The 45,188-nt window shown below is 36.5% G+C and carries 36 protein-coding genes, 7 tRNA genes, 2 rRNA genes and 1 pseudogene (2 of these 46 cut by a window edge); 6 read left to right on the plus strand and 40 right to left on the minus strand.

Annotated features, from left to right (window positions below; genetic code table 11):
- From MHB75_RS11820 to MHB75_RS11845, 6 genes are all read right to left on the minus strand, one after another.
- A protein-coding gene (locus MHB75_RS11820; protein WP_340996986.1) for an RNA-guided endonuclease InsQ/TnpB family protein crosses the window boundary here: on the minus strand, nt 1-134 show its beginning. The gene continues 988 nt to the left of window position 1, outside the view; the window shows 134 of its 1,122 coding nt (coding positions 1-134); its start codon is at nt 132-134; its stop codon lies beyond the left edge, outside the window.
- Nucleotides 106-738, minus strand: a complete 633-nt coding sequence (locus tag MHB75_RS11825; protein ID WP_340995165.1) for an IS607 family transposase — start codon at nt 736-738, stop codon at nt 106-108. Before MHB75_RS11825 ends, MHB75_RS11820 begins: the two co-directional genes overlap by 29 nt.
- Before the next feature lie 89 nt (nt 739-827).
- Nucleotides 828-1,304 carry a molybdenum cofactor biosynthesis protein MoaE gene (locus MHB75_RS11830; protein WP_340997908.1) on the minus strand — a complete coding sequence of 159 codons (477 nt, stop codon included), beginning with the start codon at nt 1,302-1,304 and terminating at the stop codon, nt 828-830.
- Nucleotides 1,291-1,818, minus strand: coding sequence for a molybdopterin-guanine dinucleotide biosynthesis protein B (mobB, locus tag MHB75_RS11835; RefSeq protein ID WP_340997909.1), 528 nt, complete (start codon nt 1,816-1,818; stop codon nt 1,291-1,293). The genes MHB75_RS11830 and mobB overlap by 14 nt, the downstream gene beginning before the upstream one ends.
- The gene (locus tag MHB75_RS11840) at nt 1,785-3,077 is read right to left on the minus strand and encodes a molybdopterin molybdotransferase MoeA (protein ID WP_340997910.1); all 1,293 of its coding nucleotides are present in this window, start codon (nt 3,075-3,077) and stop codon (nt 1,785-1,787) included. Before MHB75_RS11840 ends, mobB begins: the two co-directional genes overlap by 34 nt.
- Before the next feature lie 12 nt (nt 3,078-3,089).
- Entirely contained in the window at nt 3,090-4,106 is a 1,017-nt protein-coding gene (locus MHB75_RS11845) for a MoeB/ThiF family adenylyltransferase (protein WP_340997912.1), read from the minus strand.
- 95 nt (nt 4,107-4,201) lie between these two features.
- On the opposite strand from MHB75_RS11845, the gene MHB75_RS11850 reads away from it, so the two are divergent.
- From MHB75_RS11850 to moaC, 3 genes are read left to right on the plus strand one after another with little or no spacing between them, the layout of a single operon-like run.
- Nucleotides 4,202-4,696, plus strand: a complete 495-nt coding sequence (locus MHB75_RS11850) for a MogA/MoaB family molybdenum cofactor biosynthesis protein (RefSeq protein WP_141274257.1) — start codon at nt 4,202-4,204, stop codon at nt 4,694-4,696.
- A complete protein-coding gene (gene mobA, locus MHB75_RS11855; protein ID WP_340997914.1) occupies nt 4,693-5,265 on the plus strand; it encodes a molybdenum cofactor guanylyltransferase in 573 nt (190 codons plus the stop codon). Before MHB75_RS11850 ends, mobA begins: the two co-directional genes overlap by 4 nt.
- Before the next feature lie 3 nt (nt 5,266-5,268).
- On the plus strand, nt 5,269-5,751 hold the full coding sequence (gene moaC, locus MHB75_RS11860) for a cyclic pyranopterin monophosphate synthase MoaC (protein WP_121177706.1): 483 nt from the start codon (nt 5,269-5,271) through the stop codon (nt 5,749-5,751).
- Nucleotides 5,752-5,792: 41 nt separating this feature from the next.
- On the opposite strand, the gene MHB75_RS11865 is transcribed toward moaC, so the two are convergent.
- Genes MHB75_RS11865 through MHB75_RS11880 form a run of 4 tightly spaced genes read right to left on the minus strand, consistent with a single transcriptional unit; the run spans nt 5,793 to nt 8,813 of the window.
- A complete protein-coding gene (locus tag MHB75_RS11865) occupies nt 5,793-6,575 on the minus strand; it encodes a formate/nitrite transporter family protein (RefSeq protein WP_340997916.1) in 783 nt (260 codons plus the stop codon).
- Nucleotides 6,576-6,604: 29 nt separating this feature from the next.
- Complete coding sequence (gene moaA, locus MHB75_RS11870) at nt 6,605-7,621, minus strand: GTP 3',8-cyclase MoaA (protein WP_340997918.1); 1,017 nt, start codon at nt 7,619-7,621, stop codon at nt 6,605-6,607.
- Nucleotides 7,622-7,651: 30 nt separating this feature from the next.
- A complete protein-coding gene (gene fdhD / locus MHB75_RS11875; protein WP_340997921.1) occupies nt 7,652-8,452 on the minus strand; it encodes a formate dehydrogenase accessory sulfurtransferase FdhD in 801 nt (266 codons plus the stop codon).
- Between the two features lie 13 nt (nt 8,453-8,465).
- Nucleotides 8,466-8,813, minus strand: a complete 348-nt coding sequence (locus MHB75_RS11880; protein ID WP_068450260.1) for a DUF2294 domain-containing protein — start codon at nt 8,811-8,813, stop codon at nt 8,466-8,468.
- 570 nt (nt 8,814-9,383) lie between these two features.
- Between MHB75_RS11880 and fdhF the strand changes: the two genes are divergently transcribed.
- Genes fdhF through MHB75_RS11895 form a run of 3 tightly spaced genes read left to right on the plus strand, consistent with a single transcriptional unit; the run spans nt 9,384 to nt 13,864 of the window.
- A complete protein-coding gene (gene fdhF, locus MHB75_RS11885) occupies nt 9,384-12,320 on the plus strand; it encodes a formate dehydrogenase subunit alpha (protein ID WP_340997922.1) in 2,937 nt (978 codons plus the stop codon).
- A gap of 2 nt (nt 12,321-12,322) precedes the next feature.
- Nucleotides 12,323-12,799 carry a DUF1641 domain-containing protein gene (locus MHB75_RS11890; protein ID WP_141274263.1) on the plus strand — a complete coding sequence of 159 codons (477 nt, stop codon included), beginning with the start codon at nt 12,323-12,325 and terminating at the stop codon, nt 12,797-12,799.
- Between the two features lie 18 nt (nt 12,800-12,817).
- Complete coding sequence (locus MHB75_RS11895) at nt 12,818-13,864, plus strand: Mrp/NBP35 family ATP-binding protein (protein ID WP_325943637.1); 1,047 nt, start codon at nt 12,818-12,820, stop codon at nt 13,862-13,864.
- A gap of 50 nt (nt 13,865-13,914) precedes the next feature.
- Here the strand turns inward: MHB75_RS11895 and MHB75_RS11900 are convergent, their stop codons facing one another.
- The 30 genes and pseudogenes from MHB75_RS11900 to MHB75_RS12050 all read right to left on the minus strand — a co-directional run.
- On the minus strand, nt 13,915-14,208 hold the full coding sequence (locus tag MHB75_RS11900) for a hypothetical protein (protein ID WP_340997927.1): 294 nt from the start codon (nt 14,206-14,208) through the stop codon (nt 13,915-13,917).
- Between the two features lie 177 nt (nt 14,209-14,385).
- A pseudogene (locus tag MHB75_RS11905) lies at nt 14,386-14,655 on the minus strand (VOC family protein); the annotation flags it as partial.
- 62 nt (nt 14,656-14,717) lie between these two features.
- Entirely contained in the window at nt 14,718-15,881 is a 1,164-nt protein-coding gene (locus tag MHB75_RS11910) for an iron-containing alcohol dehydrogenase (protein WP_340997929.1), read from the minus strand.
- Nucleotides 15,882-16,238: 357 nt separating this feature from the next.
- On the minus strand, nt 16,239-16,745 hold the full coding sequence (locus tag MHB75_RS11915; protein ID WP_340997931.1) for a VanZ family protein: 507 nt from the start codon (nt 16,743-16,745) through the stop codon (nt 16,239-16,241).
- Between the two features lie 353 nt (nt 16,746-17,098).
- Nucleotides 17,099-17,425, minus strand: a complete 327-nt coding sequence (locus MHB75_RS11925) for a hypothetical protein (RefSeq protein ID WP_340997934.1) — start codon at nt 17,423-17,425, stop codon at nt 17,099-17,101.
- Nucleotides 17,426-17,794: 369 nt separating this feature from the next.
- Nucleotides 17,795-19,150: a transposase gene (locus tag MHB75_RS11930; protein WP_109350943.1), complete on the minus strand. Its 1,356-nt coding sequence runs from the start codon at nt 19,148-19,150 to the stop codon at nt 17,795-17,797.
- Between the two features lie 419 nt (nt 19,151-19,569).
- Nucleotides 19,570-23,988 (minus strand): Eco57I restriction-modification methylase domain-containing protein, encoded by a 4,419-nt coding sequence (locus MHB75_RS11935; protein ID WP_340997937.1) that lies wholly within the window; start codon nt 23,986-23,988, stop codon nt 19,570-19,572.
- A gap of 2 nt (nt 23,989-23,990) precedes the next feature.
- On the minus strand, nt 23,991-24,989 hold the full coding sequence (locus MHB75_RS11940; RefSeq protein ID WP_340997938.1) for a restriction endonuclease: 999 nt from the start codon (nt 24,987-24,989) through the stop codon (nt 23,991-23,993).
- A gap of 294 nt (nt 24,990-25,283) precedes the next feature.
- Complete coding sequence (locus tag MHB75_RS11945; RefSeq protein ID WP_340997940.1) at nt 25,284-26,810, minus strand: Tn7-like element transposition protein TnsE; 1,527 nt, start codon at nt 26,808-26,810, stop codon at nt 25,284-25,286.
- The gene (locus tag MHB75_RS11950; RefSeq protein ID WP_340997942.1) at nt 26,791-28,629 is read right to left on the minus strand and encodes a TnsD family transposase; all 1,839 of its coding nucleotides are present in this window, start codon (nt 28,627-28,629) and stop codon (nt 26,791-26,793) included. Before MHB75_RS11950 ends, MHB75_RS11945 begins: the two co-directional genes overlap by 20 nt.
- Nucleotides 28,630-28,650: 21 nt before the next feature.
- A complete protein-coding gene (locus tag MHB75_RS11955) occupies nt 28,651-30,330 on the minus strand; it encodes an ATP-binding protein (RefSeq protein ID WP_445667007.1) in 1,680 nt (559 codons plus the stop codon).
- Nucleotides 30,314-32,452, minus strand: a complete 2,139-nt coding sequence (locus MHB75_RS11960; protein ID WP_340997945.1) for a Mu transposase C-terminal domain-containing protein — start codon at nt 32,450-32,452, stop codon at nt 30,314-30,316. Before MHB75_RS11960 ends, MHB75_RS11955 begins: the two co-directional genes overlap by 17 nt.
- Nucleotides 32,449-33,288: a TnsA endonuclease N-terminal domain-containing protein gene (locus tag MHB75_RS11965; RefSeq protein WP_340997947.1), complete on the minus strand. Its 840-nt coding sequence runs from the start codon at nt 33,286-33,288 to the stop codon at nt 32,449-32,451. Before MHB75_RS11965 ends, MHB75_RS11960 begins: the two co-directional genes overlap by 4 nt.
- A 189-nt stretch (nt 33,289-33,477) precedes the next feature.
- Nucleotides 33,478-35,268 (minus strand): glutamine--fructose-6-phosphate transaminase (isomerizing), encoded by a 1,791-nt coding sequence (gene glmS, locus MHB75_RS11970; RefSeq protein WP_340997949.1) that lies wholly within the window; start codon nt 35,266-35,268, stop codon nt 33,478-33,480.
- Nucleotides 35,269-35,731: 463 nt separating this feature from the next.
- Nucleotides 35,732-37,084 carry a phosphoglucosamine mutase gene (gene glmM / locus MHB75_RS11975; RefSeq protein WP_068450202.1) on the minus strand — a complete coding sequence of 451 codons (1,353 nt, stop codon included), beginning with the start codon at nt 37,082-37,084 and terminating at the stop codon, nt 35,732-35,734.
- Between the two features lie 39 nt (nt 37,085-37,123).
- Nucleotides 37,124-38,422, minus strand: a complete 1,299-nt coding sequence (locus MHB75_RS11980; protein ID WP_340997951.1) for a CdaR family protein — start codon at nt 38,420-38,422, stop codon at nt 37,124-37,126.
- Nucleotides 38,422-39,261, minus strand: a complete 840-nt coding sequence (gene cdaA, locus MHB75_RS11985) for a diadenylate cyclase CdaA (RefSeq protein ID WP_141274279.1) — start codon at nt 39,259-39,261, stop codon at nt 38,422-38,424. The genes MHB75_RS11980 and cdaA overlap by 1 nt, the downstream gene beginning before the upstream one ends.
- Before the next feature lie 165 nt (nt 39,262-39,426).
- Complete coding sequence (locus MHB75_RS11990; RefSeq protein WP_340998624.1) at nt 39,427-40,035, minus strand: zf-HC2 domain-containing protein; 609 nt, start codon at nt 40,033-40,035, stop codon at nt 39,427-39,429.
- An 11-nt stretch (nt 40,036-40,046) separates the two neighbouring features.
- Nucleotides 40,047-40,610 carry an RNA polymerase sigma factor SigW gene (gene sigW / locus MHB75_RS11995; RefSeq protein ID WP_068450194.1) on the minus strand — a complete coding sequence of 188 codons (564 nt, stop codon included), beginning with the start codon at nt 40,608-40,610 and terminating at the stop codon, nt 40,047-40,049.
- A 116-nt stretch (nt 40,611-40,726) separates the two neighbouring features.
- Complete coding sequence (gene rocF, locus MHB75_RS12000; RefSeq protein ID WP_068450192.1) at nt 40,727-41,629, minus strand: arginase; 903 nt, start codon at nt 41,627-41,629, stop codon at nt 40,727-40,729.
- A gap of 199 nt (nt 41,630-41,828) precedes the next feature.
- Nucleotides 41,829-41,901: transfer RNA gene (locus MHB75_RS12005), tRNA-Lys, on the minus strand.
- A 16-nt stretch (nt 41,902-41,917) separates the two neighbouring features.
- A tRNA-Gln gene (locus tag MHB75_RS12010) sits at nt 41,918-41,992 on the minus strand.
- A gap of 26 nt (nt 41,993-42,018) precedes the next feature.
- Nucleotides 42,019-42,102 (minus strand) — tRNA-Tyr (locus MHB75_RS12015).
- A 12-nt stretch (nt 42,103-42,114) separates the two neighbouring features.
- Nucleotides 42,115-42,190: transfer RNA gene (locus MHB75_RS12020), tRNA-Val, on the minus strand.
- Nucleotides 42,191-42,200: 10 nt separating this feature from the next.
- Nucleotides 42,201-42,275, minus strand: a tRNA-Glu gene (locus MHB75_RS12025).
- Between the two features lie 96 nt (nt 42,276-42,371).
- Nucleotides 42,372-42,444 (minus strand) — tRNA-Thr (locus MHB75_RS12030).
- 21 nt (nt 42,445-42,465) lie between these two features.
- Nucleotides 42,466-42,542 (minus strand) — tRNA-Asn (locus MHB75_RS12035).
- A 736-nt stretch (nt 42,543-43,278) separates the two neighbouring features.
- Entirely contained in the window at nt 43,279-44,403 is a 1,125-nt protein-coding gene (locus tag MHB75_RS12040; RefSeq protein ID WP_340997954.1) for an IS4 family transposase, read from the minus strand.
- 364 nt (nt 44,404-44,767) lie between these two features.
- Nucleotides 44,768-44,883, minus strand: a 5S ribosomal RNA gene (gene rrf, locus MHB75_RS12045).
- A 57-nt stretch (nt 44,884-44,940) separates the two neighbouring features.
- A 23S ribosomal RNA gene (locus tag MHB75_RS12050) occupies nt 44,941-45,188 on the minus strand (it continues 2,682 nt past the right edge of the window).

Below are 45,188 nucleotides of genomic sequence, written 5' to 3' on the forward strand. Positions count from 1 at the left end.
AACCCTCGTTGATAATTTTCTTGTTGTCTAGCTAATGTCCAATTGTATACCCATCTTGCCACACCAGTAGATTTCCATAGTTGAATTTCTTGTTCTTTAGTTGGTTTAATTCGTATCTTCTTTGCTAGTATCATTCTCTTTCAACTCCTTAATTAATTTCTTAACCTTATTCGCCCGTCTCCCTTGTAATTTGCAACTAAATACAGTAACAATTTGAATTAAATCTTCGACCAACTCTTGATTATCTGTCATTGGAGTATTGTCGATAACCTCAATCTTTGTTCCGTATTTAGCAAATAAATTTTCCAAGAGTTCAAATCCGAATCGTAATAACCTATCTTTGTATAAAACTACAACCCTATCTACTTTGTAATTTAGGACTAAATCAATAACATCATTTAACCCTTTTTTGTTGTAGTTTATACCACTACCTATATCTTTCACAATCTTAAATGGATTACCTTGAGACAGTAAGTATGATTCCATGTTTTCCACTTGTCTCTGTAAATCATCCTTTTGCTTATGAGAAGATACTCGACAGTAGCCGATAGTTATTCTCGATTCTGATTCAGGAGAATGTAAACCAAGAAAATATTCAAGTTGTTGTTGAGAGTAATAACGGTGTCCAGAAGGTGCAGTATATTGAGGATTTAATTTATTTGTCTTATCCCAATTTCTTAAAGTCTGAACTGTTACTCCGATTTCTTTTGCGAATTGACCAATACTGTATTTTTTCATACATTTCATTCTCCTTTGAATTAGTGGATAATTCTATTACACCATGAAATGTATGAAAAATAAATAGTTTTTTATAGATATTTATAGATTTATTCTAACTGTTTAATTACCTCCTCTGGTCGTCCGTTTGGATACGGTACATTTTCTAGTTGGTCGCCAATCCAAGCAGTCCCGTCTTCCCAATGTTCTTTTTTCCAAATCGGAACAATTTGTTTAATACGCTCAATTGCAAATTCATTCGCTTCATAGGCAACTTTACGATGAGGCGAAGATACTGCAATCACTACTGCAATATCTGAAATTGCTAATAACCCGACACGGTGTGTAATCGCTAATCGTACATCCGGCCACTGCTCTAAAATTTCACGTTCGATTTGTTCAAACATTTTAATCGCCATTGGTGCATAGGCTTCGTATTGCAGTGACAATGTTTTTTTCCCTTTTGTCATCTCTCGAACCGTACCGATAAATAATGTAACTGCTCCTGCGTTACGATCCATCACCTTCGCACGCATCGCTTCTACATCGATTGGTTGGTCTACAATCTCAAACTTATTCTCCTGCATGTTCAAACCTCATTTCCTTACATAAAAATGCTAGATAATCCTCTTTTGCGTCAATTGAAAAAGTAGGATAGTTCGTTGGTAATTTACCTGTATAAGTCGGCCAATACAGCACACACATAATCTCATGTAACTCTGTCAATAACTCATAATCTTCTTCCATTTGTAAGATGACGATTTTTGGGTAGGAAGCATGTTTATACCCTTCAATTAAAATCAAATCAATCGGAAAATGCTGATATAAAGCAAGAATCTCCTCTAAATTCCAGTGGTCTCTTTTGGCACTTAACCGCAGAACTCCACCACCTTCTACTGCTGCCACTGCTGCACCTGCTCGTTCATGACGTGTGCTATCTTTTGAACTTTCTACATCAGGAATACCGCCATGCCCATGATGTTTGATTGTCGCTACACGTAATTCAGTCGCAGTGGCTTCTCGAATGAGTTGTTCCATCAATGTCGTCTTACCGCTATTTTGATACCCTACGACTTGGAGTATTTTTTGATATTGTCCCATGGCCACTCACTTCCCTGTAAATCTTCTAACAGTAAAACATCTACTGGCATATCTTTTTCATAACCTCTCGAACCACCCGGTAATACGATGAACGCATTCGCAGTTGCTAAAGAAGATACCGCACTTGATTTATTAAAGCCAGATGGTGTCGCTACCAATTGACCATTATTATAATGAAGCGTCGCTCGAATAAAACGCGTGAATGGATTAGCTTTCGTAAAATCTTCACCCAATATCGCTTTTTCTCTGCGTAAATGTGGTGTTGGACTGCCAAAGCTTTTTCGAATAATCGGACGGGTGAATAATTCAAATCCAACATAACAAGCCGATGGATTACCTGATAAACCATAGAGTAGCTGACCATCTAAAGCTGCAACAGTTGTTACACTCCCTGGTCGCATCGCTACTTTATTGAATAGAACAGTTGCACCAATCGCTTCATAAATCGCTGGTAAATAATCGTAATCCCCAACCGATACGCCACCTGTTGTAATTAAGATATCCACTTGTGTTAAAGCTTTTTTCACTTCTTCAATGCATACATCTAAATCATCACTAAACTGCCCGAAGTATTTCGCAGTTGCACCTGCTCGCTCAATTTGCGCCATAATCATGTACGCATTACTATTACGAATTTTACCTGCTTGAAGCGGTTCATTCGGTTCAAGTAATTCGCTACCTGTTGCAATTACACCAACAACGGGCTTTTTAAAAACAGGTACTTCCGCATAACCAAATGTCGCGAGTAATGCGATTACACCTGGATTAATAAACTGTCCTTTTTGAATTAATACTTCGCCTTTTCGAACATCTTCACCTTGATATGAAATATTCGTGCCTGCTTCATACGAACGGTTAATCGACATATACGTTTGTCCATCTCGTACTTCATCTTTTGTTAGTTCCAACATCACAACAGCATCGCAGCCTTTTGGAATCGGTGCGCCGGTCATAATACGCACTGCTTCGAATGCTTGTACTTCCTGTTCATACACAAAGCCCGCACCAATCTCACCAACTACTTTGAATGATACTGGTGTCTCTTTTGTCGCTTTTTGACTATCTACTGCTCGAATCGCAAAACCATCATAAGGAGAACGATCAAAAGAAGGGACATCTTGGTCTGCAGCAAGATTTTCTGCCAAGAAGCGTTCATTCGCCTCTATAAGTGGAACCCATTCTACTTTTTCTGTATAAGCATAGTCCATCACACGTTTAACTGCTTCTGAAACAGCAATCGGATTTCTTTTCTCTACCATATTGAACACTCCTCATCCTAGTAATTGATAATAGATTTTTTTCGCTTGTTGCGGGTCTTGTACACCATGAATGACGACGCGACCATCTTGGAATAAGACAAAGCGATATGTATCCGTTTGATACGATAATAAATACGGATTACACTGCACATTCCCTTGTTTTTCAAGTTTAGACTGTAGTGCTTGAAAATCATATTGAATCGCTTTTGGCGGACGAATTTGAACTGCATCGCGCCCACATAAAACATCTAATTTCGTTTGATTTTCGTACGCTAAATAAGGATGTGTCGCTTGTTCGCCACAGCATGGACACGCAGTATTTTGCATCTTCTCCACATTAATTTCAAAATGTTGATTTTGCCAAACATCGAATGTTTTATATTTGCGGTTCACTGCTTCTATATTCCCCGTCAATATTTTCAGTGTTTCAGCTACTTGGTATGCTGCTACAATTTGTACTGCTGGACTAATAATTCCTGCTGTATCACAAGTCATCGTTGTTTTAGGAATGACGTCAACTAAACAGTAAAAACAAGGCGTTTCGTCTGGAATAACCGTATAAGTTGCACCATAACTACTCACACATGAACCATACACCCAAGGAATTTTATATTTAGCACTAATATCATTTAAAATAAAACGAATATCAAAATTATCTGTTGCATCAATTAAGACATCTACTGTTTCAACTAAGGTTGGCAGTAATTCGCTCGTTGCATCCGCAATATGCGCTTCGATTTCTACATCCGAATTAATCGCTTGTAAACGTGATTTAGCTGCAATCACTTTCGGAAGTTTTTCAGCTGCATCTGCTTCTGTATAAAGTTGCTGTCTTTGTAAATTACTCCACTCGACATAGTCGCGGTCAATTAACGTTAATTTCCCTACACCGGCACGCGTTAATGCCTCTGCACTCGCACTTCCTAATGCGCCCACACCTACAATTAACACATGTTTTTCACTTAATAATTGTTGTCCTTTTTCACCAATTGGGCGAAATAATTCTTGTCTTGAGTAACGGTCATTCATGACGACTCGCCACCTTTCTCTTACAATTTTTGTTTGACGTTTTTATTTATAGCTTTATAATAAGATTCAAAATACGCACAAGGAGGTCGCTGTCTTTGCACCCTACACATCAAGAAGTAGCGATTCACGCAGCCATCTTAACGGTTAGTGATACGCGAACGAAGGATACCGATACCGGCGGACAATTAATTCATACACTGTTACAAGATGCAAAATTTGAAGTTGCCGACTATGTAATCGAACGCGACGAACCCATTCAAATACTCGAACATGTTCGCCAATGGTCTGCTCAAGAACACATCAATACCATTATTATTACAGGTGGCACTGGATTCTCACAACGCGACCAAACATATGATGCGGTTACACCTCTTTTTGAAAAAGAGATGATTGGCTTTGGGGAGTTATTCCGTTCATTAAGCTATGACGAAATTGGTCCAAAAGCGATGTTCAGCCGAGCTACTGCTGGTTGCTTTAAACAGACAGCCATCTATGTCATACCTGGTTCAAAAAATGCAGTCAATCTAGCCATGCAAAAACTGATTTTGCCTACTGTACAACACTTCGTAGGGGAGTTGCACCGGATATGAATATTGCAGGTGTCGTATTAGCTGGCGGACAGTCCTCTCGCTTTGGTCGTCCTAAAATGTTTGAACCCTTACATGATGTACCACTTTATCAATATAGTCTTCAATCCTTGAAAGAAAATCAATTGTCACGTTATATCATCGCAACAAATGATGATCTACTCCCCTTCTTTCAACCAGACGAACAATTGACATTTCTCATTGAAAAAACAAAACATCAAGGACCTCTTTTCGTACTACATGAACTGCTTCAAACATTCAAAGAAGTCGATTGGTTCTTTTTAATCGCGGCAGATATGCCTTATATGACAGCTGATTTTGTTCAAAAAATGTTGCATGAGATAGACGAATCATACGATGCCATCATTCCAAAACAACATGAACGCATCCAACCACTCGCTGGTTTATACCATCGAAAGATTTTAGAAAAAACCACGAAACTCATCGCACAAGAGCGACGAAGTATGAAGGCTTTGCTCGACCTCATCCACGTCCATTACATTCCATTCTCGGATAATGAGCGTGTATTTACAAACATTAACTACGAACAAGATTTACCAAAAGGAGATTAACTTATGACAAACTTTACACATTGGAACGACGAAGGTAGACCGAAAATGGTCGATATTTCAGATAAAGATATTTCAAAACGCACAGCGATTGCACGCAGTACGATTACACTATCAGACGAAGTGTACGAAGCCATTCAAAATGGCGGTATTAAAAAAGGTGATCCAACACAAGTGGCACAAATCGCTGGAATTATGGGTGCAAAGAAAACGTCCGATATAATCCCGATGTGTCACCCTATTATGTTACAAGGTACAGATTTTACATTCGATTATCAAAAAGCGGAACAAGGCTATGAACTGCATATCGAAGTAGCAGTCAAATGTAGCGGTAAAACAGGTGTTGAGATGGAAGCACTGACAGCTGTTTCGATTGCGGCACTAACATTCTACGATATGTGTAAAGCAGTTGATAAATCGATGGTGATTAAAGAAACCTATTTAGTTCAAAAAACGGGTGGTAAAAGCGGCGTTTATAATCATCAATAAAAAGAGAGAGGCAAAGGTGAAATACCTTGCCCCTTTTTTATTTATTTTGCTACTGCTTTTTTCTTGTTGTACGCTACAAAGTAGATTGCACCAACAAAGATTGCGCCACCCACTGCATTACCTAAGAATGCTGGTACAACATTTGAAACTAAGTCTGCCCATGTTGCATGTCCTGCGAAAATAGCTGCTGGAATAACGAACATATTAGCAACAACGTGTTGGAAACCAAGTGTAACGAATGCCATGATTGGGAACCAAATACCAACAATTTTCCCGATGAAGTCTTGTGCACCGAATGATAGCCATACAGCTAAACATACTAACCAGTTACAACCGATTCCTGATACGAATGTATGTAGGAATGAATCCCCAATTTTAGCGTCTGCGACAGCAATTGTCTTATCTAAAAATGGACCTGTCTCTGTTAATCCTAAAAAATGACCGAAAGCAAATGCCACAAATAAAGCACCTAATAAGTTGGCTAGTGTTACCCAGAACCAGTTAATACATAATTGCGTGAATGTGATTTTTCTTGCGTATAATGCTAAAGGTACGGTCATCATATTACCAGTGATTAAATCAGCCCCTGCTAATAAGACAAGAATCAAACCAAGTGGGAAGACAGAAGCTCCAATTAATGTGATGAAGCTTCCCCACTCTGCTGGCATAGCTGCCATAACACGAATATCTAATAAAAATCCTAATGCGATAAATGCGCCGCCTAAAAAACCAAGAACGAGCATTTTTTTGATTGGTGATGCGACTTTCTCGACACCAACATTTACAGCAATTTCTGCGATTTCTGCAGGTTTATTAAAACTCATAACTTCTTACATCTCCTCAAATTTGTACATTATCCACCGATATGAGACATCTCGATTTTATGTTTCTTTCTCTCTTTCATCGTCTGCTCATTTCGTTCATCTGAATAACGATCGTTTCTGTTTTCCCAAACATGTGAAATCTGTTTTAATACGATTTCATCATCTTCTTCATTGCGAATTAAGTCTCGTAAATCCGTTCCTTTTGTCGCAAATAAACATGTGTATAACTTCCCTTCAGCCGAAATACGCGCACGTGAACATGTAGAGCAAAATGAGTCGGTAACAGATGATATGACACCAACCTCTGTCTTTTGATCTGCGTATTCAAAGCGGGATGCGACCTCCCCTGTATAGTTCGGGTCAATCGGTTGAATGGGCGAAAAAGCATTTACTTTTTCAACAATCTCTTTTTTCGAAACAACATCATCTAAACGCCAGCCATTTGAATTTCCAACATCCATATATTCAATATAGCGAAGAATATGTTGTCTCTCCTTGAAGAAAGCAGCCATCTGTTCAATATCTTGATCATTGACTCCCTTCTTCACAACCATATTAATCTTCACTTGAAGTCCTACTTCAGCGGCTTTTTCAATACCTTCTAAAACAGTTTTCACTCGACCACGTCGACCATTCATCTCAAAGAATCGATCCTCATCTAATGAATCCAAGCTAATCGACACTCTTTGTAAACCTGCATCTTTTAAAGGTTGGGCGAATTTTTTTAATAGTGTCCCGTTCGTCGTCATCGCAATATCTTTCACACCTTCTACAGCGTCAATCATGTGAATAAGTGTAGGTAAGTCTTTTCGTAATAAAGGTTCTCCACCTGTAATCCGAATTTTTTCAACTCCGAGCGATACAAATACTCTTACCAGTCTTTGAATTTCTTCAAAACTGAGGATTTTATCGTGTGGTAAAAAGGCATAATCAGGTCCAAATACTTCTGCTGGCATACAGTAGCTACAACGAAAATTACAACGATCTGTTACGGATATTCGTAAATCCCTAAGCGGTCTTTGAAGTTGGTCTTTAACATGATTCATATGAAATTCCTCCTTCTTTTTTCATCCAAATTAACATTCGTCTTGTAATTGAATGCGTTCTTGATGTGTATATACATTCATTCCCTCTTTTCGAATGAAGCCTACTGTTGTAATACCTAAATGGTCTGCTAATTCTAAAGCCAAAGCTGTTGGTGCAGATTTTGATAAGACGATTTCACAGCCAATTTTAGATACTTTCAGTAAAATTTCTGAAGAGATGCGTCCACTGAATACAATGATTTTATCTTGCATCGAGATTTGATTACGTAGGCAATAACCGTAAATTTTATCGAGTGCATTATGACGACCGATATCCATACGACTTAACACGATACCTGAAGCATCACAGAGTGCAGCATTATGCACGCCGCCTGTTTCCTGAAAAATTGTCGCATCATTTTGCATGTTGTGCATAAGACGATGACATTCTTCTGGTGTAACGCGCACATGTACTTCTTCCATCTTCTTTGCCACTAAAGCATCATTCGCAAAGACAAAACCTTGACGACTTGCACCACAACACGATGTAATGTAACGCTTATTTTGCATCTGTTGGAAATATGGATTGACGCGTTTTGTTTTCACATGAACGAACCCATCTTTCTCTTGATGCCAAATTTGTTCAATATCATCAAAATCTCGAATGACACGTTCAGAAGCTAGGTAGCCAATAACCATATCTTCTACATATTCAGGTGTACAAACCATCGTGACAAATTCTTCTTGGTTTACTTTTACAGTAACCGCGTATTCTGTCACAATCGTATCTTCCATTTCTTCCGCATTATTTCTCACAATACGAAGAACATTTCTTTTTACTGTGTTTTCCATCTGGCATCTCCCTCTACTCCGTAATATTGTCCTCAAAGACAAAAACAGAAATGGCAATATCCTCTTCAATTTTAATATCAGAGAAAAGGTGAACAAGCTTAGAACCAACTAACTCTTCCATGCCATCAGGTGTTTTTTCAGCATATAAATCTTGAATCATCGAAGTTCTCGCAGCGTGAACCATTTTAAGTCCTTCTGGCGAATTTGCGATGAATTTTTCCGTTGGTGTGATATTTCCCACCAATGTCGATACTGCCATATTCTCCACAAAAACAGTATGAATTCGTTCTGGACCTTTACCGAATAAATCCTTTCGTAGCTTACGAATAATATCATTAAACGCATGAATTTTTTGAGACATATTAACCATTCTCCTCACATGTTTTTACTTGATTTTACCATTTCAACGACGAGCCCACCCTTACAATTGGTTAATGATAAAGCAACTCCTCAAAAATTTAAAGAGCTTTTTTTATTGATAATGATTCTCAATAAAGAATATTTCTCGGATGATATTGTGTAATCGGATGAATAGGTCTATAATTGTGTCAGTTATATGGATTTTTCTTTTCGTTATGATTTTTGGGATTTTCTTATTCCATTCGAATGGGTAAATGCTATTTTTCTTAACGATGAGTTAAATCTAACAATTTAAAAAGTAGATTGGATTTTTAGCAAGAGATGCTAAGAATTTTATCCACCATGTCTAATCAACATACAAACATTTTGTGTGTTGATTCATGGTGGATTTTTTTTACAAAGTTTCGATACACAGATCATCACTTGTTTATTTATTTTGTGGAATTTAGGGAATAGAAATACATAACAAGATAAATTTTTTAAAAAAGCTCATTTTTTCTATTCTCTCATTTTTTTCAAAATGAACGCGCTGATGATAACGTATCAAAATACAAAACGGAGGAACTAGCCCATGACACAAATCAAAATTAACGGTTTGCCTTATGACGTTGAACCAGATGCAACGATTCTTGAGACAATCAATAAATACAACATCGAACATCCACAAGTATGTTATGTACCTTCAGTTGATCCCATTAAGACATGTGATACTTGTATCGTCGAAGTAGACGGTCAACTTGTACGCTCATGTTCAACAAAAGCGGTCGACGGTATGAACATTCAACTCGACTCCCCTAATGCTAAAGGTGCACAAACAGAAGCGATGGATCGTTTACTCGAAAACCATATGTTATATTGCACAGTTTGCGATAACAACAATGGCAACTGTACATTGCACAACACAACTGAAATGATGGGTATTGAACATCAAAAATATCCATTCTCTCCAAAAGAAGAACCAGAGAATGCAGTAGATAGCTCTCACCCATTCTACCGTTACGATGCCAACCAATGTATCGCTTGCGGTCAATGTGTTGAAGTATGTCAAAACCTACAAGTTAACGAAACATTATCACTGGATTGGGAAGCTGAACGTCCTCGTGTTATTTGGGATGAAGGCGTCGACATTAACGATTCTTCATGTGTAAGTTGTGGTCAATGTGTAACAGTATGTCCATGTAACGCACTAATGGAAAAATCAATGCTTGGTGAAGCTGGCTTCATGACAAGTATTAAACAAGATACATTAGAACCAATGATTGATTTAATCAAAGAAGTAGAACCAGGTTATAGCGGTATTTTTGCAATTTCTGAAATTGAAGCAGCGATGCGTAGTAAACGTACAAAGAAAACAAAAACAGTTTGTACATTCTGTGGTGTTGGTTGTTCATTCGAAGTTTGGACAAAAGGTCGTAAAATCTTAAAAGTTCAACCTTCTGAAGGACCTGTTAATGCCATCTCAACTTGTGTGAAAGGTAAATTCGGTTGGGACTTCGTCAACTCAGAAGAACGTATTACAAAACCATTAATCCGTAAAAACGATGAATTCGTTGAATCATCTTGGGATGAAGCACTTGATTTAATCGCTACAAAATTGGGCGGTATTCAAAAAGAACATGGTCCTGGCTCTGTTGGATTCATTTCTTCTTCAAAAATTACAAACGAAGAAAACTACTTAATTCAAAAAATGGCGCGCCAATTATTCGAAACGAATGATGTCGATAACTGTTCACGCTATTGTCAATCACCTGCTTCAGACGGTTTACAACGTACAGTTGGTATCGGTGGTGACGCAGGTACGATTAAAGACATTGCAAAAGCAGGCTTAGTTATTATCATTGGTGCAAACCCAGCAGAAGGACACCCTGTTTTAGCAACACGCGTAAAACGTGCACATAAATTACACGGTCAAAAATTAATCGTTTCGGACGTTCGTAAAAACGAAATGGCAGAGCGCTCAGACATTTACATGCATCCAAACCAAGGTACAGACCAAGTATGGTTAATGGCTGTTACAAAATACATCATCGACCAAGGTTGGCATGATGAAGCGTTCATCCAAAACAACGTGAATTTCTATGAAGAATTCAAACAAGTTCTTGATAAATACACACTTGAATACGCTGAAAAAGAAACAGGTATTTCAAAAGAGACATTAATCGAAGTAGCGAAGATGATTAAAGAAGCAGACGGTACATGTGTACTGTGGGGTATGGGTGTTACACAAAATAACGGTGGTTCTTATACTTCAGCAGCTATCTCAAACTTACTACTTGCGACAGGTAACTACCGTCGTCCAGGTGCAGGTGCTTATCCATTACGTGGTCACAATAACGTACAAGGTGCTTGTGATATGGGTACATTACCAAACGTATTACCGGGTTACCAAAAAGTAACAGACGATGCAGCGCGTCAAAAATTCGAAGAAGCATATGGCTCAAAAATCCCAGCTGAACCAGGTCGTACAAACATGGCAATGCTTGATGCGATTACAGATGGCGACATGAAGGCGATGTATTTAGTTGGGGAAGATATGGCATTAGTGGACTGTGATTCAAACCACGTCGATTATGTATTATCACAACTTGAATTCTTCGTTGTACAAGATTGCTTCCTATCACGTACAGCTCAATATGCAGATGTCATCTTACCAGCATCTCCATCACTTGAAAAAGAAGGTACATTCACAAATACAGAACGTCGTGTTCAACGTCTATATCAAGTACTTCCATCTCTTGGCGAATCAAAACCAGACTGGGTTATTCTACAAGATGTAGCACGTCGTTTAGGTGCTGATTGGAACTACAACCATCCAAGTGAAATCTTCGCTGAAATGGCAAGCTTAACACCATTCTTTGCACAAGCAAACTATGATGTTCTTGAAAACTGGGGTAGCTTCTGTTGGGGTAGCCTAGATGGTAAAGATACACCACTTCTTTACGAAGATGGCTTCAACTTCCCAGACAAAAAAGCACGCTTCGCATTAAATGACTGGATTCCACCAGTAGAATATGAAGCACAATATGATTGCTTAATTAATAACGGACGTATTTTAGAACACTTCCACGAAGGAAATATGACGAATAAATCACAAGGTATTCAATCAAAAGTACCTGAAATTTATGTCGAAGTATCACCTGAACTTGCAAAAGAACGTGGTATTGAAGAAGGTGCATTACTTCGATTAGTATCACCAAATGGCGCACTAAAATTACCAGCGTTAATTACAGACCGTGTACAAGGTAACGAACTATTCTTACCGATGAACTCGACAAGTAAAGATTCAGCAATCAACTTCTTAACAGGTCAAACATTAGATGTGAATACATCTACACCTGCTTATAAACAAACAAAAGTACGTGTGGAAGTTTTAAAATCAAAAGGTAAATCACCGCTTCCAAGAACAAATCCACGTTCTAAAAAACGTCATCCGCAAAACGGTGTTGAAGTACAACGTAAATGGGATCGCCCAGGTTATGTACACTTAACAACGAACGGGGGAGAATAATTATGGCTGCACCAATTAATACGATTAAAAAACAAGTTCTAACAGAAGAACAAGTAACAGAACAAAAGCTAGAAAACTTAAAGCAATTAGTGAGCGAAAACGACAGTGCCATTCAACAAATCATGCAATTGATTGGTGAACTTGATTCAATCGGCGCTTTAGAGGCAGCAAACAAAATGCTTGAAGCAAAAGAAGACGTAGCAAATATCGCATTAGGTCAATTAACAAGTAAACCTGTAACGAACATCATCAATAACATGATGGGCGCTGCAGGGGCACTTGCCTCTTTAGATCCTGCTGTTACAACAAAATTAGTAGCAGGTTTGATGAGTGGCGTGGACGAAGCGAACAAAGCAATCGCTGAACAAGATAAAATCAGCAAACTAAAACTCATCAAAATGATGAACGATCCAGATGTCAATCGCGCGATGAATTTCGGTATCCATTTCCTTAAAGGGCTTGGCAGTAATTTAAAATAGTAAGGTGGTATACCCCGTATGTTAACAAAAGAAAATGTGGTGAATGCATTAAAAGACGTGCAAGATCCTGAACTTCATAAAAGCGTTGTCGAACTAAATATGGTACGCAATGTTCAAATTGATGGTACGCATGTTTCGTTAGAAGTAGTGCTAACAATTAAAGGTTGTCCGCTAAAAGCTAAAATCCAACAAGACGTGGAAGATGCATTAAAAGCAATCGGCGCAACAGAAGTAGCATTACAATTCGGTACAATGACCGATGAAGAACGCATGGCTTTAACTGCTTCGTTAAAAACACAAAACGTCAACAAGCAAGGTATGCCGAAAATGTTAGAACCCGATTCAGGTGTACAATTTATCGCCATCACAAGTGGTAAAGGCGGTGTAGGTAAATCAACCGTAACGATTAACCTAGCTACTGCACTTGCGAGACTTGGCAAACGTGTTGGGATTGTGGACGCTGATATTTATGGCTTTAGTATTCCAGCTATGATGCGTACACAGCAAAAACCAACAATGATTGACCAAACAGCGATTCCTGTAGAAGTAGCAGGTGTTAAAATTATGTCGATGGGCTTCTATACAAAAGACAATCAACCTGTGATGTGGCGTGGACCAATGCTAAATAAATGGATTCGTAACTTCCTTGTAAACACACATTGGGGCGAACTCGATTATTTACTAATTGACCTACCACCAGGAACAGGAGATGTCGCAATCGATGTCGCGGCGATGATTCCACAAGCAAAAGAAATCATCGTCACAACACCACATAACACCGCATCATACGTTGCATCTCGTGCAGGTATGATGGCCATTCATACAAAACATGAAGTATTAGGTGTCGTTGAAAACATGGCATACTTTGAAACACCAGATGGTCAAAAGAACTATATTCTAGGTCAAGGTGGCGGCGATAATCTTGCACGCTCACTAAAGTGTGACGTCATCGCACGCGTACCATTCGCAAAACCAGAAGAAAATCTTGGCTCATCGATTTACGATGAAGACTCTGTCGTAGGTGAAGTATTCACAAACCTTGCAGAAGACATCATTTATAGCTAATTTAAAAACAGGTTGGAACATATACACTATGCTTCCAACCTGTTTTTTTATTATTGAATGTACCCTGCTTTTCGCAACACTTCCATGAAGTAAAAGCGATATGTGTTTTGAACAAAACTCTCAAGTGATAATCCTACATTCAATTGATATTTTGAAAAGATAAAGAAAAAACGCTTATCCCATTTCGAACGTAGTAATACGCCCGCTTCTTCCCCATACTTTTCTGTAAATTCTACAATTAAAGGTTCAATCATATGTGCACAATGCTCTTTTAAATTACCTAATGCATCCGCATCTTTATCTTGTTGGAACTGTTTAATCCATAGTTTTAACTGCTCATCCATACTAAAAAACATCCTTTTCTATCGAGTTTCTTCCTATTTAATATTATACTATTTTTCGATTGAGAAATCTGCTCTCACTGCTGTTTAAGTGTATGCCCATTAACAAACCCCAGTTAAGTCTCACAAGTTTCTGTATAAATCTGAAAACACGGCTACTTTTCCGTACAGTTGTGTCTATGGCTCTCTTACAAACTCAATCCCCTTTTCTCGCATATCACGTACATCACGCTCAAAATCATCCGTTTGTAAAAATAAAAAGACGCGTCCACCCGACTGTCATCCGATAAAAGCTTGCTGTTTTTCATTCGAATTAGGTGATGATACAACCGACCAGCGCTTATTCTGCTCTGGTTGTTCTATATCTTCTACCAATGTAAAATGCAGTTTTTTTGTATAAAATGCAATCGCCTCATCATAATCTTTTACGACAAGTACGACATGTACAATCGATTATTTCATCTCGATTTTCCTATTAAAAAAGACTAAGGATTCCTCCTTAGCCTTCTCTCTTATAATGAACGCTTTAAAATTTCTTTTACGTCTTCTTTTGATAGTGGTACATAGCTACCGATTTTTTCAGCAACCATTGAACGCTCTGCCATTAAATCAAGCTGTGCATCATCAATATCAAAATCAGCTAATTTTGTTGGCGCACCAATTGAAGTCCAGAATTCTTGTAAAGCCGCAATCGTTTCTTTCGCAAGCTCCGCATCTGTCTTCCCTGTCGCATCTAAATCAAAGACATTCTTACCTAGTTGCGCTACTTTTTCAGGTTTTTGTTCGCTAACGAATGACATCCAAGAAGGGAATAGAATCGCTAAACCACCACCATGTGGAATATCATACACAGCAGAAACTGCATGTTCAATCATATGTGTCGCCCAGTCTGTTTTCACACCCATTGATAAGACACCATTCAATGCGAATGTACTGTTTAACATCATTACTTCACGATATTCGTATGAATGTAAATCCTTCACAAGTTTTGGACCTACTTCAAGTACTGTACGTAAAATCGACTCGCCAAAACGGTCTTGTAGCGGTGTGTTCGTTGACGCATTAAAATATTGCTCAAATACATGTGACATTGTATCGACAATACCATAAATTGTTTGATTCAATGGTACAGAATACGTCAATTCAGGATCTAAAATACTGAATTTCGGATACGTATAAATCGAACCGAATGAACGCTTATCATTCTCTTCCCAGTTCGTAATTACGCCGCTACCATTCATTTCAGAACCTGTTGCTGCGATTGTTAACACTGTTCCAAAAGGTACTGCCGATGTTGGCACTGCTTTTTTAAGAATAATATCCCATACATCCCCATCGTAACGTGAACCAATAGCAATCGCCTTGGCACAGTCAATAACACTACCGCCACCAACAGCTAAAATAAAATCAAGTTCATGCTCTTTTACAAGATCAATCCCCTTTTGAACGGTTGTCAGACGTGGGTTCGGCTCTACACCTGCAAGCTCAACTACCTCTTTCCCCGCAGCTGTTAACTGTGCCATCACTTGATCATAAACACCATTCTTCTTAATACTACCGCCACCATATAGTAGAAGAACGCGCTTTGCATCCGTTGGTATTTCTTGATCTAATGATTGAATTTGCCCCTTACCGAAAATGAGCTTCGTTGGGTTTTGATACTTAAAATTTTCCATGCATGTTCCTCCTTGGATTCAGCTATCACTTTGAATGTACTTAGCTTACATTTTTTAACGCATGGATACAATTAATTAGCTCATTTTTTGAAAACGAGTGGTAATACATTCAGTACAATCATACACACCGTAAAAATCCAACACACTATATGCATAGTCGGAACCACATCTGCTAAGGCGCTCATATCATTGTGACTGATCCAATCTACAATCATCGTTATAAACGAACACAGAGTCAACGCAGTTGCTGAAAGCGCAACCCACATCGCTATATAACCTCTCTTAAACTGTAAAAGTCTGATTACTGTTGCAACAAGCGCTATACTTAAAAAAATCATCCACATGAACAATCACTCCTTAACGTAACGAATGTTGCGTTGTTACACGATTTCTTTTCAATCTCCCTAAATATCGCTTCATAATCCAGTAGCACCCATAGCCGATTGCTCCACCAAGCGTATTTAATAGTAAATCGTCCACATCAAATAATCCGAGCGTGAAAATATATTGGACTGTTTCATAGAATAAACTACACAAAAAAGTCGCCCCAATCACCTTTAGCCATGTTGGACGCTTAAAAATGAGTAGTGCCGCAAAGAAGCCAAATGGTACAAAACCAATAACATTCCCAATAAGATTACGCATCGCACTCAAAAACGTTGTCCCCTCTATTTGTACATACGATTGAATCGTATGGAAAGGCACAAGATTCACTTCTTTCAAAAAGAATAGCCCCTCCTCTTGAAACAACAATAAGCGCCCAATCTGACTGATACTATAATATTTCATCAGTAATTGATATGTTAACAATAGTAAATAGAACAGAAAAATCCCCCATAAAATCCCCTTCATTGATTTTTGCATCTTACACCCCTTTATCTTTTGTCTATACAATAGAACGCTTTATAAATGACAAAGTTACCATAAAAGGGATTATATACAAAAAATAATAGGATATAAGTGGAAAAACACTATCTCATATGAGCATTAAAAAACTGGAATTGCGCTGTTGCGCAGTTCCAGTTTTAATTACGAACTCTAGAAAATGAAATGTCTTATCTAGATTAGGCTGAAAGAATTTTCATAAGACGAGCTTCTATTTTTTCAGGTGTCATTACACCACCGCCAAGCTCAAATAATTGTTCACCCTTCTTCAAAAGAAGTGTAGGATAACTTTGAATACCTAACTGTTGTACTTGTATAAACTTTTCATGTGCTTAGGGGATATAAATATAGTTTTTTTCAACTAATGGGATATTTAGTTTTTCACAAGTATCAACAATTTTAGGATTTAATTTTTTATTTTCTTCAAAATCTTCTACAAAATCAGCAAAACTGCAAGTTAATTGCTCTTCGTTCCAATGTAAATGGATATATTTGGCTAACTCATCTTTCGTAACTTCCATATGCACTTTAATTAAATTACGAACTTTATTCATAAATTTTTCATCGTGTAATGGAACCAGAATACGTTCATTATTTCTAAATACACAAAACGCATTCACCTGACTATCAATTTCTTCTTCACTATACATATTGTACATATTAAACCTCCTATTTTTCTTTTTATAAAATACGGCCGTATCTATGTTACTCATCGATGTTGTTTATATCATAGATGAAATTAAATAGAAAATCAAAGGTGAATATTTTCCGTATTCTTCTGCAGTTCGGAGTAACATATACGTTAATTTTACTATCCATTAGACGCTATTCTTTTGGTTTGGACAATTATTTTAGGTTATATATTTTTTTATTTTGTTCTTTATTTAACTCATCTCAAGAGAAAAAATATGTTTACCTTTATGAAAATTTTTTTGTCTATTTATTTATTTTATAAATGAATCAATTTCATAATTCGATTTTTTCAAGAGCTTAGATTGCTCCGATGTAAAAACTATCGTTTTTAAAATTTATGCAGGTACTTTTGCATGACTTAATTGCGAATTGATGCGGTCAACTGCTAACTTACAGGCATTATAAATAAACGTCACTAGATTGAAATGCAATTTTGCTTTGCGACCTGTTCTGTGACGGATGTTATTTAACTGGAAATATTGCTTTAAATAAGCATTTACACGTTCTACTGCCGTACGTTCTTTATAGAGTTTCTTCCATAAATCTGAGCCACGTGCTGGAGACGTATACTTACGAATATCTGTTTCGCATTTTATTTTGAAAACCTTTTGACATAGGGAATCATCGCGTAATGGACAAGTTTCACATTCCTTTGGTCTTGTGAATTTGAGTGTCTGATATTTTTCATCAAAGCTGTCATAACGATAACTATGTTCGCGCACACAGGTTGGGCGGAAATGTTGGTCAAATCCAATTACTTCGCTCTCTCGTCGGACATTATACGGAATAACAGCACGCATTGTTTGATTTAATATTTGACGGTAAATTGGCTCGTAATCATATCCTGCATCAAAAATTGCGGTAGCGAAATGATTTGGCAAGAAGTCTGCGATTTTTTTCAACAAGGGTATAGCTGCTTTACTATCGCTTAAATTCCCTGAGGACATGATGCGAGCGACAATGTATTGACTTTTAGTTGAAACAGCTAAATGTCCCTTAAAGCCATACCAGAACGTATTTTTGCCATTACTATTTTTCTTAATTCCCCACTTCGGTTCAATGGGGATATCTTGCCAAAGTGTGTTCGTCGGAATCGTCAACTGAGCTTCTAGCTTCTTTTCATAGGTTGTTTGATTGACCTCAATCTCAGATTGTTCAGCTAACCAAATCGCTTGTTCTTCAGACGTTTTTCGACCACGTTTTTTTGGTGGAGCTGCTTCTTTTTTCTCTGAAGGCTTTGAGGCATCACGTGATTCGAAGTGTGTTGCATCAAAACCGAGACACTCGTCTTCGAGAAATCCTTCCGTCAAAGCGGCTAGGATAAGTTGATCCTGCATGAAATCTAGTACATCAGATTGACTAATGACATCAATCATACGAGAATATGACGCTTCTGACGGAACTGAATCCGAAACAAGAAATCCGCAATCCAAACGGAATAAAGGGTCGTTGACTAAACGTTTGACTAAGTCCTTTATTGTTGGAATACGTTCGACGATACGTACTATTAATGATTGAATCATGGCCCCGTAATTACATTCGCGTGGAGCACCACGCATTGTCTTTTTAGAAAAGAGATGAAAGATAGGTTGTACATCGAAAGTGGAGAAAATGGCATCAAATCGGTGCGAACTTTCCATTTCGAATAATTCTTGGATGTCAAACAGGCTAATTTGTTTTACAATAGTCATGAGGCATCATTCCTTTCGGGTGGGTTGTTTAGTCGCTACCATTATACCGAATTTGGGGAGGTGCCTCATTTTTATTTAATTTTACCCCTTGATAACAAAGGGATTGGAATTATGAAATTAACTCAAATATATGACAAAACCCCTATGAATGAAGTGAGCTTACTTCATTCTGTTGGTTTGGAATAAAGTTTGATTAAAAGTATGCTACAAACGTTGATTTTATAATAGAAGAAACCCAACATATTTTGAATAAAGTTTGATCAAAATACGTGGGTTTGGTTTTGAGCTGTATTTAATTTTTATAAAAAAGTTTGATTAAAACTAAATGGCTATTTCAACCTCTTCGGAAATCAAGCGTTGTACAATGCTGTTATAAATAATTTCTACAAATAGTTTTATAAACGATTCCTGAATTTAGATTAATTCATAGATTTTGATTTATTTTCTATAAAAGAAATTTCATTTTGAGTTAACTTATACTTCTGATATAGTTGCTTATCGATATTAGAAATGGATTGACTCCAATCAATATCTGATTTAGAAGTGAAATCTTGAATAGGTATATACGCCCATTTTTCTCCGGTGTTATCTTGAGTAATTTTTAAAATCCCTAACAGTATTCTTGTGAATTTTGTTTTAATATATTTTAATAGTGCTTCTGCTTCTTTTTCCGTATCAAAACTTCCTATGCTAATAAAAGAACGTGTATAACCAATAAGAGGTGCAGCAACTATTGGTGTACTTAATGCTTCACCTAATATACCACCTCCATTTGACACTGGAAGAATAACTTTCCATTTTTGTAGATTTTCGTGATCTTCAACATACTTTTGAGGAATGTATCTCCACGTACGTTCATTATTAAATCTCCCTAAAATTTTGTAGGAATAATTATCATTTTCTTCCTCTGTAAAAATATCTAATCTAGAAAATATAGGTTTATCAAAACGTTTATCTTTACCGTTATTACCTAGAATTTTTCTGTAGTTTGGATAATCATTATAAAGATTTTCTAAATTAAATTTTGTTTGAGTATAAATAATAGAAGGTAGTTTTTCAGCATGTGTTGACATGACTTTTAACATTATTGATTCTAATTCTGGATAAGGAATAAAAGTACCTATCTCCCCAAAACTTTCATTTTTATTATGATAAAGTATGACTAATCCACCTTTTATATCTGTATTTGGAAAAATATTAGCGGATTTTTGTTCATAATAAACAACTTTATTATGATTATCAGCCAGCATTTTTTCATTCCAAACTTTAGGTGTTTTACCAGCTTTAAATAAGAAACGACCTGGTGAAATTAAACAATATTTATCACTTAAGCTTTCAGCTAAATCATAAAAATGGTGATATATTGGATCGTCACTTGTACTAGTTCCTCCAGCTTCTATTTGATATGGAGGATTTCCTACAACTACATCAAATTTCATTTTAAAACCTCCAAAATTCTTGTTTATTTCATATACAGTATCTTCTAAATTATTCTTTATTTTTCGTGGTAAATCTTCAACATATACTAAATTTCTCATAAATTTTTCATTTACTTCATAACCATTTAAAGTCCTATAAGTGATAGTTCTTGCCATAGGGGTTTTATTTAGTGCGAAAATATTATTTTCCAATACTTCTTGCCATAACGCTTTATCTTTTTGGATATAATCGGCTTTATTCCAATTTTCATTCTCTTGCAAATAGCGACGTTGATAAATATTAAATGCCATATACAATGGATAAAGGCCTGTTTTACTATTGATTTCTAAAATTTTTGCATCTTTAGAAAATATTTCATTAGTGATTTCTCCATTATCTATATACCTGAATGAAGCATCTTTAAGTTCTTCTCTATATTCTTCGTCGTAGAAATTGTATCCACCTATCGTTTTACCTAATTGAAGATTAACTACTCTCCACGGTGTTAAAACGGTCTCCTTATCAGGGTTTTTAAATCCTGAAAAAATAGAAGTTATTTTTTCAATTCGATCTTGATAACTTAAGTTATTAGCAGATACTGCGGCTTGACGAATACGATGTCCAGCTTCGATAAAAATTTCAGGATCATAGAATTTTTTGAATTTCATAAAATCAAACTTACTAATACCTTTAGGCATAAATTCTTCCCATGAAACATCATCAACTTGCTTTACAAAATCATCTAGCGTAATATCCCTATCTAAATCTAAATTCATTCCATAAATCATTAATGGGATTCTAATCGATATACCTCGTAAAATAGTTATCATATTATTACGTTCTTTACGCAGTTTTTGTTCTGCATCTATTGCAGCTTGTTCTTCTGGAGTGCGTTCTTTCTTAGGCTTTTTCTTTCCTCTTTTTACTTTTTCTCGTTCTTGCTCATTTAAACCTGTTGTATTTACATTAATTTTTTTTATAGTTTTGGTTTGTTGTGTTTTTCCTAATTTGCCACTCAAGTCGTTGAACAAATTTATATCTTCTTGAGTAACTTCCCATAGTTCATCATTATAAATAGAGGCATCATCAAAACCTGATAAAACTGCTCTTTCAGCATACGCTTTCTTCAATTGACGCATCATCTTATCTACTGAGAAAGTTTTCATTTCATTACCTGACTGTTCAAGCACAGGTAAGAAATTTAAAAGTGTCCCTAATTTATCTCTTTGATCATTCGTATTTAAAACTCCTGCTTTAGGTGACATTGATACAGATTTCGCTAAAATATTTAATGCTCTATCTGGAGCAAAATCAAAAATATAGGCTTTTTTCTTCATACCTAGAATTTCATCGGAAAATGGTGTTTGTGCACGAAAAGCTGCTTGAAGATAATTTTGCGCACTCGTAGTATTGTTTAAAAATACTACGCCATTTAAAGCAGGAATATTTACACCTGTTGTTAATTTTCTAACTGTTAGAATGATTGTTTTTGTTGCTGATGGTCTGTCTGTAATCACTTTACGAACACGTACCAAATCTTTATCATTTTCACCAGCAATTTCATTATCATTGTCATTTACAATATTCACTACAGAATATTCACTAAAAACAGCGTGATGGTCTAGCAATTCTTTCAATGCTCTAGCTGATGCTCTACTTGGAAGCAACCAAAGTGTATGTCGAATACTTTCTCTAAATTCTTCAGTCGAAAAAGGATAATTGGTCTTTCCGTCTGTTGAAATTTGATCAAGCCATTTAATAATCGACGATTCATGTACAAATTTCCCACTATTATCTTCTACTTTAAAAAACTCCGCGAAATCAAAATATTTATCGCTACTTTCATATTGTTTATCTACTGCCATTTGGAATGTGTACATTTCTACTTCAGGTAATGCTTCATATGGATTAACCTTTTCTGGGTTCTCTAGTGAAAAGCGAATTTTAGCTTGTTGCTCCATAATATAATCCCAAGTGAATACTTGTTCTTCACTAAATTCATCAAGGATATTAAAAGGTGTACCTGATAATTCCAACATTTTAGTTTCTGTTTTCATAAGACTTTCATAAAGTCTATCACCACGATCTGTTTGTGTACCTTCATGTGCTTCATCAACGACAATTAAATCCCAATTTATTTCAAAAAACTCACTATTTTTTTCGTGTTTGCCTCCTACTTCAATTGCACCACGTAAATCTTGTATAGACACAAAATAAATAAAAGGTGTTTTACCATTAGCCAATTTTCTTAAGTCTTTTTCACCTTTTATTTTCGAAGCATATTCATATCCTTCTTTAGCCATTTCTATTTTCTTAAAATCCTCAAACCAGGAATCTGAAACAACTGGTCGATGGGTCATTACTAAAACTTTTTCATACTTGTTCCTTTTAATTAACTCATAAGTAGAAAGTGTTTTACCAAAACGCATTTTAGCATTCCAAAGTACCTTGTTATGTTTTTTGAATGCTTTAGTTGCTTGATTTACAGCTGCTGTTTGTTCAGAACGCAAATTAATTTTAGGTAAATCGATATCATTTTTACTATCAATAGAACTTCTACCTTCTTTTACAGCTTTTATAGCAGCTTTTGCAGTTTCTAAATCTACTTCAAACCACTCTGTACCATCTAACTTTTCAGATCGTTTATAACCAGAACGCAACAATACCTCATGAACATCTTTGTCGCTAAACCAACGTTTAGATTCCTTAATCCAAGCTAGCTCTGCCCAACTAATTTTTGCGGGAACCCCGGATGTTTTCATATAACTATTAATTCTTTTTTTCGTTATTGACTGTAAAAAATCACTATTAGGTGACCAGTTTTCTTCTTGATCTTCTTCAGGAGCTGTTGTTTCACCTATTTTTTCATTACCTTCATACACTGACCAATTTCCACTATTATTGTCAGCTGTTTGTACATAAACTATTTTACGTTCCCTGTTATTTTTGAACCTTGATACTACAGTCGGTTCAACAAATTCACTTCTAATAATTTTAATATCATTCTGTGTAGTAATATACCACTGCAAAATTATTCTTAATTGATTTAAAGCTCTATAAGCTAATTCTTCATCGTCCACTACACTATGAGCGCCCATGTTCCCACTACTTTTTATGTCATAAAAAAGGTTAATAATTGCTGATGGAATATCATATTTTTTAGATTTAATGATCGATAATTTATCATTAAATGTTGCTCTATTCGGTACAAAATCATAATTCAAATCAATTATTAAGCTTGTCAATGAGTCTACTATTTTTCTAACATTCACTAATGTATTATCAAAAGCTTTTAAAGCAAAATCTAATTCTGCTTGTGTAGCTATTTTATAGAATTCTGTTAAATCACTATCTAATTTCATGAATTCAAAGTTAGATTTCTTCAATTGAATATCAAATCTTTCAAGTGTTTCACTCACAGTCAATTGGCCCCTTTATCAAAATACTCCATTTTATTTGTTTCCCAATTCATTATTTTTACTCTTTTACCTGGAATAATTTTAAAATCTTCCACTTCTTCATTAACTTCTTCAAATATAAAATCAAAGCTCATTTGAACTTCTTTTGTTTTTTTTATTTTTTCTGACAATGGTGAAATATAATACAATCCAGAATTTTTCATTGGAATACCCTGTTTTTTCGCTATTCCATCCATTTGAAAAACATTGTAACTTATAATCACAGCAATTTTCTTAAATTCCTCATATAATGGTTCTTGTTGCCACTTATCAACATAATAATCTCGATATGTGTATAAAAGATTTTCTCGAGCCAACAATAACGAATCACCATTCCACTCAAAACCGTAACTTGCTTGGTACGCTAATTCAACTAAACGTTGCCATTCAGCTTTATCAGTAATCTTAGTATTAATTCTTGTTAATTTTCGATCTACAAAGCCCACCCGTTTATTTATAGATATTGATTCACCTGTAACAGTATCATAACGTGTTGCCATATATGGGCCTTCTCCACATGTTATTTCAAGCCAGGTACGTCTTGCATATGTTTCTAAATCGTCTTCTAAATATTCTTTATCTACTAGATCATTTTGTTTTTTTACAATCCAAATAGGTGTGAATACTTCCGCACTCGATTTTGTTCTCTCTTTTTGAAGTTTTTGAGTTTTTAAAACACGGGGCATGATTAATTGACCATTTCTCCCAGTCACTAATTCAGGTTTTATTTGTGCAGTTGGTCCATAGATTTCACGTCCCCTATTCACATAATTTTCGTTAGCCCAAATAATATTTTTTATAGTTTTTTCCGTCGTTAAAGTTCGATCGATTAATAATATATCTAAAATCTCTGGCATTTTTTCACGTATACTATTTTCAGATATATCTGCAGATTTTAAATTTCTATTTATTTCATTTCCAAATAATGATAGTCGATTTTCGTTTGACCTATTATCTTGCACAGCTACCTTCCTTCCGAAGCTCTTTTAATAAAGCACGTATTAATTCTCAAAGTGAAGTTTTAATTAAATTTATTGTATCATAATAGATTTTAAATTAATTTATCAAAATCTCCTCTCTGAACCTCTACATTTGACTCTTTTGCTCCAACATTTCCAAAAATGACTCAATCACCTAGCACCGATAGAATATCGCCACCAGATGGCTACTTAGTCTTTTTATAGCTGTCTACTTGACAGGGGGAAGTCCAACATTTAATAATAAAAGTTAGTTATTTCAAATAACAGGATTGCATGTTACATCATTTTATTAAACAACAACTTCGCTCTATGTTTATATCCCTTCTTACTATGCTTTGCTTTTCGTACGACTACATTTCTTTGTCCCAGACTTTCAAGTACATCTCTTTCCCACGTTCCACTACTATTCACTAGGTTTAATAACAAACCATCAATCAATTGATTCCAATTAACCGATACTGTAGCAGATAGGAGCAACATAGATAGTGCACGATTTTCTCGTTCTACTTCTAAAATTTTAAACTCGTTGCCGTTAAACAAACTAACTGTCGCTAGTGCATACTGACGAGGGGCTATACCATTTTCTAAATAACTAAACTTTCTATTTCCATCAAGGGTTGGTAGCGAACCTAATTGTATATTAATAGTTTGTACTTCTTTGTAGTCCTCTAGTTCTTGTAATATATATACAAATCCGCCCAATTCCCCTTCTGCCTGGACTTGCTGCAAAGATTGATGTTCAATCCCTCGAGCTAAACGATTACCACCTGTATCGGATGCTGAACGAATTCCTGTATCTTTAAATGTATATTGTTTCGTACTTTCATCTTCGTATGTTCGTTGCTTTGTTGATTTACCTTGAACCTTTACAATACTTGGTGATTCAGTGTATTTATGAACTTGTTTATTCATTTCAATTAATTCAAAATCTTCTGTTGCACCTTCTACCGTTTCATCTATTATCTTTTCCTTTTCTTCAGTAGATGATTTTAATTCACGCATCGTATATTTTTTAGGTTCATTAGATTTTTCATATTTTGATATTTCCGGATGTGAAAATGATATGACGTCAAATGGTATTTCCTTGTTCTTCACTTCATTTACTTTTAAAATTACCCCTCCGGTTTTTACAACCGCTTTAATTGAAATAGGTTGTTGAAATAACCACTCAAACTTCAATTCACTCGTATTTAAAAATGTATAGGCAATATTTTCGAACGTTCTTCTTAAATCTCGATTACCTAATAACCATACTAACTGATATAAAAAGCTTTTTTTCGTGTATTTCAGATTATATTGAGACGAAAAGCTCAACTGAATTTGTGCTTCAGTATAGTTTTCAATGAAATACTGTGGAAAAGAGTTCATTTCAAATAAACGATATAGTAAAAAGCGATTGGGTGCTAAGATACTACGAACTACTTCAATTAATGGCAATGTATACGATTTATTATTAAACTTCACTATAAAACTACGTGACATATCCGTATCATTCGTTCCTTGTACAGTCCATTCTCTCTCTGTATAACGTACTGATTGCGGGAAAATCGTCAAATCAACTTCTTCTATATTTTCTGGTGGCAAACTATGACGTAAATCACCATTTATATACATGTGTTGAATAGCTAATGCAGGTAACATCCCCCAATCTGTTAAGATTTTTTCAGTTTTCCCTTTCGCTCTAAAATACGCATAAATCATGATTTTTTTCTCATACTTAAAAGGAGAACTAATCCAAATTAATTGAGCTTGTTCTCCTTTAGCGAATGGCCAGTTTTTCAATTTATATACTTTGTTGTTCATCTCTTTTCACATCCTGGCTTATTTGAATGTATTTAGATAACTCATCTTTTATTTCATGAAAATGATGCGACTTTACCGCTGCTATCCGTTGCACTTTCCAAAGTTTTATCACTTCATTTTCTTCTAGCATCTGGTCAATTACCTTACAACAACGTCGAATTTGGAATGATTGAACAGTTTCTGTTATCACATCGAACAAAGCTTTCGTATTCGGTAACTTATCCAAATTCCTCTCTATATTTGCTGTAATGCCTAATCGCTTACCGATTAAAGACTTCGTTATTCGAACGGGTTTCTCAACAGTTAATAATTGCTGATATAACTTCTTGATACGCTGCACATATTCTCGATCGCGCGCGTTCCAATCCACAAGTCTATTCGGTTCTGTACGCTTTAGTTGTATTGGTAAGTTAGCCATTAGCCACTCTTTATCGTATCTATACAAATACATATACTGTTTACAGAGTTGATCCCTTATTTCAGTTCGAGTTAATTCTGGTTGGGTGCTTATCATTTCAATTAGGTCACTGCGATAGGGTTCTAGTCTATCCAGCTGAATTGGGGTTACTACTTCCAGAGTAGGTTCATCTGCATATTTTTTAACGGTTTTAGAATCTACACCTAACTCCTTTGCAATAGCTCGAATACTCATTCCTGTATTCATCAATTCGTTTAATCTTCTATTCCATACTTGACCGAAAACTTTTATTCTACCAATTTTATATTGATTTTCCACATTATAATCGGGTCCTTTACGTGCATACACAAAACCACAAGAACAACAAAATGTACCGATTGGAGCTTTTGTTTTAAAATCCCTTGTAACTTTTACAGATGGTATAACTAACTTTTTATAATGTTTCGCAGCTCTATTCAAACACGGGTAAGGACCTTTTCCAAATGGACCGTTATCTACTATCAAATTCACTACATCTTGCTTCAAGTATAAAAACATCAATAAGTGTCGTAATGGGTGTACATGCCTCTTTGAATTACGAGTTAATACTTTCACCCAATTATATTCATCTTCTTCATTAAATTCGCTCTCATAGTTCGTTAAAAGCTCTTCTGATAAGTCGATTTTTATCATTTGATATAAATCTTGTTGTCTCACCCGATTGGCGGCTGTAATTAAATTTTTCTTTCTAAGTAACGCCTTATACATCGTACTAATTTCTACTTTGGTTAATGAATGTAATGGTATTTGTAGTAGTTTATATGCTTGCTTTGCTAATTGAATAGCTATCTCTTCATATGGATCCACTTCGTATAAATCTGATAGATTCATGTAGCGTAATTCAAAACGAATGTATTCGATGCGACTGTCGCCTGTTACCTGATACTCCCTCAACGGAATTTCATGGTGTGCACAATAACTTATTCCTTGTAATTGATGTTCTCGGTGAATATACGGCTCTCCATACTTATCTGAATCAGATTTAGCACACATAGCACAGTAATATAGCCCATCTTTACGACAAATGCCTCCAGCTACAATACCAAGCCTTGTATATAAAGCCTGTCCATTATTTTTGACATCTTCTAAAATCTCTAGCTGTCTTTGTTTAGATAAAAATGAAGCATAGTAAGGATAAATCGTATGGTTAGCTAATAAATACTCTACCGAATATTGAGATCCTAAATTCTCTACCAATTTAGTGAAATGACTACCGATCTCCACACTTGGTATCACAGAACGACTATCAAATAACTCTTCTAATGTATCTTTACAATCAAGATTCCCACTATAAAAATGATAACGCGCAATAGCTGAATACAATAATTCATCTGGATATGGATTCGTGAAGAAAGGTAGCATTTGATTACCTCCTAAAATAATTTAATAGAATTCTTCCACCGGGTTCTTAATATAATTATCTTTAATTAATACCTCATACGGATGTTTTTTCTGCTTCAATGCTCTTTCTCTAGCATCCAATAGAGGTAACACTTTATCTGAAATTACGATATGCTGTTTCTTCTCTTTAGCTTTTTGATTCAATTCAATTAACTGTGGAATAAGCTGAGCTTTTAGCATGTTATAGTCTGTTTCTATCGGCATATTCTCTACTATTTGTTTTGTAACTTTGATGATTTCATTTGAAGTTAAAACATCAAAAATACCGATTGCTGCAACTTCTCCACTTAGACCTTCAATCAAATCTTGACGTTTATATGCTAACGTATTTTTCCGCTCTTTCATTGCCTCTTTAATGCGTCCTTCATATTCGGTACTTTGCTTATGACTTTGCATTAATTCATCTAAATTAATCATAATATCTTCATACTTATACATGGCTCTAAAATCATTTTTCCGAATTGCACTTAACATTGGTTGAATGATTTTCATATCTTCTTTTGCTGTTTTCTTTAAAACGCTCGACGTCAATCGCTCTGCTTCATTCGATTCATCATATAAGGCTCTCTCTTGAGCTAGTATGAATAGATTAACAGCAACTGAAGTAATTCCCTGACATTCACTGTAGAAAGTTTTTTTAACGTCCTCTGTAAGCTCTGAATATGTTTTAAGGCATTGTAACTCCCATAAGGTTTCTAAAAAGAATTCCCATTCCTCACTATCCTCACCCATACGATCCCAAATAATCGAACCCTCACTTGCTGCACGACGAGCTTGTCGGAAGTTTCCTTTAAATAATTGTTGTGCTTTAGATGTACCTATCAAAACTGTAGGAATGCCTACTGTATTAGATAATGTCACGAAGAAATTAAGCATCTCTTCTTGATCATTTTTCGCGTGCAATAAATGTTGAATCTCATCAATTACTAATACTCCAATACCATACATACTAGCTAATGAGGTCATATGCAATAGCATCGTTGATGTTACACGATTCAAATACCCAAACTTCTCTAAATAACGCGTACCTAACAAATCATCTATCGCTTTAAAAAAGCTTTTACACAGCGTAGAAAGGCTACCATCATACGGACAATCAATTTTCAGCCAAACAATTTGTGTACGATTGAATGGTTGTTCTTCATACTTCTCATGCTTAATTACTTGTGGATACATTAATAACAAGCGCTCAATTGCTGTTGTTTTTCCAATACCTGAAATGCCGATAATCGATAAACTATCTGCTGTGGAGCGAATATAATTCAAACGTTCATCTATATATTTGTATGCCTCTTCTTCATCTTCTCGTAATTGATGCAAAACTCGAATACGTTCAAGAAATGTTTTATCTAAAGGGTTTCTAGCTAAGTATCCCCTACGGATTAATGTAGATAATCGACGTTCTACTTCGAAATGAATGGGTAAAGGTTGAATAAAGTTCTTTATACGTTTAAGCACATGATAACGAATATTTGTCTCACTTTGCTTATCTTGATTTGTAATTCGCGGTGTCACCACAAATCGATCCATCACATCATCTTCACTCAAAATAGGCGGGAGCGCCTCAATAAAGGGGTTTTCACTGTATTCCGACAGTTTCTGCTCTTTATACGCAGCTTCTTCAAAGTTGCCTTTTAAAACTCCATTAGTCATCTTTTCCATGCTGCTCATCTCGTTTCTTTCGTAATTTAGTTATCAAACGTGAACTAGACTGTTGATTAGTTTCTTTTTTAATAAAACTAACGACTTCCGCTTTTCCAGATTTTTTTTCGACATCTAAATCAAACTGTTCATCCTGTCTATTCATTAATTTCTCTGCCTGTCGGTTTACTTTAATATTCTTAAGTTTTTCTGCTTTTGTTTGATTTATATTAAGCGTATTTTTCTTTTGGTTAGTTGCTTCTTTAATAATTAATTCAATTGCTGAATCTGTATTAACAGTATTCTCTAATTGCTGATTTTTTTCATTAGATTTCACCTCTTGTAAAAGTTGTTTATAAAATTCAACTTCGTCCAAAGAGTTATCTTTATATTGCACACTTGCATCTAATAAATAGCATATATCGAAACTTTTTCCACCATTATGTGGTATATAGATTTGATTCATTGACCTTGGATCATAGACTACTTCAATACTTTGATTTTTCATTTTTAAATACCATTGTTCGTTTAAAGCTTTTTCCGAACCGTATGCTAATCCTTTAAATTTAATTCCTGCTCTAGTTATACGAGCGTTGGCTTTTGGTAGTAAGTTCATTCTAAATTGATTTCGATTAGTTACAGATTGTAACCTTCCTTTTTTATTTGCTATGCCCCAATTCCATAAATTAATTGGTGTCGCTGTAATTTGATCTACTATCATTTCTTTCTCTAAAGGATATTTATCAATATTTTTTTGATTATGGTGCAATACTAAATGAATAATAATTTGTGTGAATTCTTCGAGAGTAAGACTAGCATCTAAACGATAGTCTCTATCGCCACGTTCTCGATATTCTTTTTGTATAGCCCCTGGTGCTTTTCTTTTGATTTTTCCATTCAGGGTACGAAATTGACGTTCAATAATCCCTTTTAAGTCCCCACGATATGGCGATGTGTTTTCAATTTTTATATTCAGATTGTTTATTAAATTCTCAACTGAATATCCTTCAAACTCTCCTCTATCAGCGATAATAATTTCTGGTAAATGTTGAGCAGGCCATTGATTTTGATTAATTTCAATATCGTACTCCTTACAAAAGTCAACTTTGTTAGTCACCATATTATCTAATGCCATCATTGCACCTATCCATGAAGGACCCTCTAACCCTACATAAATCCCTACTAGTAACCTTGAATAAACATCAACAACCCCATAAACTATTGGTCTTCCTATTATTAAATTACGGTCAAATGAGCTAACTAAATAAATATCTGCAATTGTTGCATCTACTTGAAAACGTGTCCCTGGTCCATCAGTTTCAAAAGCAGAATGACTCAAAATAGGTCTATGTTTTAATTCATACTCTTTTGAACTATTACGAAGTCTAAAATCTAATTGAGGTTCTTCAAACTTTTTAAACCAATAATAAAATTGATGATATGTTGGGATGCGTGTATCATCCCATATCTTGTACTTTAAAACTTCACCTTCATAATATTTATCCGCATAAAATTCTCTTAATAAATGTTCATAAGTATCAGTAAGCGTCAGCTGTTCTTTCTTTCGATAATATTTTTTCATAACATGACTAAACTGCTGTTTAATATCTTCAGTAATATTAATACCTTTAGATGAGTAACTTCTAGGTCTTCCTACTTTAGCTGTCGCAGACAATTGACGCTCTTTTCCTTTTGCACCTGAACGTATATAATCTGGCAATAAAGCATTCTTATTTAATCCTCTTTGCCAAAAACGTGTAAACGAGCGTTTCACTTTTAGTTTTGAAACGTTATTATTTTCAGCTAATTCTTCAAATATCGCATTACGTTGTTTTTTATTTAGTAACTCTTTTTTATATAAATCCCAACCTATCGAAACAATATTCCAGTCTTCGTCACGTTTTTCTTTTTGTACCTCTGTTAAATCCTTATCTACGTAAGTCATTAAATATGGATCTGAAACTAATAATAAAATGCTTGATTGAATTTCAGTTTCTAAATCAGCTAAATTAATTGTTTTAGGCATAGCAGTATCGCCTTCTAACTCAACAAAATATGCAACTAATTCATCAACTTCAATAATTCGAATTCGATTTTTTTCATCTCTATCTACATATTGATATACCTGATTATAAAAAATCATATTGCTTCCACCTTCTTGGAAAAATCTCTTCTTACATATTTGACGTTTAGTTGCTGATTGACATCTAATTTTTGTGCCATATCTATTTCAATAACCTTTGTCATTAGTAAATGCTTAAATAATGATAATCCACAACCACTACTCATTCCAAAGTTATGATCAAAATCTGAAGCAATTTGACGTATCGTTTGTTTAGCTTCCAATAATAACCTAATAAAATAAATACTCATATCTTCTAATTCTTCAATACGTATATTTTCGAATCCTTCAATGACTAAAAGGTTTGAATAACCATGAATAAATGCAATATTATGTGCCATATCTTTGGGTACTTCTAACTCTGTTACAATCCCCCAATCCACTTCTTGCCTTTCCCAAAAAACACGCTCTATTTCAAATTTTTCTAATACACGTTTATCCATTAATTCATCTTTATATTTCAATGTTCTAGCAAACTTTTTAACTTCTGTATTGTTCTTAGTTGTTACTAAAAAATCTGTTGTCATCACTATTGGTTCTCCACTTTTAGGGTCTGTGGGGTGTTTAATTCCTAATTCATTTGCAATAATAATCGTTTCCTCAATTGGTAGCAAAGGGTACTGTTCTTGAATATCTTCCACTAAATCCGAATATTCCAATAAATAAAAGTAATTTCGTTCTAAATCTGAAAGAAATTCAAATTGTCTTGGAATCTTATGTCCTTTTAATCGAGTAACCCTTCCCAATGAAGGTACATCCTGAATAGTTATCCAAGGTTTATAATCGCTTCCAATACCTTGTCCGTAACCCTCTTTCATTCTTTTCTCATACGAACTTGAACGTTTTCTTTTAGCCATATACTCCCTCCTCCTTATTAATTTTAATTCTAAAACAAAAAACAACCTCTTATGGACATCATACCCATAGAGGTTGTTTTAATCAAACTTTATTATAAATAATCAAACTTTGTTTTAAATGAACGAACTTTATTATAAATGATCAATCTTTTTTATAAAACTACACATTCATAGGGGTTGAAAATATTTCTACTCCACTGTCACACTTTTCGCTAGGTTACGTGGTTTATCCACGTCACAGCCGCGTTGTAGGGCTGCGTAGTAGCTGATTAGTTGTACTGGGACAACTGCTGCTAGTGGTGATAGTAATGGGTGTACGTGCGGGATTGTGATGGCATCGTTTGCTTCTGCCATGCCTTCCATTGAGATGATGCATGGGTTTGCGCCGCGTGCTACGACTTCCTTCACGTTACCGCGTAAATTCAGTGCGACTTCTTTTTGTGTCGCAAGTGCGATGACAGGTGTGCCGTCTTCGATTAAAGCGATCGTACCGTGCTTCAATTCACCGCCAGCAAATCCTTCTGCTTGAATATACGAGATCTCTTTTAATTTTAGTGCGCCTTCCATACTCACGTAGTAATCCATGCCACGTCCGATGAAGAATGCGTTACGTGTTGTTGCTAAGAATGATTCTGCTAGTTTAGCAAATTCTTCTTTGCGATCAATAATTGATTGAATCGCATTCGCCGCAATACCTAATTCTTTCTTCAACTCGATTTCTGGTTGGTCTGCCACAACATACGCTGTAATCGCTAATACTGCAACTTGTGCTACATAGGCTTTTGTTGACGCTACTGCGATTTCTGGACCTGCATGTAATAGTAATGTGTAGTCAGCTTCACGTGATAATGTTGAGCCTGGTGCATTCGTCATCGTTAATGCTTGATAGCCTAATTCTTTCACCTTCACTAATACTTGGCGGCTATCTGCTGTTTCACCTGATTGTGAGATGAAGATGAATAATGGTTTTTTCGATAGTAATGGCATGTTATAGCCAAACTCACTTGCAATATGCACTTCTACAGGGATTTTGGCAAGCTTTTCAAAGTACTGTTTACCGATTAATCCTGCGTGGTAGCTCGTACCTGCAGCAATAATATATAGACGATCTGCTTCTTGAATCGCTTGTTGAATCGCTGGGTCAATCGTTAATTGACCTGCTTCATTTTCATACTTCTGTGTAATGCGACGAACGACTGCTGGTTGTTCATCCATCTCTTTTAACATGTAGTGTGGGTATGTGCCTTTATCAATATCGCTCAAATCAAGTTCTGCTTTATACGGTGCGCGTTCTACAACGGTTCCGTCTAACTTTTGGATTTGAATTGAATCTGCTGTCACAATCACCATTTCTTTATCATGTAATTCAATAAATTGATCTGTTACGTGTAACATCGCCATAGCATCTGATGCCACAACATTGAACTGTTCGCCAACACCTACTAATAGTGGGCTACCTTTTTTCGCTACATAAATGACATTTGCTTCTTCTGCATCTAATAAAGCTAACGCATAAGAACCTTCTACTAATGTTAGTGTTTTACGGAAAGCTTTTGCTGTTGTCATACCTTCATTTGAAAAGTGTTCAATTAATTGCGCAATGACTTCTGAATCCGTATCACTCGTCATCGTTACACCTTGTAAATATTCATCTTGTAATAAATGATAGTTTTCAATCACACCATTGTGTACTAATGTAAAACGTTTTGAAGCACTTTGATGTGGGTGTGCATTCACATAGTTTGGTACACCATGTGTCGCCCAACGTGTATGTCCAATTCCTGTTGTTGCATCTACTGTCATGTCCACGACATCACGTAAATCTGCAATACGTCCTTTTTCTTTGAATACCTGTACACCCGCTGCATTCTCTACTGCAATACCCGCTGAGTCATAACCACGATACTCTAATTTTTCTAGTCCCTTCAACAAAATTTCCTTTGCATCTAGTTGACCAATATAACCTACGATTCCACACATATTTAATTCCTCCGATATTTTGCAAATTATGAAAAGAGAAAAAGTCCATAGCAATGAAAGTTCGTATAGAAATTCCCTTACGAACAGTTTCTCTATCTCTCTATGATTTGCCATTTCATCTCTTTGTCTAGCGAATCACTTCACTATTTTAAAGATGAACTTACGATCGGGCTGTCGACCGGGAGGCATCCGCCGAAACTTTCGATACTCCTCCACCTCGTCTACTGAAGATACTTGTCGTCCGATTTCTTCAGTACTGGCGCTATAACTGTTTTTCCGATTTACGCTTCTACACAATCCTCCTCAGCAAATTATCAGAACTATATCATAAACGGTAAAAGAATATACGTCAATTTAAAACAGGTAGATATCATTTTATTTATATAATATTCCCAATTTCCCAGGAAATAAACACGAAAAAAGACAGTGTCAGCTTATTTCCAACACTGTCTTTTGAATGATGTTATTCAGCTAAACCCATTTCTTCTTTTACCACTGCTGCAATACGTTCGCAATATGCGTCGCATTGTTCTTTCGTTGAAGCTTCGACCATTACACGTACAAGCGGTTCTGTACCTGATGCACGTACTAACACACGTCCATCGCCATTCATTTCCGCTTCTACAGCCGCGATTGTTTCAGCTACTTTTTCATTTTGTGTCACAGCATGTTTATCTGTTACACGTACATTGATTAATTTTTGTGGGAAGATGGTCATTTCAGCTGCTAATTCTGATAAGCGCTTACCTGTCATCTTCATTGTGTTCACAAGTTGTAAGCCTGTTAATAAGCCATCACCTGTCGTATTGTAATCAAGGAATACGATATGTCCAGATTGCTCACCGCCGACATTGTAGCCACCTTCACGCATCGCTTCTACAACATAACGGTCTCCTACTTGTGTTTGAATACTCTCTATTCCTTCTGCTTCCAGTGCTTTATAGAAGCCCATGTTACTCATCACCGTTGAAACCACTGTATTCTTGTTTAAACGACCTTTTGCATGATGATATTTTGCACAGATATACATAATTTGATCGCCATCTACAATCTGTCCTTTTTCATCGACTGCAATTAGGCGGTCGCCATCACCATCGAACGCTAAACCGACATCAGCACCCTTTTCAAGCACGAATTCAGCTAATGCTTCTGGATGTGTTGAACCTACGCCGTCATTAATATTTAAACCGTTTGGTGAAGCACCCATTGATGATAAATCAGCTTCTAGGTCAGCATATAAATGTGTCGCAAGTGATGACGTTGCACCATGTGCACAGTCAAAAGCAATATGAATATTTGAGAAATCTTCATCTACTGTTTGTTTTAAGTACTGGATATATTTAAGTCCACCTTCAAAGTAGTCACTCACAGAGCCTAAATCAGCACCTGTTGGACGAGGTAGTGTATCTTCATCTTGATCTAAAAGCGCTTCGATTTCCGCTTCTTGTTCATCTGATAATTTAAAACCATCTGGACCGAAGAATTTAATCCCATTATCTTCTACAGGATTGTGTGATGCTGAAATCATAACGCCTGCATTTCCACTCATTGCGCGTGTTAAATAAGCAACGCCCGGTGTACTAATAACGCCCAAACGCATAACCTCAGCACCAATTGAGATTAGCCCTGCTACTAATGCACCTTCTAACATCTCACCTGAAATACGCGTATCGCGACCAATTAATACCTTTGGACGTTCTGTTGCGTCTTTTGTTAAGACATATCCTCCAAAGCGACCTAATTTAAATGCTAACTCAGGGGTTAGCTCACTATTAGCGACGCCACGTACGCCGTCTGTACCAAAATATTTACCCATTTGATTTTTTCTCTCCTTCAAAACCATTCCTCATATACGTTAGTCTTGTTTCGTAAAACGAACTTTTATTTGATCTAACGACGGAGTCAATTCTATACCTTCTGAACTCTTTACTTGGATTGGTAGCTCTTGTATCCCATCATCAATTTTACTTGCATCAGCAAATGCTTGAATATCTGCTGTCGTCAGAGCTGAAATTAATTTAGAAGCGCCTTTTGCTATCACATTAATTTGCCCTGATGATGGTGTAATAAATTCTGCACTATAATCTGTAATATTCATGCCTTGCAACTTCACATTTATATTTTTAAATGTTTTTTCGACGTCTTCCGTTGCAGTATCTTCTTCAGCTTTTTTCGCTGTATCTGTTTCATTTTTGTTTTTCGCGCTCGTCTCATTTTCTTTTGATACTTTTACGCGTACATCAACTGCTGCAAATGATAAATCTGCTACACCTGTAGGTTTTTCGAGTGTTCCTTTAACAGTTGTCGTCTTTTTCAAACCTTCTACATCTGCATTTACAACAACCTGTTGTATTTTTTCTAAATTACCACGTGAACCATATACAAGTACTTTATCAGATTTAGGGGTTACACCATCAACTGTATAACCTTTTGCCGGTTTTCCTTTTTGGTTTACAACGAGTGGCACTTCTTTATTATACTCAGATAACTCAACTTTTACTTTAACGGTTTTTGGCTCTACGTCAACATTTAAAATATTCATATTGCGGTCAAAGATTTTAATTCCCGCTACCTTTTCGAATGTCTTATCTGCATCTTTACTCGCTGAGACTGTCGCTTTTACATACGTAATGCGATCCATGGCGCTCTTTGCACCAGATACAGTTACCGTTTCTGGCTCTGTTGTCATGTTTTTTACGTATTTTGTATCTGCAAGCTGCCCTTCATTAATTTCAGGTTCCACTTTCACATCTTTTGTAGTACGTTCTTCTACATTTACTTTTGCTGTTTTCGGTTCGACTTCTACAGCTAGTTTATCAGAGAATCCTTCAGGTTCAAACTTAACGACATGCGTTCCCGAAGGCTGATCTTTAATATTCGCAACCACTTTAATATTACGACCTGTTTTCGTTGTGATAACAATGCCTACAGGACCGCTAATTTTAACATCAACAGTCTGTGGTACGCCTGTGACAACAAAGTTATTATCATCGTATCGTAATTCAACAGGAACATCACGCAAAACTTCTTCTTTAATACCAGAGTTCGTCGAATCAATCGTATTACCGCTCGGTCTCACACTAAAAAACATTAAAATAGCTAGAGCTAAAGCTGTAATACGAAGCATCCAGGGGTTATCAATAAATTTATTCACTATTTTTTGCCCCCTTTCCATGACCAACGCGTTGTATTTTTCTCTGCCGTATCACCGAACCAAGCATTACGCAAACGTTGTTCAAACTCCTCCATTGAAAGGTCACGATGTAATTCACCGTTCACTGTTAAACTAATGCCACCTGTCTCTTCTGAAACAATGACAGTTACTGCATCTGTTACTTCACTAATTCCGATTGCTGCACGGTGTCTTGTTCCTAATTCTTTTGAAATGAATGGACTCTCTGATAGCGGTAAATAACACGCTGCCGCTGCAATACGATTCTTTTGAATGATAACTGCACCATCATGTAATGGTGTATTTGGAATGAATACGTTAATCAGTAATTCTGAAGAAATATCTGAGTTCATCTGAATACCTGTTTCAATGTAATCATTCAAACCCGTATCTTTTTCAATTGAAATCAATGCACCAATACGACGCTTCGCCATATAGCTAATTGATTTTGTCATCGCACTAATTAAACGACCCCGTTCCTCCTCTTCCTGCATACCACTTCGAGCAAAGAGCTTTCCGCGCCCTAACTGCTCTAGCGCTCGACGAAGTTCAGGTTGGAAGATAATAATAATTGCTAAAAAACCATAATCGATTACTTGATTTGTCATCCAGCCTAACGTTGTAAGCCCTAAATATTCTGTTATAATTCGAATAATAATAATGACGAAAATACCTTTTAATAATTGAACAGCTTTTGTGCCCTTAATTAATGTCAGTATTTTATAAATGACGAACCAAACAAGTAAAATATCTAAAATATTTAGAAATGTCCTTACAAGTTGATTCTCTGTTAAATTCGTTATTTCATTAATAAATGTCATGTGGAATCCCCCACTTTTCTAGCGCGTACGTATAGTAATATAAGTATAGCATAACATACCCCGTCCTCGCCTTTTTCAAGCCAAAAAAGGATAGAATTTACTTATCATATAGCCTGATATTCAAAAGGACGGAAAAATGCAGCTGCAAGTTTCCGTCCCCTTTAGTTATTCGAATGTGAATAGCTTTTTTGTGCCGTCTTTGATGGTGTACCATAACCATTCAAATGTATCATCAATTTCTTCAATCTGGCCTGTTACATTTGCAGTAGAGGCCATGTACTTTCCGTTAATAACGGTGACATCACCTTCCACCTTTCCATCAATGACTAAATCACCATTCGTGACAACGATATCCCCTTTTACCGTTTGTCCTGCCGGTACAGTCACGCGATCTCCTTCAACAACCATCCCCGGATGTTCTGTTACAGAAAATGCTGAGCGGTCATTGTATCCTGATAATAAAGAAGCACTCATTAAAATCATAAATAGTGCGGCTGCGACAAGAATCGGATGCCTTCTCAACCATCGCTGCACACCTGATTTTAATTTTGGCTTTGGTAATCGGAACATAACGCGCTCTGTAAATCCTGCTGGTACAGGCATCGCTTGTAATGTTCCCACTAAGTAAACGACACGATTTAATTCCTCCATATGTCGTTGACAATCCGGACATGTCTGTAAATGTTCAGTAAGCACTCGATCATGCTCAGAACTAATTTCTCCATCTAAACGCTCATGCATATAGTGGACAATCTCCTTTGGACATGTGTGCATCATGCTTCCCCCTACACGTCACCTAACTGCTTACGTAACGCTTCTCGCCCTCTGTGTACACGTGTTTTCACAGTACCTAGTGGTATTTCGAGAATATCGCTAATCTCTTGCAGCGGTAACTCCTCAATATACTTTAAAATAACGACCGTACGATATTTTTCTGGCAATCGACCAATTTCGTAATGAATACGTTCTTTTAACTCCATACGTTCTACTTCTTCGTCTGGTAGCCGTTCTTCTGACGCAATTTGCGAATACATATCTAGTCCTTCAGTTCCCGGTACTTCGGCATCTAAGTAATAGTCCGGTTTCTTCTTTCGCAAACGGTCAATACAGAGATTCGTCGCAATACGAAACAACCATGTTGAAAATTTTCGCTTCGGATCAAATGTATGCAAGTTTATATATGCGCGCACAAATGCTTCCTGTGCGATATCTTCAGCTTCTTGTTGATTCCCAACAATACGATAGCATACGTGATAAAGACTCTGCTGGTAAGAGTTCACAATGTCAGAATACGCATTTTGATCGCCCTTCAGCACCTGCTTTATTCGTTTGTGTATTAACGTGTCCATTGTGATGTTCCTTCCAACTAAACTGTACTTGATATACGTTTTATTCCATCATATAGTTTCAAAAATCGAGTACGTATATTATTGTAACATGAAGAAGGGGGTTATGACTTTTCAAACTATACCAGTGACTCACCTAATAGCGAACCCATTAAGCCTACAGCTACATTTGCTGTTGCATTCTTCGTATCTAAAACAGGATTCACTTCTACAAACTCAGCTGATGTTAACAGGTTCGACTCTTGTAACATCTCCATCGCTAAGTGACTCTCACGATATGTAATACCTCCTGGTACTGGTGTCCCTACACCTGGCGTATACATCGGGTCTAAACCATCTAAATCTAAAGATAAATGCAAACCATCAATTTCACGAGAACGTAGGTAAGCAAGTGCATCTTCCATAACAGCTGCCATTCCTAAACGATCAATCTCATGCATTGAATATACTTTAATGCCTTTTTCTTTAATTAGTTCGCGCTCTCCTTCATCTACCGATCGTGCACCAATAATTACTAAATTTTTCGGATCAATCTTCGGCTGCTCCCCACCAATATGCGTTAGCTTTTCATGTCCTAGTCCCATTGCTACTGCAAGCGGCATACCATGAATATTTCCTGATGGTGATGTTTCAGCAGTATTCATATCCGCATGTGCATCATACCAAATCACACCTAGATTTTTATAATGCTGCGCAAGACCTGCTAATGTTCCAATCGCAATACTATGATCACCACCTAATACAAGTGGAAATTTTTTATGTTCAACTGCTGTCGCAACTTGTTCTGCTAATTTTGTACATGCTTCTACAACTGCGCCTAAATTACGCAATTTCGGATGTACTTCTAGTTTGGCTGCGTTTGGCACGTAGATATCCCCTTCATCTACAACTTCATGTCCTAATGCCTCTAAACGCTCTACAGCACCTGCATAACGAATAGCACTCGGTCCCATATCTACACCTCTACGCATTTGACCAAAATCGATTGGCACACCAATCATTGAAATATTTAATGTTTCCATTAAAACAACCCCCTTTGTTAGTTGTTTCTATTGTAAACATGTTTATGCAAATGGTTCAACTGCACATGAATTCGCATAATTATTCAAAAATAGCTATTTAAAGAATAGATTTTCTAAATGAAAACCCTATCCTTGTTTTTTCATTTTTTCGTAAAAAAAAACCATCTCAACAACGTGAGATGGCTGCAATCATAATGGATGAGTCATGCAGGATTCGAACCTGCGACCCTCTGATTAAAAGTCAGATGCTCTACCAACTGAGCTAATGACTCATTATAAAAACAAAAATGGCTGGGGTACCTGGATTCGAACCAGGGCATGACGGAATCAAAATCCGTTGCCTTACCGCTTGGCTATACCCCAACAATGGAAATGATATTTAAATTAAATGGTGGAGGGGGGCAGATTCGAACTGCCGAACCCGAAGGAGCGGATTTACAGTCCGCCGCGTTTAGCCACTTCGCTACCCCTCCGACAAAAAAATATGGTGGAGGATGACGGGATCGAACCGCCGACCCCCTGCTTGTAAGGCAGGTGCTCTCCCAGCTGAGCTAATCCTCCGAAATATGAATGGTGACCCCTACGGGATTCGAACCCGTGTTACCGCCGTGAAAGGGCGGTGTCTTAACCGCTTGACCAAGGGGCCATAAATTTAAGTCTTTCTTAACAAGACAAGAATTATAATATCATCTTTATGATGTTATTGCAAGTGTTTTTCGAAAATAATTTCTAAGTTTTCGTAAGCTTCCAACCGGGCTCGAACCGGTGACCTCTTCCTTACCATGGAAGCACTCTACCTGCTGAGCTATGGAAGCATAGCTTTTAAACATAAAAAATGGCTCCGTTGGCAGGACTCGAACCTGCGACCCTCTGATTAACAGTCAGATGCTACTACCAACTGAGCTACAACGGAACAACACTATTATTTTGTTGTGCTATCTCTAACACAATTATTATTATAACAAAATATAAAGTAAATGCAATAGCTTTTTAAATAAATTTTTAAACTTTTTATTTTCTGATTTCATTCGTTTATCTAAGTATTTTGAAGCCATTATGACGTTTTATTTTACGTTTACATATCTAAAGAGGTTTTTTATCTCACAATAGTTTATAACGTGTTTTAAAACGTATTATATAGCTTAAAATAACATCATTCTATATATTACTATAAAAGACTATATGAGCTTGAAAGGATCTACTGTAGATTCTAACTTTCTAGTTACAATAATCTCTTTTCCTTGTAGATGGATCGCCTTTGCGACAGGACGTCGCGTTTTTTGGCGATCAGGATGTCGTGTTCTTTGGCAATCCTCCTTAAATCTTTTCAAGGTTTCCCCCTTTTTGGAACATAAAAAAGTAACCACTCAGACGAGTGATTACCTTAGCTTGCATAGCAACGTCCTACTCTCACAGGCGCGTCGCTGGATGCGATGCGGATTGCCTTTACGACAGGATGTCGTGTTCTTTGGCAATCCTCCTTAAATCTTTTCAAGGTTTCCCCCACTAGCGTCGCATAAATTTTAACGAAATATTCCGTTATTTTATTTTTCTGTTTCAGATGAAAAACGAAGACACTGGAACAGAGGTAGTAATCATCCATTTTTTTACTATAACCTGTGACGCGTGCAACAATAGTGGCTTAAACCTTATGGAACGGCTTTTCCTGTGATTTTACGAATCCATAGATGAGCCGATTTCCAAGGGGATGCTCTCAATAAACGACTGATTTTCAAGTACGTTTTTGAACTGTTCGTGTTTAACTGCGCCAGCACATGTAGACAATACACGATCATCGCGATGTACACCTGATTATGCACACCTTGTTCGCTTTGTGCGTAAAACTTCTTGATGTTCAAGTGTTGCTTCAGCCATTTGAAAAATAGCTCGATTGCCCAGCGTGATTTGTACAATTCAGCGATTTCATCTGCACTTAAATCAAATCGATTCGTAATCAGATGCAGCTCGTTTCCTTTTGAATCAAGCACTTTGATGAGACGAAAGACATTTTCTGCACGATTTTGCGTTGTGCCAATCAACATCATTTCATCCGAAAGTACAGTTGAATCGGTCGGCAGTTTAAATGGCTCGATGACACGGAGGACAGCGTTTTTTCGCAAGCGAGAGACGAAGAAATAACCGTCGTCTGTCATGCGGTCGAATCGCTCGTAATCCAAGTAACCACGGTCAAAAACGTATAGGCATTCCTTATCGTCTACGAGTACTTCCAGCTGGCCACGATCATGTTCTTTCGCGTTTGTCAGCACCGCCTTGTCTGGGTACGAACAGCCTTTTTCTGCGTAAACTAACCGCAAATGAAGCTTGATGCCCGACTTTGTTTTACGGAATTCAGCCCATTTGTGATTGTTTAGGTTTAAAGGAAGCGTGCTCGAATCAATAATTTTCAGTGGTGTTGTCATGTTTCGGCGCTGTTCATAGTACGACTTTTCATGAATTTGAGCGACTAAATCCAAAAATACTTGTTGGAACACTTCAGTCGGCACTTGGTTTAACCGGCGCCCGAGCTGTGAAAAGCTAATCGATTGTAAATCGGTTGCTTTTTGAAGGTCGTCTGAAAACAGAGTTTCGCTGACTGCACGTAAGCTTTCGGTTTCATTCAGTTGCGCAAACAGCAGTAATTTCAAGAAAGAAGCGATGCGTAGCTTCTTTGTATAGTAATTTAATTGATGGGATTCGACCCATTCCTCTAATTTTGTCGAGGAAATTGGAGAAAACCATTGTTCAAATGATGTTTTTCGTGTAAAATTATCCATGCTTATGTCCTTTATTTTGGATTTGGATGGTTTACTATCACCCAACCATTATAAAGGCTTTTTTTTGTGCTTAGATTACATTACAGAAAATTCAGTTTAATTAAAGGTGTGCGATTATTTTAATGCAACGCTAGTGGGTTTCCCCCTTTTTAGAACATAAAAAAAAGTAACCACTCAGACGAGTGATTACTTTAGCTTGCATAGCAACGTCCTACTCTCACAGGCGCGTCGCTGGATGCGATGCGGATTGCCTTTACGACAGGATGTCGTGTTCTTTGGCAATCCTCCTTAAATCTTTTCAAGGGTTTCCCCCTTTTTTGGAACATAAAAAAGTAACCACTCAAACGAGTGATTACCTTAGCTTGCATAGCAACGTCCTACTCTCACAGGGGGAAACCCCCAACTACCATCGGCGCTAAAGAGCTTAACTTCCGTGTTCGGCATGGGAACGGGTGTGACCTCTTTGCCATCGTCACTACACGATGAAAGATTTATTCTTTCAAAACTGGATAAACGGTTCATTGAAACACAATTGTTTTGGTTAAGTCCTCGATCGATTAGTATTCGTCAGCTCCATATGTCACCATACTTCCACCTCGAACCTATCTACCTTGTCGTCTTCAAGGGATCTTACTTACTTGCGTAATGGGAAATCTCATCTTGAGGGGGGCTTCATGCTTAGATGCTTTCAGCACTTATCCCGTCCATACATAGCTACCCAGCGATGCCTTTGGCAAGACAACTGGTACACCAGTGGTATGTCCATCCCGGTCCTCTCGTACTAA

This window comes from Kurthia sp. FSL E2-0154, from assembly GCF_038003625.1.
In the GTDB taxonomy this organism is placed as follows: domain Bacteria; phylum Bacillota; class Bacilli; order Bacillales_A; family Planococcaceae; genus Kurthia; species Kurthia gibsonii.

Excerpts from the sequence above, each read along its gene's own strand:
- MHB75_RS11825 (WP_340995165.1), bottom strand. The coding sequence starts at position 738 with ATGAAAAAATACAGTATTGGTCAATTCGCAAAAGAAATCGGAGTAACA.
- MHB75_RS11830 (WP_340997908.1), bottom strand. The coding sequence starts at position 1,304 with ATGCAGGAGAATAAGTTTGAGATTGTAGACCAACCAATCGATGTAGAA.
- mobB (WP_340997909.1), bottom strand. The coding sequence starts at position 1,818 with ATGGGACAATATCAAAAAATACTCCAAGTCGTAGGGTATCAAAATAGC.
- MHB75_RS11840 (WP_340997910.1), bottom strand. The coding sequence starts at position 3,077 with ATGGTAGAGAAAAGAAATCCGATTGCTGTTTCAGAAGCAGTTAAACGT.
- MHB75_RS11845 (WP_340997912.1), bottom strand. The coding sequence starts at position 4,106 with ATGAATGACCGTTACTCAAGACAAGAATTATTTCGCCCAATTGGTGAA.
- mobA (WP_340997914.1), top strand. The coding sequence starts at position 4,693 with ATGAATATTGCAGGTGTCGTATTAGCTGGCGGACAGTCCTCTCGCTTT.
- moaC (WP_121177706.1), top strand. The coding sequence starts at position 5,269 with ATGACAAACTTTACACATTGGAACGACGAAGGTAGACCGAAAATGGTC.
- MHB75_RS11865 (WP_340997916.1), bottom strand. The coding sequence starts at position 6,575 with ATGAGTTTTAATAAACCTGCAGAAATCGCAGAAATTGCTGTAAATGTT.
- moaA (WP_340997918.1), bottom strand. The coding sequence starts at position 7,621 with ATGAATCATGTTAAAGACCAACTTCAAAGACCGCTTAGGGATTTACGA.
- fdhD (WP_340997921.1), bottom strand. The coding sequence starts at position 8,452 with ATGGAAAACACAGTAAAAAGAAATGTTCTTCGTATTGTGAGAAATAAT.
- MHB75_RS11880 (WP_068450260.1), bottom strand. The coding sequence starts at position 8,813 with ATGTCTCAAAAAATTCATGCGTTTAATGATATTATTCGTAAGCTACGA.
- fdhF (WP_340997922.1), top strand. The coding sequence starts at position 9,384 with ATGACACAAATCAAAATTAACGGTTTGCCTTATGACGTTGAACCAGAT.
- MHB75_RS11890 (WP_141274263.1), top strand. The coding sequence starts at position 12,323 with ATGGCTGCACCAATTAATACGATTAAAAAACAAGTTCTAACAGAAGAA.
- MHB75_RS11895 (WP_325943637.1), top strand. The coding sequence starts at position 12,818 with ATGTTAACAAAAGAAAATGTGGTGAATGCATTAAAAGACGTGCAAGAT.
- MHB75_RS11900 (WP_340997927.1), bottom strand. The coding sequence starts at position 14,208 with ATGGATGAGCAGTTAAAACTATGGATTAAACAGTTCCAACAAGATAAA.
- MHB75_RS11910 (WP_340997929.1), bottom strand. The coding sequence starts at position 15,881 with ATGGAAAATTTTAAGTATCAAAACCCAACGAAGCTCATTTTCGGTAAG.
- MHB75_RS11915 (WP_340997931.1), bottom strand. The coding sequence starts at position 16,745 with ATGCAAAAATCAATGAAGGGGATTTTATGGGGGATTTTTCTGTTCTAT.
- MHB75_RS11925 (WP_340997934.1), bottom strand. The coding sequence starts at position 17,425 with ATGTACAATATGTATAGTGAAGAAGAAATTGATAGTCAGGTGAATGCG.
- MHB75_RS11930 (WP_109350943.1), bottom strand. The coding sequence starts at position 19,150 with ATGACTATTGTAAAACAAATTAGCCTGTTTGACATCCAAGAATTATTC.
- MHB75_RS11945 (WP_340997940.1), bottom strand. The coding sequence starts at position 26,810 with ATGAACAACAAAGTATATAAATTGAAAAACTGGCCATTCGCTAAAGGA.
- MHB75_RS11950 (WP_340997942.1), bottom strand. The coding sequence starts at position 28,629 with ATGCTACCTTTCTTCACGAATCCATATCCAGATGAATTATTGTATTCA.
- MHB75_RS11955 (WP_445667007.1), bottom strand. The coding sequence starts at position 30,330 with ATGGAAAAGATGACTAATGGAGTTTTAAAAGGCAACTTTGAAGAAGCT.
- MHB75_RS11960 (WP_340997945.1), bottom strand. The coding sequence starts at position 32,452 with ATGATTTTTTATAATCAGGTATATCAATATGTAGATAGAGATGAAAAA.
- MHB75_RS11965 (WP_340997947.1), bottom strand. The coding sequence starts at position 33,288 with ATGGCTAAAAGAAAACGTTCAAGTTCGTATGAGAAAAGAATGAAAGAG.
- glmS (WP_340997949.1), bottom strand. The coding sequence starts at position 35,268 with ATGTGTGGAATCGTAGGTTATATTGGTCAACTAGATGCAAAGGAAATT.
- glmM (WP_068450202.1), bottom strand. The coding sequence starts at position 37,084 with ATGGGTAAATATTTTGGTACAGACGGCGTACGTGGCGTCGCTAATAGT.
- cdaA (WP_141274279.1), bottom strand. The coding sequence starts at position 39,261 with ATGACATTTATTAATGAAATAACGAATTTAACAGAGAATCAACTTGTA.
- MHB75_RS11990 (WP_340998624.1), bottom strand. The coding sequence starts at position 40,035 with ATGCACACATGTCCAAAGGAGATTGTCCACTATATGCATGAGCGTTTA.
- sigW (WP_068450194.1), bottom strand. The coding sequence starts at position 40,610 with ATGGACACGTTAATACACAAACGAATAAAGCAGGTGCTGAAGGGCGAT.
- rocF (WP_068450192.1), bottom strand. The coding sequence starts at position 41,629 with ATGGAAACATTAAATATTTCAATGATTGGTGTGCCAATCGATTTTGGT.
- MHB75_RS12040 (WP_340997954.1), bottom strand. The coding sequence starts at position 44,403 with ATGGATAATTTTACACGAAAAACATCATTTGAACAATGGTTTTCTCCA.